We start from the raw sequence: 55,677 nt of genomic DNA, 5'->3' as shown, positions 1-55,677 counted from the left end.
GCGAACTGCGGCATAGCCGAGGGCCATGTGCAAGACGATCAGCCGTTCGACCGGCGCCAGATCGTCCTTCGGCTGCTGCGGCGCGGCCCGGATCCTTGCGCTCTCCTGTTTCGCCAGGCCCGGCCATTCCAGGCGCTGGAACGCCACCGCGCGCAGTGAGGTCGCCGCGGTGCGGTCGAACTCGCTGCAGAGTCCGGCATCGACGATGTCGGTTTCGGCGATCGCGAGCGTGTTCTTGTCCGAGATCAGCGCGCCATAGGCAAGCAGCACCCGCATCGAGCACAAGTCGGCTTGGGTGATGTCCCGCGGCGATGTCCGCCCGGACCACTCCGCGCCCTTCTGGTAGGCCACAACGGCGCCTGGCAGCGTGGCTTCGGACGCTTGCCGATATCGCGTGTACACGATGCCATCGCGTAGTTCGGCGAGTCGTTCGGACTCGGTTTTCTTGCCTCCGCAGGCAGAGAGAACGGTCAACAGGATCAGCAGTATCGGCGGATACAGCGATCGATCGGTGTGAGTCATGCGCATCCTTCGCCAATCAGTCCATGTCTCAACGGGGAAGTCCCCGGGCGCAATACTACCTCCGCCTGGCGATCCACCCATCCAGCTGCTTCGCGAACGCCTGCCGGTCCCGCGCGTTGAATGCGGCCGGCCCGCCGGTCTGCACGCCCGCGCCGCGCAGCTCTTCCATGAAGCTGCGCACCGACAGGCGCTCGGCGATGTTGTCCTGGGTGAAACGCTCGCCGCGGGGGTCGACGGCTTCGGCGCCCTTGGCCAGCACGCGCGCGGCGAGCGGGATGTCCTGGGTGACCACCAGGTCGCCAGGCCCGGCGCGTTCGGCGATGGCATCGTCGGCGGCGTCGAAGCCGCCCTGCACCTGCAGCGCGCGGATGAAGCGCGAACCCGGCGTGCGCAGCCACTGGTTGGCGACCAGGGTCAGCGGCACCTGCGCCCGCTCGGCAGCGCGGAACAGGATGTCCTTGATCGGGCCGGGGCAGGCGTCGGCATCCACCCAGATCTGCACGGATGGGGTTCCTGTTGGACTTGTCATCGGCTGCTCTCCATTGCCGGTCGAGGATAGCCCGGCTGTTCACGCAGCGGCCCTGGTGCCAGTGTCCAGGCGCGCGTCGAAACGGGGGGCCGGCGTTCGTCGCTGGGATGCAGCCATGCCGACGGCCGAGGCCGATGGCCCGGCTGCCACGCCTATCCTGCACGCCGACGATCGAACCCACGACTGGAGCACGCCGATGTCCCTCACCCGGATCCACAATCTGTCCATCTCGCTCGACGGTTTCGCCACCGGCGAACCGCAATCCAGGGAAGCCCCGTTCGGCCATGCCGGCGAGCGGCTCCACGAATGGATGTTCGCCACCCGGTTCTGGGCCGGGGCCGGGGGCGCCGTCGGCGCCGACCATGCCTTCGCGGCGCGCCACGAGGCCGGCATCGGCGCCGAGATCATGGGCGCCAACAAGTTCGGACCGCCCGGCTGGCAGGACGACCCGGACTGGAAGGGCTGGTGGGGGCCGAATCCGCCGTTCCATACGCCGACCTTCGTGCTCACCCATCGGCCGCGGCCGCCGCTCGAGATGGCGGGCGGCACCACGTTCCATTTTCTCGATGCCGCCCCCGCCGAGGCGCTGCAGGCCGCCCGCAAGGCCGCCGATGGCCTGGACGTGCGCATCGGCGGCGGCGCCACGGTGGTCCGCGAGTTCATTGCCGCCGGGCTCGTCGACCACATCCACCTGGTCCAGGTCCCGATCGTGCTCGGGCGCGGGGTCCGGGTCTGGGACGGCCTGGAGGCGCTCGAGCGGGACTACGCCATCGAGGCGGTTTCGACCCCGAGCGGCGTGACCCACCTGACCTTCATGAGGAAGGGAGACGGGGCGGCGGAGGATCGTCAGGCAGGGGAATGAACTCGGCATCGTCGGCATCGGGCAGCTTCATGCGACCCGCCTTCCAGTCCGCCGCGGCCTGCGCCAGCCGCTCCTTCGACGAGGACACGAAGTTCCAGTAGAGAAAGCGCTCGCCCACCGGCTCGCCGCCCAGCACCATCACCGTCGAATGCGCGACGGCCCGCAGCCGCGAGGCGTCCTTGCCGAGCACCAGCATCCTGCCGGCGGCGTAGTCCGCGCCGTCGAGTTCCACCGCACCGGTGGCGATGTACACGGCGCGTTCGGAGTGGCCGGCGGGGATTTCCGCCGTCGCCCCCGGCTCCATGTCGAGGTGCGCGTAGAACTGCGGCGAATGCGTCGCCACGGCCGCGGTGAGGCCGTAGGCGCTGCCGGCGATGAGTTGTCCGTGCACCCCGCCGTCGCTCCACTGCGGCAGGTCGGCGCCGGCGTGGTGCGAGAAGCCCGGATCCACTTCCTCGTATTCGGCCGGCAGCGCGACCCAGGCCTGGATGCCGTGCAGGCGATCGCCCTGCGCCCGCGCCCGCTCGAGCCGCTCGCTGTGGGTGATGCCGCGGCCGGCGGTCATCCAGTTGACTTCCCGCGGGCGGATCGCCTGCGCGTACCCCAGGCTGTCGCGATGCACGATTTCGCCCGAGAAGAGGTAGGTGACGGTCGACAGCCCGATATGCGGGTGCGGCCGCACGTCGACGCTGCGGTCTACACCGGGCGGGAGGTCGAGCGGCCCCATGTGATCGAAGAAGATGTAGGGGCCGACCATGCGGCGCTTGGCGAAGGGCAGCACGCGGCCCACTTCCATTCCGCCGCCCAGGCTGCGGCGGCGTTGTTCGATGACCAGTTCGACCATGTCGTGTCTTCCGTCTTGTGTGCGCGCCGCCGCGCGAGGAATTCCAGGAGTCTCCACCCGAGCGCGCTCGTGCGCAACGCGGCGCTGCTCGGCCCTGTCACGCAGCCTACGTCGAAGGCGCTCCCTTCCGCATCAGCCCGCGCCGGCCGGCACCGGGGTGTTGAGCAGCTGCTGTTCCCACAGGAACGCGATGCCGCTGCCGGCGGCGTGATGCTTGAGCACGTCGGTCAGCTCCGCGGCGTGCTCGGTGCGGGCCCAGTCGCGCTGCCATTCGGACACCACGGCCAGCCAGGTCATCATGTTGGCGCCGGCCGCGATCATGCGCTGGATGGCCACCTGGTGCGCCTCGACCGACGTGCCGCCGGACGCATCGGTCACCACCGTGACGTCCCAGCCCTCGCCGAGAGCCTGGATCGCCGGCATCGCGACGCAGATCTCGGTCCACAGGCCCGCGATGATCAGTTGCCTGCGCCCGGTCGCCTTCACCGCGTCCACCACCTTCTTGTCTTCCCAGGTGTTGATGAAGGTCCGGTCGATCACCTCCTGGCTCGGGAACACATCGGTGATCTGGGGAAAGATGAGGCCGCCGCGGTCGGCGATCACGCTGGTCAGGAGGGTGGGCACGCCGAAGGCCTTGGCGGACTTGGCCAGCGCCGTGGCGTTGTTGACCACCATCTGCGGATCGTGGCTGTTGAGGTTCGCGAGCTGGTAGGGCTGGTGGTCGATCAGAACCAACACCGAATCTTCGGGGCGAAGTAGCGAATCGAGGCCGTTGCGAAAAGTCATGACTGTCCTCTGCTGTGATTGCGAACGAAGTTGGAGGGGAGGGACGGGCGCTCGGGATGGCGCCGTCCGGAAGGCAGACAGTGCCATCGCCGTTCGTGGCGCGGTAGCGCTATGCCGTGCCAAACTGTGTCGCGGAATCGGGAACGCCGACGTGGATATCGAAGAGTTGCGGACCTTCGTGGAAGTTGCCGACGCCGGGGGCGTGTCGTCCGCTGCGCGCCGGCTCGGCCTCTCCAAGTCGATCGTCAGCCGGCGGCTCGGCCGGCTGGAAGGGGAGCTCGGCGTGCAGCTTCTCGCGCGCAGCACCCGTGGCGCCGCGCTCACCGAAGCCGGAGTCACGTTCCGCGACCATGCCGCGCGGGCCTGCGCCGAGATGGATGCGGCCCGGGAATCGATCCTGCCCGCCGGAGAGCTGCGCGGCCGCCTGCGCATCGCCGCGCCGTTGTCGTTCGGCCCCACCCATTTCGCGCCGGTGCTGGCGGAGATGGCGCGAAACCATCCGCAGCTCCACATCCACACCGTCTACAGCGATCGCTTCGTCGATCTGATCGGTGAGGGTTTCGATTGCGCGATCCGGGTGGGCTACCTGGCGGACTCCAACCTGGTCGCACGACGCGTCGGGCCGATCCGCGGCAGGCTCGTCGCGAGCCCCGGCTATATCGAAGCGCACGGCTCCCCCGAGACGCCGGAGGAACTCGTTGCCCACGAAGCCCTCATGCAGGGGACGGAAGCCTGGCAGCTCACGAATGGCGACCGGACCGTCACCGTGCACCCGCGGGGGCGCTTCAAGGCCGACAACGGCACCGCGCTCGTCGCGGCCGCAGTGGCGGGGCTGGGCATCGCCTGGCTCCCCGATGGCCTGACCGCGGAGTGGCTGGCGTCGGGCGCGCTGGTCCCGGTGATGACGCGCCATCCACCGCCGGTGGCCGGTATCTATGTCATCCGCCCGCCGGGCCAGCACCCCGCACGCAAGGTGCGGGTGTTGACCGAGTTGCTGATCGCTTGCTTCGGCCAGACACCCGACATCGCGGGCGCCGGCCGGCCACCGCCTCCGGGAAGCGAAGCCGGCCCCGTCCAGCGCTGAGTCCATCCGGCCGTCGGGCTCCGTCCCTGGCCGGCGGCCAACGCCGTCGCTCGCGCTGTCGCTCACGCGGTGGATCGCGCGACGCAGCGCGCCGTTGCGGGCGGGCGCCGCGCCGTATCCACAGGCCGGCGTCCGCCCGCGTTTCGCATCCGCACGCCGCACCCTTCGATTCGGGATTCCGGAAGGCGCAAATCAGCGCTCGACCGATGCTCGCCGGCGCCCCCCGGCGAGACCCTGCCTGCGCGACATATCCGCTCGCGACCGCAGGAGAATCCAGATGCCCTACGACCAAGTGCAGTTCCTGGGCCATGCCATCAACACCGGGCCCGCGCGCGACCCGACCAACAACACCTACGCGTATGTCGGCAGGAGCAACGTCGACGACGACATCCGCGACCGCATCGCCCGGGTGCGTTCGCTGCTGCAGGTCGCGCGGGACGAGGCCGCTCCGGATGCCGGCATCCTGAAGGTCATGATGCTGCCGGAGTTCTACTTCCGCGGCCCGCGTGGCGCCTACACGCTCGACCAGGCCCTCAGGGTCGTCGAAGGGCTGCAGGCCCTCGTGCAGGACGAGCAGTGGCGCGACTGGTTCTTCGCATTCGGCAGCGTGATCGCCTACAGCTACGCCGGCGACGTCGATCCGATGGACGACAACACGGAGCCCGCGGAGGTCTACAACATCGTTCCGTGCCAGATCGGCGGTTACGGCCAGGACGCCGCGGACGCGGCGCGGGTGGTGATGAAGGAAAAGCTTTCCGGCATCGACTTCATCAGTTCGCCGACGTCTCCGGATGGACTGCGCGGCGCGCAGGACTACGAGGCGTTCCTGCTCGACTACGTCAGCCACCTCGACCCGATGAGCGACATCGGCGTCGATTCGGAAGTCCAGTTCGTCAACTACGGCGGCGAGGGGGTGTTCAAGGCCTGCGGCTTCACCTGGGGCGTCGAGGTCTGCCTGGACCACGCGTTGGGGCGCCTGCAGCAATCCTCCAACCTGCCGAAGATCGCGTTCCAACTGATTCCATCGTGCGGGATGAGCATCAAGGGCGCCAACATCGCGCTGCAGACGGGCTGGGTCTTCAACGTGGATGGCCTCAACCGCGGCCGGACATCTTCGGCCGCCGCGCCCGGTCCGGCACACACCGAACTGCTCGAGGTCGTGGCCGGCAACACCCAGAGTCTCGACCCGGTGCGGGTCGCCCTCGCCACGCTGGACGTGGCGGGCCTGTACGCACACGGCGCCGGCGAGCTTCACGTCTATCCCCCACAGCCGGCGATCCCGAGCTGAACGGGGTACGCCCGAAGCCCCGCCGGGCTCGCCCGTCCGGGGTCTAGGGAATTGCGAAGCGCCGAATCAGCTCTGTGCCGATATCCAGCCCGGCGTCGCCGCGCCAGCCTGTGTCGAACCCCATCAATGACGATCGAGGAGCGCACCCATGGCCGGACAAGTTTCCCTCGACGCGCTGATCCAGGGCATCGCGGGCGCCGTGATCGATGCGCAGGACCAGATCGAACAGCACCAGGTCGCCAACCTGGCTGGCTACTTCGACGGCGACCACCGTCCGAAGAGCCTGCTGCTGCGCCTGCCGTCGCTGAATCCGGATGCCGCGCCCGGCGACGAGGACTTCTACCGCGCTCCGCTGCTGTCGCTGGTACCGACCAACCAGCTGCGGATCAAGGACGTCAGGATCAGCTTCGACACCAATCTCGGCGAAATCGCCCAGCAGCCGCCGGAGGCAGCCGGGACAGCGGCAAAGGCGGAGGACTGGCCGGGCGCAGACGGGTTGCCGCGCACCACGATCAATATCGATCCCCAGGCCGGCCCGGCCGGCCGCGGGTTCGGCGCGGTGCGCGTGGTGATGCGGGTGGAAAGCTGCGAGGCGCCGGAAGGCGCCGCCCGGTTGCTCAACCACCTGGCGCAGACGCAAGGCGTGGTCAAGACCGTCAACGTCGGTTGACGGATGGAAAGGGGCGCACGCGCGCCCGGGATTCGAATCCACTACCCACAACGAGGAGCAACAGTCATGGCCGATGAATTGGTCCAGATGTCCAGTCAGTTCCGCGGTCTCCCGATGGGAGACCTGATCGGCGGCCCGCTCAGTGCCGCCTGCGATGCCCAGGTCAAGTTGGCCCAGGCGACCGCGGATTTCATCCGCGTGATCGGGTTCCTGCCGCCCGCCAAGGCGGACCCGAACGATCCCGACGCGGTGGGCGACACCCGCACCGCCTTCTTCAAGTTCAAGCGGCCGGTCGATGGCGCCAAGCCCGGCGAAATCGCCGAGGAGGAGGTCGAGCTCGAGGTGCCGCTGCTGGCGATCGTCAACGTACCCAACCTGAGCATCAAGACCGTGGACGTGACGTTCGACATGGAGGTCAAGTCGTCCTTCTCCACGACCCAGAGCTTGGACAAGAGCGGCTCGTTCTCGGCCGACGCCTCCATCGGCTGGGGCATCTTCAGCGCCAAGGTGCACGTGCAGGGTTCGGTCTCGGCGCACCAGGAGAGCACGCGGAAGTCCGACAACTCGGCCAAGTACCACGTTGCCGTGCATGCGGAGGATTCCGGCATGCCGGAGGGCCTGGCCCGGGTGATGGACATCCTGCAGTCGGCTTGCGCACCCAGCAACGTCACGCCGGCCACGCCGGAGAAGCAGGCGGCCTGAACTGCACGAAGCGCGCCCGCCCGGCCGTGATGCCGGGCGGGCCCGACCTGGAGACTGGCGAATGTCCGATCTGAGCGAGGTGCGCCATATCAGACGCATCGTGGTGGGCAGCGACAACCCGGCGCGCATCCGCAGTCCCGAGGAGGTGGAGCGTTCCGCCGCGCTGCTCAACCGGTGCCTGGAGGAGTCGCCGCGCGGCCACATCGTCGGCGTCGAGAAGAGCTTCACCGTGGTGCAGATCGGAGAGCACCAGGTGGTGCTGCAGTGGCTGTGCTACCACGTCGGGTTTCGCCGGCGGCCGCTGTGGTTGACGGACGAGCTCCAATGAACCGCGTGCGCGAATATCCCTTCGACGCCCTGCTCGGCGGGCTGGTCGCCGCATTGCAGGCCGCCCGCGGGGCCGCCGCCGGACAGTACCGGCGACAGGTGCAGGCGATGGCGGGCGAGGGCGGCGGTACCGTCGGGCCGGCCGCGGCCGGCGTCTCGGTCGCCAGCCTGCGCGCGTTCCGGCAGATCCGGATTCGCGATCTGGCGATCGAGTTCGACTGCATGCTACAGCCGTGCCGCAAGACGTCGACCGTGCGCCTGCTGCTGCGCCAGCCGGCGCGCTGGCGCTGGCCGCGCCGAAGCGTCCATCGCCTGCGAATCGAGCTGGTCGATGCGCCGTCGCCGCAGTGCGAGGTGAGCATCGACGGCCGCGGATTCAAGCGCTTCGCCATCCCCGCCGGACCGTAGCGGAGCGTCCCATGCGCCATGTTTCCGCCTTTCGCCTGTCGCCTGCCGATTCGGCCCGCCTGCACCAGGCGCTGGGCAACGCCCAACCGGCGCCGCGACGGTACGCCCGCCTGCTGCTCGCCGCCGTCGTCGCCGCCGCCGCTGCACTCGCCATAGCCGCAGCCGGCATCGCGCTGCGGCACATTTTCTGAAACCCTGACCTGGAGTCGTCCACATGAATACGTCGCGATCGTTCCATCCCGTCGGCCTCGCCGGTGCGCTGGTGCTGGCGCTGACCGCCTGCAACGCAAGCCTGCCGCATGAGCGCGAGGCACTGGCACCAACCAACCTGGACCGGGCATCGACGCCGGCCGGCTCCTGGGCCGGCAGCAGCCGCTTCCGGGGCTCGCCGAACGTCCACACCACCCTGCAGATCGACGCGCCCAACGGCGCAGGCGGCAGCTTGCGCTATGGCGGGCCGGTCAACTGCCGGATCGACCTGGCCGATGCCGGCGCATCGGGCGAGACCTATCGCTACGACGTCACGGACGCCAACGGCGGTGCCTGCGACCATGCCCTGGCCGGCCACCTCGAGGTGGTGGCCAGGGACGGTACGGCTGCGATCACCTTGTTCGACGCCTCCGACAAGCCGTTGGGGGATGGCACACTGCAGCCGACGCCATGAACCGTTGATGGCGGCGGGCGCGTCAGAGGGCAGGCGCCCGCCGCGCCGTCCGATGGCGCTGCCTACTCCGGCAGCCGGCCTGCCTGAAGCACTCCGCGCCCCGGCAATACAGGTCTCGCTTCGCGCAGGGAAGCAGATGGGGGGAGGAGCGATGTCGAACCGGAATGACCCGTCTTTGTCGCAGTCATGGCGACAGGGGGTCGAGCTGCTGTGGAAGCACAACAACCCCGAGATCCGCGAGCGCGAGCGGATCGCCTCGCTGCTGCACGACGACTTCGGCCAGTGCCTGGCGGCGATCGGGCTGATGCTCGACCGCCTGGAAACCGGAGAGGGCCGCCAGTCGGACGCCGACATCGGGGAGATCCGCCGCGCGCTTTCGCAGCTGGACCAGAGCTGGCGCAAGGCGGTGTTCATCCCGGAGCCGGTGCACGTGCCCGAGGAAGCGCCGGAGATGCTACCGGCGCTGATCAAGCTGTGCCGTGCGGCCGAGCGCGAAATGCAGCTGCGCTGCTCGCTGCAGGCGCCCGCCGACCCCGCGCCGCCGACCGCGGCGGGCGGCCGCGTGCTGCTGCTCGGCGTCAGCGAACTGCTGTTGAACGTGCGCAAGCACGCTGGCTCGCCCTACGTCGGGGTCAGCATGGACAGCCATGGTCCGTGGGTGGAGATCGCGGTGCGCGATCATGGGTCACGGCCGCTGGAGCCTTCGCTCGAGCGCTGGCGCGTGGGCGGCTTCGGCCTGACCAACCTCAGGCACGAGTTGCGGCTGGTCGGCGGCGACATGCGGGTGGAGGCGGCCGCTCCCGGTCGCAACGTCAGGTTGCGCGTGCCGACGCAGCAATGGGTCGGCAGCGAGCTGGGAGCCCGTGCATGACGGCCGCGATCGAACTGTTGCTCGCGGAGGACCACACCCTGCTGCGCGAGAGCCTGGCGAAGATGTTGGCCGCCGAGCCGGATATCAATATCGTCGGACTCGCCGAAGACGGTCTCTCCTGCGTCAAGCTCGCGCGCGAGCACCGGCCCCGCCTGGTGCTGATGGACGTGTCGATGCCCGGGCTGGGCGGCATCGAGGCGACCCGTCGCATCACCTCCGAGCTTCCCGGCACGCGGGTGCTGTGCCTGTCGATGCACGACGCGCACGGCATGGTCTCGGACGCGATCGCGGCCGGCGCCTCGGGCTACGTACTCAAGACCTGCGGCTTCGACACGCTGAAGCGGGCGATCCTGGCGATCGATCGCAACCATGCCTACCTGTCGCCGAAGATCGCGCACGTGCTGATCGAGGACTACCGGCAGCACCGCGCGACCTCGCTGGAGCACGTGCGCGTGGTGCGGCTGACGCCGCGCGAACGCGAGATCGTCCAGCTGCTGGCCGAGGGCTACGGCACCCGCGAGATCGCCGAGCGCCTGCACGTCAGCCAGAAGACGGTGGCCACGCATCGCGAGAACATCATGTCCAAGCTGCATCTGGGAGGGGTCGCCGAACTGACACGCTACGCCCTGCAGGAAGGACTGACGACGCTGGAGAACGGCTATCGGGCGGGCGGCCCGCCCTTGCGCAGGTGATGGCGCACATGGCAGCGTCTGGCGGTCCACCCTGCCTCCCTTTGCGAGTCTGTCTTTCGGCACACGCGGCCATCGCCATTCGCCCGTAGAGTCGGCAGCCACGCCGGCGTTCCGGCGCCGTCGTCAAGGCCCGACCCATGCGCGCTGTCCTGCCGTCGCTGCGTCCCGTGCTGCTGCTCGCCGCGCTCGCCGCGGCGTCGTTGGAACTCTCCGCCATGCCCCCGCGCAGCTTCGCCGAGGCCTTGGGCAGCGCCCAGCAGGCGCTGGCGGCGGGCAACCAGGTTGAGGTGCGCAGCGCGCTCGGGCAGGCGCTGGCGTTCGCGCCGGATCATCCGCTGGCGCTGTTGCACCTGGCCCGCGCCGAGGCACTGCTCGGCGACGACGCGGCGGCACTGGCCACGCTGCAGCGGCTCGCGCGCCAGGGCGGCGTGCGCGACCTCGCCGGGGACGAAGCCTTCGCCGCGCTGCGCGAGCTCTCGGCCTTCCGCGCCGCGGCTGAGACGCTGGCCGGAAACGCCGAACCGCGGGTCGCGAGCACCGTAACCAGGCAGTTCGACGACATCGATTTCATCCCCGAGGGCATCGCCCACGACCCGCACGCCGGGCGCTTCTTCATCGGCTCGCTGAACCGCCGCGGGATCCTGCAGTGGCGTGACGGCGAGCCGGCGTCCGCATTCCATCGTTTCGATGCCGCGTCCGACACCCGGGTGCTCGGGCTGCGGGTGTCGGCCGACGGCGGCACGCTCTGGGCCGCCACCCTCGAGGTCGGCGAGACCGCGCCGCGGCACGCGCGGGGGAAGGGCGGGCGGGCGGCGCTGCTCGCCTTCGACCTGCTCGGCGATGGGCCGCCGACGCGCTACCCGGCCCCCGACGACGGCCTGCCGCATTTGTTGAACGACATCGCGCTTGGCGTCGACGGCACGCTGTTCGTCAGCGACAGCGAACGCGCCGCTGTCTACCGCCTGCGTCCGGACGCTTCGGCGCTCGAGTTGCTGCATGCCGACGATCCCGCCTTCAGCTATCCGAACGGCCTCGCCCTGCTGCCGGACGGCCTGCTGTACGTGGCCCACGTCGAAGGCATCAGCCGCTTCGATCCGGCCGCCGCCGTGCCGCGCCGCGAGCGCCTCGCAATGCCCGACGGCGTGCCGGGTGGCGGCATCGACGGCCTGTACGCCTGCGGCAGCGACCTGCTCGCCGTGCAGGGTCGGTTCGGTTTCCAGCAGATCACGCGCTTTGTCCTTGATCCCGCTACCGCTGCGGTGCGAGAGGCCGAGGCCCTGGAGCGTCGACACCCGGCGCACGACGCCGCGACCACCGGCGTGATCGTCGGCGATGCCTTCCACTACATCGCCAACGCCCAGCTGCGCCGGCTCGACGACGACTGGAACGTGGCCGCCGACCCGGAGGCCGTGGGGCCGACGATCCTGCGGCTGCCGCTCGAGCGGCGTCGCGAACAGTCGCCACACACCCGCACCCCTGCATGCGCGCTGATCGAGGCGACCACGCCAATCTGACTCTCGGTAAGCTTGCTGGTTGCGCACCGGTGGTCTCCTGGCGGGAATGTGGCCGCAGGCCTCCCGCTATGGTGGGTCGATTTCGAGAGAAGGCGACGGAGGCGCCCGGCCCGACTCGTTCGTGCGCACGCTGGAGCTCGAGCGGTTCGTGGTCTACTTGCACGACTTCGGCTCGCCTGTCGGGGCGCGGCTCGCGATCATGGACCCGTCGCGCGTGGTCGCGCAGGTGATCCAGAACGGCGACATCCCCTACGAGGACGCGCTCGGCCCGAAGTACGCCGACATCGAGGCAACCTGGGCGCTGGCGCCGGAAGCGATGCGCGCCTACCTGCGTGATCTGCCCGACGCGGAGTTGCACCTGCTCGACGGCGGTCATTGGCTGCTGGAGACCAATCTCGACGAGGTCGTGGCGCTGATGCGCGATTTCCTGGCGCGCGTGCACGGCGGCTAGCCGAATGGGAAACGGTGTCAATGGGAAACGGTGTCGGGGAAACGGGTCCAGGAAAACGGTGTCAGGGCGATTCCAGATCCTGGCGTGTCCAGGCCGGACCCCTGAGCGTTTGCGCTGAGTTGGGACAAGAACCAAGAAAAACGCCCCGGTCGACCGGGGCGTTCTTGTTGTTCGCTGCGCTGTGTCACGGAGAAGTCAGCAGCGTCAGGTTGTAGGCCTGCAGGATCGGATTGAGCGGCTGGAAGAAGCTCCGGCTGCGCCTGACGGCCCGCCTGCAGTCCCCGCTTCCGCCTGAGAGCACGCCTTGCGCCTGGCCGCCACCGGTGATGAAGGAGCCACCGGAGTCGCCGCCTTCCGAGCATGCGGTGGTGCGGGTCAGGTTGAGCACCGTTTCGCCGCTGACGTAGTTGACGGTCTGGTTCTTGGCTTCGATGGTGCCGCAGCGCCACTGGGTGGTGCGGCCGGAGCGGCACACCGCCGCGCCCACCGCGGCTTCAGTGTTGCCGCGCACGGTCACGTCGCTGCTGGTGTAGCCCTCGACCACCGGCCGGGGCGTGTGGCCGCTGTCGAGACGCACCCATGCGTAGTCGGGGCCGCTCTGGCCTGGGGAGGGGAAGTTGGACGCGGCATAGGAGCCGAGCCGCACGCCCAGCGTCCACTGCGAGGGCTCGTAGTAGACGACCTCTCCCGTGTCGCCGCAGTGGCCTGCGGTGGCGAAGCCGGGGTTGCCGCTCTGGGTGACGGAGAAGCCGACCGAGCAGGCATAGAGATAGCCGTCCCCCGGGGCGCGGAGAATGCCGTAGCCGCCCAGCACGTCGATATGCAGCCTCGGCTGCTCGTCGGCGGTTTCGAAGCGCACCGTCTCGACGTCGAGGCCACTGGCAGCGACGAAATCGATGGCGGCTTCCTCGCCGCCATGGCCGATGCTGACCACCACGCTGTTGCTCGGCAGGTCCACGTACCAGCCGTACACGCCCTTGGGTGTCTTGCCGCCCTGCGCCAGCACCTGGTCGAGCTGCCCTTTGGCGCTGCTCAGCTCGGCGAGGCTGTGGCGCTGGTGGCGAACTTCCACGCCGGCCGGCACCTTGGCCGACGCCATGGTCGTACCGACGACGAAGCTGTGGCTGCCGTCGGCCTTGCGCTCGATCCAGCTGCCGGCGAAGTGGCGGCCCAGCTGGCGCTGGCTGGTTTCCTGGTACCGCGCAGCCATGCGCTCTGCCCTGAGGTACTGGGCGAGTTGCGGACCGGTCAGGCCCAGGTCGCGCTCCAGCGCGGCTTTCAACGTGGGGTCGATATCTGCGGCGAAAACGGAACCCGCCAGCATCGCGGTCGCCAGAGCGACCGAGGTACAGACGTGGCGTACCTTCGAAATGAACTTGATCATTCGGAGAACTCCCGGAAAAGTTGAACAGGAAAGTGCTGGCGAATCGGCCTTGGGGGGCGGGCAGATCGCTCGAAAAACCTAGCACGGGGTCGGAACGAATAATGTGCCGTCCACCGCGGTCAGGAAGCGGGAATCGGTGACACCCGTCGCATGCCGGGAGAGCAGCGGAAAGCGTCGGCGATGAACGGCGCTCGGGCAAGCGCCATCGTGGCGGAAGAGCCTGGGGCGAAGTGCGGACCGGCCGATTCGAGCCGGGCCGCAGCTGGCATTGCTCACCACGGCGTCGATGCGCCGCCGTGTCGGTGAGATCGAAACGCGCGACGCGAAGCCGGTCGCCGGCGGCCCGCCGGAGCGCCTCGAAAGAAGTGGACGGGCCACGGCGACGACCGGGCTTTCACGGCCTCCGGGCGCATATGGCAGCTCTACCGAGATCCAGGAGCCTGCCATGAACGCCACGATCCGCTACCTCGGAATCATGCTGGCCGCAAGCGCCCTGCTGTTCGCCGGTTGCGCCAGCCTTGGCGACTATGGCGGCTACCCTGGGAGTTCCGGGCAGCCCGAGCCGGGGTACCCATCGCAGTACGGCAGCCAGCTGCAGGGCACCGTCGATGGCATCGATACCCGCTATCGCCGCATTTTCCTTGTCGTCGACGACCCACGCTCCGGCCGCGCGCAGCGCGCGGAAGTGCGTTACGACCAGCGGACCCGCTTGATGTATCAGGGGCGCGAGCACCCGGTGGAAGGCCTGGAGCGGGGCGACGTGATCCGGGTGGATGTCGCGGAGTCCGGGCGCGAACTCTGGGCGCGCTCGGTCCAGGTCGTGCGCAACGTCCGCGAGGGTGGCTATGGTGGCGGTCATGGCCGGGAGCTTCGCGGTTCGATCGCCTTCGTCGATACGCGAGCGCGGTTGATCGGCCTGGACAGCGGTGGTTACGGCAACAGCCTGCAGTTGCGCTACGACGGCCGCACCACCGTCGAGTACCAGGGCCGCAGATACCGTCCGGAAGACATGCAGCGCGGGGACTTCGTGCGCATCCAGGCGCGAGAGCTCGGCCGCAACGAATGGCTGGCTGAACGCATCCTCGTGGAACGCTCGGCCGGGCGCTAGCAGCTGACGGGTCCGGCTAGAAGGAATGGAGGGAACCGGAATCGAGTTCATGCCATTCCCTTTTTTTCGCTGTGCCCTTCTTGCTGACTGCGGGGAACCTGGGGCAAACCCTAGTGGTGATGCCGAGGTGGCCGTCCCTATGCTGCGGTCCCACTGCCCACAACGTAAGGATGGCGGCCATGAGCGGCGAGATCCCCTATACCGGTCCAAACTTCCAGGATTCCGCGCTGGTGACTCTGGACGAACTCCGGGCCGGAACGGCCCAAGCACCCGCAGGCACCACGGCCTACGAGGTCAAGCCGGGCGACAACTTGACCAGGATCGCGCAGGAAAACGGATACGCGAGCGTCGAAGAGCTGCTGGCGAACAATCCCCAATATGCGGAGCGCAATCCCGATCTGATCTATCCGGGCGAGGTGGTCTTCGTGCCTGCAGCCCAGGACCCGCAGACCCGGGCGGAAGAGGCCGCGCAGACGCATAGCGAGAGCGTCGCGAACGGGGAGCCGAGCGTCGACGGTTCCGATCAGAAGTTCTACAACCAGGCGGCATCTCACGCCGCCGGACTTGCGCAGACGACGGATGAGACGGCGCAGGCCTGGGTCGACGCGAAGGAAGCGTCCGCTTCCCACAGCGCGCGTGTTGCGAATGGCGAGCCGAACGTCAGCGGTTCCGACCAGCATCTCTATAACCAGGCCGCGAATGGCGCCAGCAGAGACTTCGAGACGGCTGCGCAGGCGGAGATCGAACTCGGATCGCGTACCTTCGCCGGGAGCAACAGCCCCGAGGATCGCGCCAGCGCCGCCATCGAGGCCGGGGAAGGTATCGCGCAGAGGCTGGAGGCGCAGGGGCTTCCGGAAGCCGCCGCACGTGTACGCGAACTGGCACAGCAGCAGGCGCAGCAGATCCGCAACGAGGGCTGATGCCCTGCGCCTCGCGTCCGGCGAGCGGGAGGGACGGGGCGAACCGCCCACCCGCTTTCCGGCGCGGCCAGATCCGGTACTTCGGACCGGCCCCGGCCCACTTGCGCGGGCCGGGGCCGGCCTGACCTGAAGCCCGCCCAGAGCCCGTTGACCACGAAGACCGAAGACGGTCTACGGCGGCGAGGTGCGGGCCATGGATCACTCCCAGTACTCCGTGGCCGCCACCGAGGACCTGGTCCGGCTCCGACGCCGCATCGCCCGCGCCGGTGTGCCGGCGAGACGGACCGATGCCAACGTCATCGTCGGCACCTGGAACATCCAGAAGTTCGGCGGCTTCCATCCCGCCTGGGCGGAGAATCCGGGCAGCCCCAAGCGGAACCTGCGCGCGCTGGCGCTGATCGCCGAGATCGTCCGCTGCTTCGACGTGATCGCCCTGCAGGAAGTGCAGCGCGAGACCGCCGCGTTGCGCCATCTGATGGCGGAGTTCCTCGGCCCGCACTGGGCGGTGCTGCTCACCGACGTGACCGCCGGCGACAAGGGCAATTCGGAGCGCCTGGCGTACCTCTACGACACCCGGCGGGTGCTGCCTTCCGGGCTGTCGGGCGAGATCGTCCTGCCGCCCGCGCCCGCCGGCCTGCCCGAGCAGTTCGACCGCACGCCCTATATCGCTGGCTTCCGTGCCGGCGGCGAGCACTTCACCCTGCTCACCGCCCATATCCGCTACGGCGAGCTGCCGGCCGATCGCCTGGCCGAGCTGCAGCGGTTCGCCGGGCACACCGCGCACGAGCTGCGCGCGCGCACCCGCAGCGGCCAGAGCCGCGAAGAGCCGAACCTGCTGGTGCTGGGCGACTTCAATATCGACAAGCGCCAGGGCAACCCGCTGTTCGATGCCTTCGTCGAAACCGGCCTGTGGGTGCCCGAGGCACTGCAGGCGGTCCGCACCACCACCGGCAAGGTGGCCAAGCACTACGACCAGATCGCCTGGTTCCAGGGCGAGGATTTCGGCCTGCGCCCCAGCGGCCGGGCAGGCACCATCGATTTCGCCGGCGCCGTCTACCAGGAGTTCTCCCAGAGCCAGGTGTCGCCCCGCGTCAGCGACCACCTGCCGCTGTGGATCGAGTTCGCCACCGACCGCAGCGATGAGGCGATGGCGCGGGTGCTGGGGGCGGACGCGAACAGCCCGGACCCGTTCGTGGCGGTGCCGGACTAGGGAAGAAACGGGGCCAATGGCACCGGCGAACCGCCAGCGTTCGGCCTGGCGGCCGTGCCCAGGCCGCTTGCCGGGACGGCAGCCAGTCGCCAGGCGCGAGCCATCAAGCGACGCGCCGGCGCTGCAGGTGTTCCCCGAGCGCATCGAGCATGTCGTTCCAGCCGGCGCGATGGCCGGCAGAATCGTCGCTGCCGTCGAGGTAGGCACCCTGCTCGGTGAGCAGCATGCGGCATTGCCCACCGGCGTCCTCGAACTCCACCGTCACCAGTCCGGCGAATCCGAGTGCACCGCCGCTGGACAGGGTGCTGGTGTAGACGATCCGCTGCTGGGGCAGGATCTGCTCGTAGCGGTTGCGGTTGGTCCACACCGGGCCGGCCTCGGGGCCGAAGCGGCATACGTCGGTCCCACCGGTGCGGAAATCGAAGGCGTCGTATTCGAAGGTCCAGCCCGGTCCGGGGGAGCACCAGTCGAGCACGGCATCGCGCCGGCTCCAGGCCGCGAACACCGCGGAGGACGGGACGGGATAGGTGCGATCCAGGCGCACGCAGGCGTGGGGCAGGGACATGGCGGTTCCTCGGGGTCGGCGCGGATGCGATCGTCCGCAGGCGACACGCTACGGATCGGCTCAGGCGGCTTCGAGAGCGGTTCTGGACGAAAACGGGGCATTCGTGCCAACGTCGCGGCATGATTCCCGAGTCGCGGCACGACGAGCCGGTCAGGGTGGCGATCCTGGCGCTGCCGGAGACCACGCCGATGGCGGTGTATGGCCTGTACGAGGTGTTCTCGGCGGTGGGCTGGATGTGGGAGCGGCTGACCGGCGAACCGGTGGCCGCGCGGCGCATGCGCCCCCAGATCGTGGCGATGTCGCCTGCGCCGATCGCTTCGGCGGTGGGCACGCCGATCCAGCCGCAGGCGGTCATCGCCCAGGTGCCGGCCTGCGACATCGTGATCGCCACCGATGTCGAACTGCCGTTGGCGCCGGGTGCCGCTGACCGGTGGGCGCCGGCGGCCGGCTGGATCCGGAGCCAGCTCGAGGCGGGCGCCATCGTCTGTTCCACCTGCAGCGGCTCGCTGTTCCTGGCCGAGGCCGGGTTGCTGGACGGGCGCGATGCCGCCTCGCACTGGAGCGCGGCGGACCTGTTCCGCGACCGCTACCCGCAGGTGCGCTTGCGGCCGGAGCGGATCCTCTGCGACAGCGGCGCCGAGGGTCGCCTGATCACGACCGGCGGCGCCTCGTCCTGGCAGGACCTCGCGCTCTACCTGATCGGCCGCTGCTGCGGGCCGGCCGAAGCCGTGCGGATCGCCAAGATCTTCCTGATCGGCGACCGCGCCGACGGTCAGCTGCCATTCGCGGCGATGACCCGGCCGCGCCAGCACGGCGACGCGGTGATCTCCGCCTGCCAGGCCTGGATCGCCGAGCACTACGACGCGTCCAATCCGGTGGCGCGCATGGTGCAGCGCTCGGGCCTGCCGGAGCGCAGCTTCAAGCGCCGGTTCCGCAACGCCACGGGCTACACCCCGATGGGGTACGTGCAGGCGCTGCGGATCGAGGAGGCCAAGCAGATGCTGGAGACCGGCGAGGCGCGGATCGACGCGATCGCCGCCGCAGTGGGCTACGAGGATCCGGCCTTCTTCCGGCGCCTGTTCCGGCGCCACGCCGGGATCACCCCGGCCCGCTATCGCCAGCGCTACCGGACGATGAAGGACGGCGGGCGGCGCTGAGCCGCCCCCAGGCCGCAGGCGTACCCACGCGCGCGGGTCGCACCCTCCTGGTCACAGCACCGCGCGGAGGATGAAGAAGAAGAGCACCGAGAGCACCGCGCCGGCGGGAACGGTGATCAGCCAGGACAGGAAGATGTTGCGGATCACGGTGAGGTTGATCGCCGAGATGCCGCGGGCCATGCCGACGCCGAGCACGGCGCCGACCAGGGTGTGCGTGGTCGAGATCGGCAGGCCGGTGCTGGAGGCGAGCACGATGGTGCTGGCCGCCGACATCTCGGCGGCGAAACCGCGGCTCGGCGTCAGCGCGGTGATCTTCTGGCCGACCGTGCGCATCACCTGCCGGCCATAGGTGGCCAGGCCGAGCACGATGCCGCCACCGCCCAGCAGCAGCACCCAGGGCGACACCGTGGTCTGGCCCTCGACCAGTCCGGTGGACGCGACCGAGATCACCGCGGCCACCGGTCCCACGGCGTTGGCGACGTCGTTGGAACCGTGCGCGAACGCCATCGAGCAGGCGGTGATGACCATCAGCACGCCGAAGATGCGCTCGACCGTGGCGAAACGGAATTTGCGATCGGCGGCGGGGTCGACCTGGATGCGGGCGATGATCAGCTTGCCGGCCACCGCCACCACGACCGCGATGACGGTGGCGATGGCGAGGTTCTGCCCGGTCGTGAGGTCCAGCCCGACGTGGGTGAGTCCCTTCATCAGCGTCATCATCACCACCATGAAGGCGGCGACCAGCATGTAGATCGGGACGAACCGGCGGGCGCGTTCGATCGGGTCGGTGCGGTCGAGGATCAACACCTGCACCGTGCGGAAGATGAGGAAGGCGATGACGCCGGAGACGACAGGCGAGACCACCCAGCTCATCACGATCTGGCCGACCTTGCCCCACTGCACCGCCTCCATGCCGATGCCGACGGCGGCGAAGCCGACGATGGCGCCGATGATGGAGTGGGTGGTGGACACCGGCCAGCCCAGCCTCGAGGCCAGGTTGAGCCAGACCGCCGCGGCCAGCAGCGAGCCGAGCATGCCGTAGATCATCAGCTCCGGCGTGCCGGCGAGCAGGCTGGCGTCGACGATGCCGCTGCGGATCGTGGAGGTGACGCTGCCGCCCGCCAGCACCGCGCCGGCGAACTCGAACACCGCAGCGATGATCACCGCCTGCTTGAAACTGATCGCCTTGGCGCCGGTGGAGGTGGCCATCGCGTTGGCCACGTCGTTGGCGCCGATCGCCCAGGCCATGTACAGGCCGAAGACCGCGGCCAGCGCGATGTAGAGGGTCATCTGGTCCATCGGCGGGTCCTCAGCGGGCCAGCAGGCGCTGCAGGCGGCTGCCCACGCGCTGGGCGTAGTCGCCGACCTCGCCGATCCACTCGATGGCCTGGTACATGAACACCACGTCCACCGGCGGCAGCTCCTTCTCGCGCACGAACAGCGCGGCGCGCACCTCGGCCTGCAGCTGGTCGGTGTCGTCCTCGATGGCGTCGAGCTGGTCGATCATCTCTTCCACCAGTTCCACCTCGGCGCCGCGGAAGCCGGTCTCGAACAGCTCGCCGAGCTCGTTGACGCTGCGTTCGGCCTGGTCCACCGCATCCACGCAGCGGCGCACCAGCTTCATCAGTACGTCGCCGATCTCGGCCGGGAAGGCCATGCGCCGGCCGATCACGATGCCCGAAACGTCCTTGGCGGTATTGGCCACCCGGTCCTGGATCATCAGCAGGTCGAGCAGGTCCGCGCGCGCCACCGGCATCCACAGGTTGTCGGGCAGGTTCAGCCGCACGTCCTTCTTCAGGTCGTCGGCGGACTGCTCGGTGGCGACGATGCGGTCGCGCGCGGCAGTCGCGGCGTCCCAGTCCCCGCGCAGCACGGCCTCCATGAATGGCGTGAGCTCGCGCGCGCAGGCGGCGGCTTGCTGGAAGTGCTTCTGCAGCGGGCGCACCGGCGACCGACCGAAAAGATTGGCGACGAAGCTGTTTGCCATGCAGGTCTCCCTGGGGTGGTTGCCGACGGGCGCGTCGACCGTCATCGAAGCGTCATTATCGACGAAAGGGAGGCGGATGGAATTCCTCCGTCTGTTTTTCATGCCGTCTTTATGCCGCGCAGGTCAGGGTAGGGGTTGCGTTCTCCCAGGATCCCGATGCCCAGTACGCCGCCCATCTTCGACGAAATGGGCTGGCCGGACGCCATCCGGCCGCCGTATTCGCTGATCGACGCCTGGCTGAAGTCGGCCACGGCCGAGCAGCTGGCGCTCAAGCGCCGCGAGGCCGAGGTGCTGTTCCGGCGCATCGGCATCACCTTCGCCGTCTACACCGAGGGCGGCGACGCCGAGCGGCTGATTCCCTTCGACCTGATCCCCAGGGTGCTGGCCCAAGCCGAATGGCAGCGGCTGCGGCAGGGCCTGGAACAGCGCGCCAAGGCGCTCAACGCGTTCCTGCACGACGTCTACCACGACCGCGACATCATCCGCGCCGGTCGCATCCCCGAGCGACTGATCCTGCACAACGCCGAGTTCCGGCCGGAAATGAACGGCCTGGACCTGCCGGGGCGGATCTATTCGCACGTCTCCGGCATCGACATGGTGCGCACCGGGCCGGACGACTACTACGTGCTCGAGGACAACTGCCGCACGCCCTCGGGCGTCTCGTACATGGTGGAGAACCGCGAGGTGATGCAGCGCCTGTTCCCGGACCTGTTCCGCCAGGCCCGGGTGGCGCCGGTGGCGCACTACGCCGACGAGCTGCTGGAAACCCTGCGCTCGGTGACGCCGCCCAATTGCCACGGCGAGCCCACCGTGGTGCTGCTGACCCCAGGCACCCACAACAGCGCCTACTACGAGCACGCCTTCCTGGCCGACGAGATGGGTATCGACCTGGTCGAGGGCGCCGACTTGCTGGTCCGCAACGACGTGTGCTACATGCGCACCACCGCCGGGCTGGAGCGGGTGGACGTCATCTATCGTCGCATAGACGACGATTACCTCGACCCGCTGGTGTTCCGCCCGGAGTCGGCGCTGGGCGCCGCCGGGCTGCACTTCGCCAACCGCGCCGGCAACCTCACCATCACCAATGCGGTGGGCGCGGGCATCGCCGACGACAAGGCCGTGTACATGCACGTGCCGGAAATGATCCGCTTCTACCTGGGCGAGGAGCCGCTGCTGTCCAACGTACCCACCCACGACTGCAGCAAGCCCGACGAGCTGAAATACGTGCTCGAGCACCTGGACGAGCTGGTGGTCAAGGCGGTGCACGGCTCCGGCGGCTACGGCATGTTGGTCGGCCCGCACGCCAGCAAGCAGGAGCTGGAGGATTTCCGGGCGCTGCTGAAGGCCAAGCCGGAGACCTACATCGCCCAGCCGACGCTGGCGCTGTCCACCGTGCCCACCTTCGTCGAATCGGGCGTGGCGCCGCGGCACGTCGACCTGCGGCCGTTCGTGCTGTCGGGCAGCGACAAGGTGCGGGTCGTGCCCGGCGGACTGACCCGGGTGGCGCTGCGCGACGGCTCGCTGGTGGTGAACTCGTCCCAGGGCGGCGGCACCAAGGACACCTGGGTGCTGGAGCAATGATGCTGGCGCGCACCGCCGACGGCCTGTTCTGGCTGGCCCGCTACATGGAGCGGGCAGACTACGTGGCGCGCCTGCTGCAGGTGGCCGGGCACATGAACGCCGTGCGCGTGGATGACAATCGCAGCAGCGAATGGGAGTCGGCGATCGTCGCGTCCGGCTGCGGGGAAAGTTTCGATGCCGCGGACGAGTCGGCCGACGAGGCCAGCGTGATCCGCTTCCTGGCGTTCGAGCGCGCCAACCCTTCCTCGATCGTCAACTGCATCGAGATCGCCCGCCGCAACGCCCGCGCGGTGCGCACCTCGCTGACCACCGAGATGTGGGATGCGGTGAACCAGACCTCGCTGGAGCTCGCCGACTTCACCCAGGGGCCGCTGGACGCCGACCGCCTGGCCGAGTTCCTGGACTGGGTGAAGGCGCGCGTGGGCCTGTTCCATGGCGTGTGTTCGAACGGCATGCTGCGGCGCGACAGCTACCACTTCATCCGCACCGGCCAGTTCCTCGAGCGCGCCGACAACACCGCGCGCCTGCTGGACGTGAAATACCACGTGCAGCTGCCCGAGGTGACCGACGTCGGCGGCGTGGTGGACTACTACCAGTGGCTGGCGATCCTGCGGGTGGTCGGCGCCCGGCGCGCCTACCGGGTGTTGTTCAAGGGCCGGGTGCAGCCGGCGCACGTGGCCGAGCTGCTGATCTCGCGCACGGTATTTCCGCGCTCGTTGGCGTTTTGCTTCGAGCAGATCACCCAGCACCTGGATGCCATCCAGGCGCAGGACCCGGAGCTGGCCGCCGCCGCCCGCCGCCAGGCGCACGTCATGCACGCGCAGCTGCGCTTCGCCAGCATCGATCGGGTCATCGAGGAGGGCCTGCACGAGTACCTCACCGACATCATCGACCGCACCAGCGCGCTGGGTGCGGAGATCGCCAAGGGACACTTGTTCTGATGCTGCTCACCATTGCCCACGACACGCGCTACCACTACGGCCAGCCCGCCTGGCTGGTGGTCCAGGCCCTGCGGCTGTGGCCGGCGCCCAGCGAAAGCCAGAAGGTGAAGTCCTGGCGCGTGGAGGTGGACGGCAAGGTGCTGCGGCCCACGGGCGTGGACGGCTTCGGCAATCCGGTGGCCACCCACGCCATCGATCGCGAGGTGAGCGAACTGCACCTGGCCGTGCACGCGCAGGTGCGCACCAGCGACCGCAGCGGCGTGCATGGCGACGACGCCGGCGGGCTGCCGCCGATGTTCTTCCTCAAGCCGACCCCGCTCACCCAGCCGTCGCCGGGCATCGTCGCCCTGGCGGACGCCGCGGCGGGCGAGGGCGAGGCGCTGGAGCGGCTGCACCGGCTGGCCAATGCCGTGCGCGACAAGGTCGACTACGTCAGCGACACCTCGGACGCCTGTACCAGCGCCGGCGAGGCATTCGAGGCCGGTACCGGGGTCTGCCAGGACCATGCCCAGGTGCTGATCGCCGCCGCCCGTCACCTGGGTTACCCGGCCCGCTATGTCAGCGGCTACCTGTGTCCCATGGAAGCCGGCTTTCCCGCGGCCAGCCATGCCTGGGCCGAGCTGTTCGTGGACGGCCTGGGTTGGGTGGGCTTCGACCCGGCCAACCGAGTCTCTCCGGACGAGCACTACGTGCGCGTGGCCTGCGGACGCGACTACCGCGACGCCGCGCCGGTACGCGGCATGCGCCGCGGCGGCGGCGAGGAAACCCTGGAAGTGGATGTCCACATCACCCAATCGGTGCAGGCGACCCAGTAGAATTGCCGGTCTTTGGGGAGATGCCGAGTGACCTACTGCGTTGGCTTGCTGCTCGACCAGGGCCTGGTGATGCTGGGCGATACCCGCACCAATGCCGGGTTCGACAATATTTCCTGCTTCTCGAAGCTGCAGAAGTTCCATGTGCCGGGCGAGCGGCTGATCGCCACCCTGTCCGCCGGCAACCTGGCGATCTCCCAGGCCGTGCTCAACCTGATCCAGGAGGGCCTGCCGGACCCGGAAACCGGCCAGGTGGAAACCATCTACACCGTGCCCACCATGTTCCGCGCCGCGGCCCTGGTCGGCGAGGCGGTGCGCCGCGTGCACAAGACCCACGGCGAAGCGATGAAGCAGCAGGGCGTGGGCTTCGACGTGTCGATCATGCTGGGCGGGCAGATCGCCGGGCGCACGCTGCGGCTGTTCCATGTCTACGCCGCCGGCAACTTCATCGAAGCCACCACCGATACGCCTTACCTGCAGATCGGCGAGCACAAGTACGGCAAGCCCATGCTGGATCGCGCGATCACCAGCGGCACCAGCTTGATCGAAGGGGTCAAGCTCGCCCTGATCTCGATGGACTCCACCCTGCGCTCCAACCTGAGCGTGGGCATGCCGCTGGACCTGCTGGTCTATCGCAAGGACAGCATCGATGGCGTGGTGGAGCAGCGCATGGACGAAGGCGACGAGTACTTCGCCATGATCCGCGAGCGCTGGTCGAAGGCGCTGAGCGAGGCGCACCAGCGGATCCCGGCGCCGGACTGGCTGTCGCCGTAGGAGGATGCCGCGGCGCGCGCTTCTGCGCCGCTCCGGCCGATGATTCCCGGTTCGGCGGCGACTCTGCGGATCGCCGGCCCGCGCCGCCTGTGCGTGCATGGCCCGCGCCTGCGGGCGCAGCCTGCGGCGCGCGCCGTTTTGGGGGCGGTTCCATGCGCGCTGCCGGGATCGGGGCACCGGATCCGGCGGATTTCCGCGACAATGGGCATCCCGTCGTGGCTTTCCTGTCCCCATGCTCCCATTGCGCGTGACGCTGATGTCCCTGCTGCTCGCGGCCAACACCGTGCTGCACGTGCTGCCGCTGCTGGTGGTGGCCCTGGTCAAGGCGGCGCTGCCGTTCGAGCGCCTGCGCAAGGCCAGCAGTCCCGTGCTCACGGGGGTGGCGGAAAGCTGGATCGGGGCGAACGGCTGGATGGTGGACCGCTTCTCGCGTACTCGTATCCAGGTGCAGGAGGACGCGGCGCTGCAGCGGGATGGCCATTACCTCGTGCTGGCCAATCACCAGAGCTGGGTGGATATCGTGGTGCTGCAGAAGGTCTTCAACCGGCGCATCCCGCTGCTGCGCTTCTTCCTGAAGCGGCAGCTGTTCTGGGTGCCGCTGCTGGGGTTGGCCTGGTGGGCGCTGGACTTTCCGTTCATGGGTCGCCACACGCCCAAGCAGATCGCGCGCCGGCCGGAACTGGCCAGACGCGACATCGAAAGCACTCGCCGCGCCTGCGAGAAGTTCCGCGAGATCCCCGTGGCGATCATGAATTTCGTGGAGGGCACGCGGTTCACGCCGGCCAAGCACGCGCGGCAGGGCGCGCCGTACCGGCACCTGCTCAAACCCAAGTCGGGCGGCGTGGCGTTCGTGCTGGATGCCATGGGCGACGGCCTGCACGCGATCCTCGACGTCACCATCGCCTATCCCGGGGGCCGCCCGTCGCTGGTGGACCTGATGGCGGACCGCGTGCCCGCGATCCACGTGCACGTCCGCCAGCGCCCCATCCCGGCCGAGCTGCTGCACGGCGACTACCAGAACGACCGTGCCTACCGCGTCCGCTTCCAGCGATGGATGAACGGCTTGTGGCAGGAGAAGGACGCGGACATGGCGCGCCTCGTCTAGAACCTGAGCCGCACTCCGCCGTTGACCACGAACCCGTCCGACGGCGCCCACGCGTCCACCGTCCACCGTCCATCCGGCGCGGGCTGCGGCAGGGTCATCGGGTGGCGCCGGGTTTGTCGGACGTCGAGGATGTTCTCGAGGTTGAGGAACAGGCTGACCTTGCCGAGGGTGATCTCGCCCAGCGCGCCGAGTTCGACGTATGCGCGGCCGGTGTCGCGGTAGGGGTTGCCGTCCAGGGGCTGGCGGCCGGTGTAGTACGCCTCGAGCCCGAGGCGTCCGCGGCCGTGCCGCTCCCACATGGCGACCAGCCCGGCGGTGTGGCGCGGCGTCAACGGCACGCGGCGACGGCCGGTGCCGGCGGGATCCTGCTCGGTGGCGTCGGTGTACACGTAGCTGCCGGTGACCGTGAAATCCTGCCAGCGGTAGCGCACCAGCAGTTCGCTGCCGCGGGTGCGGGTCGTCCGGGCGGCATTGACCAGCCGCACGCGCTCGGTCCCGTCGATCGACGTGAAGGGCTCCAGCCGCACGGCGTCGTCGATGTCCGAGGCGAACAGGGTGACGCTGGTCTCCAGCCCGCCCGCGGCGTAGCCCAGGTCTAGCGAGCCGGTGGTGGCGGTCTCCGCTTCCAGCCCCGCCAGCGGTTCCAGCCGCGACAGTCCCGCCGCCTCGATCTCCTCCACGAACGGGGTCGGCGCGTGGAAGCCTTTGCCCATGGAGGCGCGGACGGTCCACCGGCCCGGGCGGTAGAGCAGGGAGAGACGCGGGCTGACGTGGTGCCCGTAGTCGCTGTGGTCGTCCCAGCGGGCGCTGCCCGCGAGCGTGAGGTCGTCGCGCAGCGCGTGCTCAGCCTGGGCGAACAGGGCAGGGACCGTGTAGCGGTAGTCGAACGCGCCGAAGGTGCGCGAGCGGAAGCGGTCGGCCTGCACGGCGGCGCCTGCGAGCCAGGACGTGTCGCCGACCCACGATGCGTAGGACGCCTCGGCGAATGCGGTCTCGTGGCGGTCGTTCTCGACCACCGTGCCGAAACGGTGCCGGTGGTCGGTCGTCATCGCCGAGGCGCGCAGGTGCAGGGTGTCGGTGTCGCGCACCGGCAGCTCGACGACCGTGCCCGCGTCCAGGCGTGTGGTGTCCTGCGTCAGCGGGAATGGCGCGCCGTCCGGCATCCGTGCGCCGGCGAGGGTGCCGCCCGTGCGGTCCTCGGTCATCGCGCCGAAGGTCACCAGCGCCTTTCCGCCGTCGGGGGAGGTCCAGAACAGCCGCGGCCGCACCGTCCAGCGGTCGAAGGCCGGCATGTCGATCCAGCCGTCGCCGTCGAGGTCCTGGCGTGCCTGGTCGTGGAAGCCGCCGACGAGCGAGTAGCTCCAGCGGTCGCCCAGCGGCGCGGCGGCATAGGCGGTGACGTCGTGCCCGTCGCGGCTGGTGGTATTGAGGAGGAGTTCGATTTCGCGGTCGTCGCGTGGCCGGCGCGAGATCAGGTTGATGACGCCGCCCAGCGCCGCGGGGCCGTACAGGGCCGAGGCCGCCCCCTTGATGATCTCCACCTGGCCCAGGTCGGTCGGCGGGATCTGCAGCAGTCCGATCGACGAGGCCTGCCCGCCATACAGCGGCAGCCCGTCCGCCAGCAGCTGCGTGTAGCGCCCTCGCATGCCCTGCATGCGGACGTTCGCCGCGCCCAGCGCGGGGGAGGTGACCTGCACCCGCACGCCGCCGGTCTCGGCGACCAGCATGGCGATGTTGCCGGGGGTCATCAGCAGCTTCTCGTCGATCTCCTCCTGTCCGATCACCTCGACCCGGATCGGCTCCTCGGAGAGGCGGCGCCCCGAGCGCGTGGATTGGACGACGACGGCGTCCAGTTCGACCGCATCGTGATCGTGCTCGTCGGCGTGGTGGTCCTGGGCGATGGCGGCGAAGGGGGCGGTCGTGGCGGCAAGCAGGCAGGTGGCAATCGCCAGCGGATGTCGAAGCCGGGGCGGCGGGAGTCGATGCAAGGGTGCGTTCCATGGAGGCGGTGGTGTCGGCGCGTGCGCGTGAGCCCGCGGGAGGCGCGTTGCGCGTGTCCGATTGTACCGAGGCGTCGCGGCGTCGCAGACGAAGCCGCTGCGCCACTGCAGGATCACCCCTAAACCATTTCTTCCTTCCACGCATCCAAGTGTTTGTATCCGGTGCCGGGCTTGGCCTGTCCGTGCAGCGAAGCATCAAGCCCATTTCCACTCGCCATGGAGGCTATCGCGTGAAGGCTAGTTGGTTGCATGCAGGGTTGCTTGTTTTTGGACTCCTGGTCCTAGCGGGCTCGCCGTCCGCGCAAGACTTCGAGCGGGCGGAACAGGACGTTTTTCCTGGCGACAGCATCTCGGCCGCGCTGCAAGGGGTCTCGCCGGGCACGGAGGTTGAACTGATCGCGATTCGCGCCGCTCCCTGGGCCGGGAACGTTGCGCTTCGCGCAACGGCCACGTTCCGCGCGGACGCCGACGGCCGGGTGGATCCAACGACATCAGCGCCTGTTTCCGGCAGCTACATCGGGATCGATGCCAGCGGGCTGTTCTGGTCGATGGCGCCTTCTCCCGGGGCTGAGGTCGTTCCCACGGATACGATTCGCCTCCAAGCGAAGGTGAACGGGTCGGTGGTGGCAAGCGGCACGCGCCGCCTGCATTCTGTGCCGCCCGGCGTCGAATGGACCGATGTCGAGCGATTCCCTGGGGCGCGCCTGTATCGTCCCGTCAGGAGCGATGCCAACCCTCGTCCGGCGGTCATCGTGCTGGGCGGCTCGGAAGGAGGCGCCTATACCGCAAATCTGGTTGCGCCGCGCCTGGCTGCGCAGGGCTACGCGGTGCTGGGATTGCCCTACTACTCCCCCGACTACGGGGCCGGCCAGGAAGTGCCCGGCTTGCCGTCCCGTTTCGTCGGCATCCCGGTGGATCGGTTGCAGGACGCGCACGACTGGCTGGTGGAGCAGGACGGGGTCGACCCCAAGCGCATAGGTCTGTGGGGCATCTCCAAGGGCGCGGAGTTCGCGATCATCGCCGCGTCCCGCTTCGCCTGGATACGTGCGGTCGCGGCCATCGTTCCGAGTGATGTGGTCTGGGAGGGGTTCGTCGCCGACGCAGGTGCCGAAGACACTCTCTCCTCCTTTTCATGGCACGGCGAATCGCTGGCGTGGATGCCTTACGACGGCATGCGGGAGGCCGTCCTCCGCATCGGACGCGGCGAGGATCCCCGCTTCCGCGCTGTCCATGATCGCGGACGCGCGGCCAATCCGCACCGCCTCGAATCTGCCAGGATTCCCATCGAGCGGTTTCGTGGCAGGCTATTCCTGGCAGGCGCTACGGATGATGAGGTCTACGACTCCGCGGGAATGGCGCGCAACATCGCTCGGAGCCGGTCTGCAGCGGGCCTGGATACCGAACTGCTCGTATTCGAGGGTGCGGGGCACGGGATCGTCGGAGACGGTTGGAGCCCTGGGAGTTCGTACGCGAAAGGCTCCCCACAGGAGACCGCCGCCGCACAACGCGCGCTGTGGCCGGCGACTTTGGATTTCTTCAGCCGGGCTTTCGGGCAGGATTGAAGCAGCAGTCGATGGCGGATGCATCAAGCGCGTTATCGCTGGTCCAGCTCGTAGTGGATCAACACTACGCATTGCGAGGCGAACAGCATTCTGGGTCCGAGGGCGATCTTCTTCGCGCCCAGGCGCTCCAGGCTGTGGAACGTCTTCTTCGGCATCGGGATGTGGTCGGTCAGCAGGAAGCACGGATTGCCGCCGAACGCCTGCTCGCGGATCGACGTCCCTTTCCGGTCCATCACGAACAGCTGGTGATCTTCCGCCAGCGTTTGCACCAGGCGCTCGAAACTGGTGGTGCGCACCTCGACGCCCGACTCCACCGGGCGCGTTTCGTCCTTGCCCATGCCCCTCGACGCATCCAGCGCTTTTGCGATCTCGCCCAGCAGCGCCCGTTCGTCGAAGCCGCCGATGTCCTGCATGGCGTTGGCGTCGAAGCTGATCGTGCGGCTGAAGTCCCGGGTGCTTTCCAGTACCAGGTGGACCGTCACGTCCGGACGATGCGACTGCGCCACGAAGATCGCGTTCATCAGCGTGTGCGCGAGGATCTCGGGATGCGCCTCTTTGCCGACGGATGCCAGCAGGGCCTGGCTGTCTGTGGGGGCGGCGCGCGCTCTGAGGACGAAGGTACGCATCGGGGCCGGAGAAAAGAAAAACAGGGCTCAGGGTAGACTTTTTCACGCCTTCGTGAGCACCGATGACGACTGCCGCGATTTTTTTGTCGTGCTGGGGCCGATGGCCCTTGCCGGCCATGCCGATCTTACGTACCAGCGCCGGTGGGAACGGTGTCGGAAAACAACGCCCGTTGCGCGGCGAACGCGCGTCGGTAGGCGGGTCGCGCTTCGCCGCGGGAGATGTAGGCGGGGAGGTTGGGGAAGTCTTCCAGGACGCCCATGCCCTCGGCCCGGCGGAGCACCATCACCATCAGCAGGTCGCCGGCGCTGAACGCGCCGTCGAGCCAGTCGGCATCGCCGAGGCGGACGGAGAGCTGGGCCAGCCGCCTGCGAATTCGATCTTCGAGCAGGGGCAGGCGCTCCTTGTGCCAGGGCTTGTCGCCTTCCGCGTACGGGGCCTGTTCGCGCTCGACGATCGGCGGCTCTACCGTATTGAGTGCGGCGAACATCCATGCGACGGCGCGCGCGCGGGCGCTGGCGTCCTTCGGCAGCAGGCCCTGATGGCGTTCGGCGAGATGGAGCACGATCGCCCCCGATTCGAACAGGACGACATCACCGGCTTCGAAGGTGGGAATCTGTCCGAAAGGGTGAAGCGCCAGGTGCGCAGGTTCCTTCATCTGTCCGAACGACACCGGGCGGACGTCGTAAAGCTGACCCACTTCCTCGAGCGCCCAGCGCACGCGCATGTCGCGTGCCAGGCCGCGGCCGCCGTCGGGCGAACGTTCGAATGCGGTGATGGTGGGTGTCATCCGAGGCTCCTGCGATGCGGATCGACGTGTCCGCCTGCCTGGGCGACGGGTCACGGGGCGGAAATTCGACATCCGGAAGCAGAGGCCAGACCGGCCCCCTCGCCGTTGGGCTGGGTGGCGGTGGGTCTTGCGCGGTCGGCCAGTGCTGCTCGGGCCTACGGAACGGCACGGCCGTGTTCCGCTAGTGCGGGAGCCGGTCCGGGCGGTACGGGCGTCGATTTGACACTTCAGACAAGTGCGGTCCGGTCGAGGGCAACTGTCCCTGACACCGTTCTTGGCCGGCCGGGCAAGGGAAACTGTCCCTGGCACGATTCTTCGCACGATTCTTCGTTTTCGCGGTCAATCGACTTGCTCGCGTCCGGAAAGCAGCGGATCGATCAGTTCGCGGAGCCTGGACAGGTTGTCCTCGCCCCTCGGCCAGCCGGAGAAGCTGTCGACCACTTCCCCGTTGTCGATCAGGTAGAACGTCGGTGTCGCCCAGCGGTCGATCATCGGCCAGTCCGACTTTGCCCGTGAAATCACGACCTGGGTGGTCGGATGCTCCCGATTCCACGCCACGACCTGTTCCAGATCGAGGGTCTGGTCGGGTGGGGCGAGCCAAAGCACCTGCGGCAGCACCCACGAGATCGAAGCGTCGGCGGCGGCCGCTTCCATCGCGGAGCGGGAGAACCCGCACAGGGGGTGAGCCGTCGCGATGAGCCGCGTCTCCCGATCGAGGTCGACCGGCACTTCCTTCATGCGATGCGCCGTCTGTGCGGAGTACACCACCGGGCCAATTCCCCCGCCCTGCAAGGTTTCGATGGTCGGCGGCGGATCGACGTTCAAGGTCGGATGTCTTTCGAGATACGATCTCGCATCGTCGAAGCGTCTCAGCCCGATCATCGATTTGTAGATCGAAGCGCGATGCTCGTCGTTCGCGAGTTGCCTGTTCTCCATTTCGTCGCCGATGAGACGAAGTCTCCTGTAGAGATCGGGGTCGCGCGCGTAGAACAGCGCCAGGTAGGTCGCCTCGAAGACGAATGGAAGCGTACGGTCGTCGGTAGCCCGGGCGTTGGCGCGGGTTGAGGCCACGCTGCCGAACCGGATGCGATATCCGTCCTCGATCGCCGAAGCCCGCTCGCGCTCCGGTAGCCCGATCGTGGCCGTCTCGATCCGTTGGAGGGCGATGTAGGCGTTCTCCGCCCAGTCGGGGGCCATTTCACCAGTCGGGGCGGCTGCCGGCGGTAGGCCCAGCAGTAGCGCCAGTGCGAACGCGGTGCAGGTCTTCCTCATGGATCGAGATGCAGGGGTTTCTACCCCATGGGCGAGCCGAGGCAACCGCGAAGCTTGGCCTGCGCCTCCAGCCCGCTGTGGTACTCGAGGTCGAATATCTCGCGACCTTCGAGGCGCACGCGGGTGCGCAACGTATCCACCAGGCCATCGATGCCGGCTTCCAGCGAGGGGACCGCAAAGGTGATCGCGCCGGCATCCCCCATCTCGTGGTTGTAGGCGCGGACGTCCGCGCGCGGTGCGCCGGTCTGGTCGAGGGAGACCGGGACCAGCTGCGGCTCGGTGACGCGCGGGATGCGCGAGCGCTGCGAGTCGAGGTCGACGAAGGTGAGCATCGCCATGCTGCCCGGGGCAGCGTCGCCAAAGAGCATGATGACCCTGGCTTCCTTCATGAACGAGGCGCCGCAGCGGCGAGGGCCGCCGTCGGTGGGTGGACCGGAATCGAAGTAGGACCATGCTCCGCGCATGTAGGCTTGGTAGTCGGGGTCGGCTTCCATCGCACGGCGCCGATCCCGTGCCGCCCGATAGCGGCGGATCCTGGCCTGAACGATGTCGATCAGTCCCGGTCCGGCATGGCTGCTGGAGGAGCCCGCGGGGGCGTTGTGACCGGCGCAGATCGGGGTGGGTGCGGCGCCCGGCCCGGGGTTGAACATGCCGACCACCTGGCAGGCGAGCGCCGGCGCAGGGATCGCGAAAAACAGGCAGGCTGCGGCGATGCTGGCGGCCCGGAGCGCAACACGTGCCCGTGGATGACCCAGGGCAAGGGAATACTGCGTGGACATCCCGTCCTTCTCCAAATGGATTCCCGGTGTGTAGCGCCATGCTGCCACAATCGAGAATCGTTCGATTCCTGGCTGTCCCTGGCAGGTCTTTTCAGTCGTCCTTGGCAGGTTCATTAGTGGCACGTTCTCTCGATCGTCCCTGGCACGATTCCTAGGCGCCTGTTCCTGCTACCGAGGCTCCGCGCCTTGTCGGTCGGCCATGCGGCCAATGAGCCAGACGAACGGTTCGACCTGGCCGCCCAGCACGCAGCCGCCCCGGATGGCGCTGTCCAGCAGACCCTGGACGTCGGACGCGCACAGGGCGGAAATCGCGCGATCGTCGGCGAGCCGCAGCGAACAGGACGGCGTGTGCGTGGGGGCCGGGGAGGCCGATGCGACGACTCGTCCGTCGATCCGCATCGTGATCGGTGCTTCACCGTCCGGGAGCTCGATCGACACCGCCAGGCTCGGCGTCGGGCCCGACACCGTGGCCAGCGCCCCCTGCAGGTCTTCGCCGAAAGCCTTGGCCCAGGCCTCCACGGCGAGTCGTCGCGGATGGGCGGCACGCGAACCCTCTCCGGCCCGCTGGCCCGGCGCGCCATGGGCATCATCGCCTGCAACCGGTCGGCCGGCTTGCGATCCGCCGTGCTCGGCCACGCGACCGTCCGGCCCCTGTCGCGCCCGCGCCGCCTTGGCCTCGCGTTCCACGTCGATCAGCGTCTCGAGCGTTCTGTCCACATCGTCGCGCGTGTGCGCTGCCGAGCAGATGAACCGCAGGCGGCCGCGTCCGCGTTCTACGATCGGATAGGTGACGGCGGTCGTGTGGACACCACGCGCATGCAGGCCGCGTGCGATCGCATAGAGCGTGTCGCTATCGGGAAAATGCGGGGTGACGATGGGGCCATCGCCCGTGCCCAGGTCGTAGCCGGCGTCGGAAAAGCGTTGCCGCATGTAATGGGTGGTGTCCCAGAGCCGCTCGCGCAGCGCGTCGTCCGCGCGCAGCCGCCGCAAGGCGGCGAGGGCGGCGGCGATGTCGGCAGGCGTGATGGTCGCCTGGAACACATAGGCCCTCGCCGACGTCTTGAGCAGGGCGATGTGGGCCTCGCTGGCGGCGATCACGCCCCCGAGGCTGCCGAGCGCCTTGCTCAGCGTGGTCATGATGAAATCGATCTGGTCGGTGATGCCTTGCGCCGCGCAGATGCCGGCCCCGCGGGGGCCGTAGAAGCCGAACGAGTGCGCCTCGTCGACGAGCACGAGCGCGCCGTAGCGCTTCGCCATGCGCACGATGTCGCGCACCGGCGCGGTCCCTTCGCCCATGCTGTAGACGCCTTCGAGCACCACCAGGGTGGTGCGGTGCGGCGAGACTTCCGTCTCCAGCACCGACTGCAGGTCGGACGGGTCGTTGTGCTTGAACGTCCTGATCGTCGCGCCGCTCAGGCGGGCGCCGTCGACGATGGAGGCGTGGCAGAGTTGATCCATCACCACCGCGTCCCTGTCGCCCAGCAGGCCCGCGATCGCGCCGAGGTTGGCGGTAAACCCCGTGGAGAACAGGCAGCCGACCGGCTTGCCCACCAGTTCGGCGAATTCCCTCTCGAAGTCCAGGTGCAGATCGGTCATGCCGGATGCGGTCGGCGAGGTGCCCATCCCGGTGCCGAAGCGTTCCAGCGCCGACCTGGCCTGCGCGATGACGTCGCTGTCGCGGTTCAGGCCGAGGTACAGGTTGGTGCTCCAGATGATGGCCTCGTGCTCCTCGCCGGTGTGCACGTCGGCGACCGTGCCCTTGTGCCCGCTGCCGGTGCGGACCAGCTTGCTGTAGGGCTCCCGTCCCGAGCGCATCAGCAGGCCCTTGAACGCCTGGATGAGCGTGCCCTTGTCGGTCGCCGACCACGCAGGCGCTCTGGCTGCGAGGAACGGCGGATGGCCGGACTGGATCTGCGCCTGGAAATGGCCCAGCGTGTCCGCGGCTGCCCCGTGCGCATGGTCGCCGGATGCGCGATCCGTGGCGGCGCTCCCCAGCATGCCGAGCAGATGATCGGCGACAGCGGTGGGCGTGGGGTGCTCGATCAGCGTCGATGCGGGCAGCTTCCGGCCCAGCACCGTGGACAGTCGATGGCTCAGCTCCACCGAGTCCAGCGAGTCGAGGCCGAGGGTTTCCAGCGTCTGGTGCGGCGGCACCCGTTCGGCATCGTCAAGGCGAAGGAAGCGGGCGATTTCGGTCCGGACGACCGACAGCAGTGCCGCATGCCGCTCGTTCGTCGCCAGGCCCGCCAGGCGGTGCGACAGGTTACCGGCCTTGCCGGAGGCGACGGCGTCGGGGTGCGGGCCAGGTGCGTCGGATGCATCGTCATCGCGACCGAGCTCCGGGTGCGGGAGCCGCTTGCGGTCGAGCTTGCCGTTGGGCAATCGGGGCAGGTCGGCGAGGTGCATCACGACCTGGGGCACCATGTACTTGGGCAGCCGCTCTGCCACGTAGGCGCGCGATGCATCGTTCGTCACCGCTTCGTCCCGTCCCACCACATACCCGACGAGCATGGTCTTGCCGCCGCCTGCATCGACGACCGCCGCCGCTGCGCCGTCCACGCCCGGCATCGACTCCAGCGTCGACTCGATCTCTTCCAGTTCGATCCGGAAGCCGCGGACCTTGACCTGCTGGTCGATCCGCCCCAGGAACTCGATCTCGCCCTCTTCCGTCCACCGACATCGATCTCCGGTCCGGTACAGCCGTTCGCCCGGGATCGGCCCGTTGAGCGGCGTGCTTGTCGGCCCGTTCGGATCCACCTCGACGAACTGTTCCTTCGTGCGCGCGTCATCGTGGAGGTAGCCCCGCGCGAGCTGGTCGCCCGCGAGGTGGAGTTCCCCCGGGACGCCCACCGGAACCGGCTGCATCGCGTCGTCCAGGATGTACGCACGGGAATTCGACACCGGCTTGCCGATCGTGATCGTCTTCACGCCTGCCGGCATCTCGGCGGCCGTGCAATAGACCGTGTTCTCGGTCGGCCCGTACACGTTGAGCACGCGCGGCCGCTGCGGCAGCGCATGCAGTTGCTCCAGCAGCGGGCGCTTCAGCACGTCGCCGCCGAGCACGACGCAGCGCACGCCTTCCGGCAGCCCACCGGCCGCGAGCAGCCCCTGCATCGACGTCGGCACCATGATGGTCGTCCGCACCCGGTCCGCCGCCGGCAGTTCCGGCAGCGCCAGCGCGTTCTCCGACAGCACTACCGTGCCGCCGAGCGACAATGTGCCCAGGATTTCCATGACGGAGGTGTCGAAACAGACGGAGGCCGCGGCCAGCACGCCTGCGAGCTCCTCGTCGTCCAGCAGCTTGCGCATCGATCGGGTCATCGCAACGACGCTCCGATGCTCGACGGCAACGCCCTTGGGCTGTCCTGTCGATCCCGACGTATAGATGACATAGGCGAGGTCTCTCGCCGAGGGCCGTGCGATCGTGTCCGGCGTCCGTTCGTCCACCGCATCGAGTCGTACCAGCTCGGCTGCGCCGGCGCAGAGCTCCGCCGGCCTCTCGCCGTCCACGATGACGGCCGCCGCCCGGGCGTGCTCCAGCATGTAGCGCACTCGCTCCCGCGGGTACTCCGGATCCAGCGGCACGTACGCGCACCCCGCGCGCAACACGCCCAGCAGAGTCGCCGCCAGTTCCCACGTGCGGCCCAGGCACACGCCGACCAACGCCCCCGGCTGCACGCCCCGCGCCGCGAGCTCGCTGGCGATCGCGCTCGCCCGTGCGGTCAGGTGCGCGTAGTCGATCTCCGTATGTCCATCGATGATGGCCGTCCGTTGCGGATGCGCCTGCGCCTGTTTCTCGACGAGCCCCCAGATCGTTTCGGTCTGGTCGTAGGCCTGCGCGGTCCGGTTCCACTCGACGGGGACGCGATGCGCCGCGTCTCCTTCCAGGGAGGGGACGCTTTCGGCAGGTGCGACTGTGTTCTGCGTCACATCCTCCGGCACGTGATGTCGTCCAGGCCGCCGCATCGAGCACTCCTTGGGAGAAGAAATCGGCTTGGCAGTTTAGGGCCTGTCATCCATTGGCGGGTAGGTCGCGTTGGGTCTGTGCGGCCGCCNTGTCGCGCGGCGCCGCGACAGGCTGGTTGCCTGTTCAAGCCGCGCGGCGCCGGCTGGCGGCCGCACAGACCCAACCCGAAGGGCCGCCCTTGCGCGCGCCCGGCGCGGCGTCATCGCTCAGTCGTGGATCGACATCCACTCCCTCGCTCTTCCTTGCGCCGAACGCGCGCAAGGGCGGCGCGACCTATCCGCCAATGGATGACAGGCCCTGGTGCCTGCGTCACCGAAAGGGCACGGAGGCGATCGAGGTGCAGCGACGCGGTTATTGGCTGCTCAGGCGCTGCATCGAACAGCGTGCATGCCGCGGCGGATGATGGAAGACGGCATCAGGCAACGGGGGCTGACGTGAATGGAATCGAGGCCGGACATTGCTGCAGTCGCACACGCAAAGAACGTCCGCGCGGGCCAGCCGGGCGCTGCATCGGCACCTGAGGATCTTCTCGTCTGCCTTAGGCATCGATTTCTCCCGTCACCTCGATCTGCGGGTTGCGCAAACCCATCGCGATCCAGGCTTTCAACAGGACCAGGAAGAATGGCCCGGACTGGCGCTCGAGATTGGGCACGTCGTCGGGAAGTCATCGACGGGTCCGCCGGGTCGACACGCCGGGGCCGGGGGGCACTCCCCCGGCCGTCGGCGTGCAGGAGCCGATCGTCCCCGGCGGGCCTCAATTTCTCCATGAATATCATGGTGTTACCGCACTGACTGGCCCCCTGGCTTGGTGGCTTTAACGAAATCTTGACACTCCTGTGCGGGCCGGTCAGCATACGCGCGCCCGATCGGGCATGAGTACACCAACCTAGGACGGAATTCCATGAAGAACACCCTGATGCTGGCCTGCACCCTGGTGCTGGCGACCCTGAGCGGCACCGCGTTCGCGCAGGACGCGGCCGGCGGTTTCATTCGCGGCGAGATCGGCCGCAGCGACATCGACCTCGAGGTCGACGGCTTCGGCTCGGCGAGCGAGGACGACACCTCCGCGACGTTCGGCGGCGGCTATTGGTTCAACGAGTACGTGGCGATCGAAGGCCACATCGGCAGCCTGTACAACACCGAGGTCGAGGACGATGTCGAGCTCGATCTGATCACGCTCGGCGTCGGTGTAGCGCTGAAGAAGAGCTTCGGCGGCGCGCACACCGGCTTCTTCATCGGTGGCCGTGCGGGCGTGGCCCGCATCACCGCGCAGGTCCGCGAGGACGACTTCGACGTGATCGACGACGAGAGCGACGTCAAGCCGTATTTCGGTGCGAGCGCCGGCTACGACTTCAGCCAGCGCTTCGGTCTCAGCCTCAACTGGGACCGCCGCCAGGCCGACTTCGACGGCGTGGACGTCGACATCGACACGATCGCGATCGGCGGCGAATTCCGTTTCTGATCGGGAATCCCGCGTCCTCGGGAAGGCCGCCTGCGGGCGGCCTTCTTCGTTGCCGGGGGCCGATTCGCGGCAAAGCTTCGCCGGGCAGGTGTCGCCGGACGAGGCGACGACGCTCGATCGGGGTCGGGAGAAGCGAACCTGGCCCGGCTATTTCGCCCCGTTGCTTCCTCGGCGGTCCGGCGGAGGAACGTCGTCGCCGTCGGATCCGTATGCGCGACGACAGCACCCGTATTCGATCTGCTCGGCAAGGGCAGGGCGACCGCCCGGGGTCAGGTCGAACAGCGTCCAGAGCGGCTCGACGGTGCCCATGTGTCTCGGGTCCTGGCCGGGCTCGGCGGGTGCGTGGATGAGCTCGCTTGCCCAATGCAGGCGAATGGTGCCGTCGGGGTCGCGTTTGAACACCGTCATGATCGGCACCGGCTCGCCGTCGGGGCCATCGCCGCCGTAGTCGCGGCGGAAGCCGCATCGAGCCGCCGAAACGAGCCTTGCGTGCTTCCAGCCCCTTTCCCGGGCGAAAGCTGCGGCCTGTTCGATCGGAGCGCGAGTCATGATGACGAGATTGCCGCCCAGTCCCTCGAAATGGGGCATCGTGCCTTCCCACATGTCGATCAGCGCCGTGCAGGATGGACAGGGGCCCTCGGCGAGCGGCTTGTCGGCGAAGGTGCCGTCCGTCGGGCCGGCCCGTTCGTCGCCGGAATGGCGCGGAAACATGTAGTGGTAGACCATCAGCGTGTCGCCGCCGCGGAAGAGCTCCGGCAAGCCGAGGGCGAGCGGCGTTCCGTCCTCGCCGAGAGCGTCGAACGTATAGTCCTGGCGCACCTGGCCGCCGGGGGGCAGCGCCCGGAGCTCGGCCGCGACCGCCTCCATTTGCCGCCTGAGCGAGGCTTCGCTCTCGAGAAGCTTGTTGCGTGCCGCCCGATACGCTGGCGTCTCGTTCGGAAAGGTCATGCCCATGGTCCACTCCTGTCCGGTAGCGCCCGAGTGCGCGCACCGGTTCTGTCGTTTGCAGTTTCCGCAGCTTGCTGGGTCTGGCGGTTGGCCGTCGGTCCGCTTCCGGCCAACTCCAGCCGTTCTCTAATTTGCGCCGGTTCGCCGGTCGCAGGTCCTGGCAGGAACGCCAGGCGCCCGCGTCACCCCCGCCGTGCCGCCTCGATCGCGGCGATGTCGATCTTGCGCATCTCCATCATGGCGTCGAACGCGCGCTTGGCCGCCGCCCGGTCGGGGTCGTTGATCGCCTCCGTCAGCGCCCGCGGCGTGATCTGCCACGACAGACCCCACTTGTCCTTGCACCAGCCGCAGGCGCTTTCCTGGCCGCCGTTGCCGACGATCGCGTTCCACAGGCGGTCCGTCTCGGCCTGGTCGTCGGTGGCCACCTGGAACGAGAACGCCTCGCTGTGCTTGAACGTCGGGCCGCCGTTCAGGCCGAGGCAAGGCGTGCCCAGCACGGTGAACTCCACCGTCAGCACGTCGCCTTGTTTGCCCGACGGAAAGTCGCCCGGGGCGTGGTGGACGGCCGTCACGGCGCTGTCCGGGAAGGTTTCGGCATAGAAGGTCGCGGCTTCGAGGGCGGTGCCGTCGTACCAGAGGCAGATGGTGTTCTTGCTGGCCATTTTCGTTCTCCCAGGGGGTGGTTGGGACGGGGGGTATGCCTGGACGACGAGTGGGGCGGGCGCGATTCGACAGGCCGTGCGGGACGAAGCAGTATCGTGCCGGTCCTACCGCTGCGTCGCCTCACGGAGCACCGAGATGAGCGCCCTCAGCGGCGCGGGTACATGGCGGAAGCTGGCGTAGTAGAGGCACAGGCCAGGCAGTGCCGGCGTCCAGTCCTCCAGCAGCAACAGCAGCGCGCCGGCGTCCAGGGCCGGGCGCGCGAACGATTCGGGGACATAGGCGATGCCCAGCCCGGCGGATGCGGCCTCGACCATCAGGTCGTTGTCGTCCAGGCTCAGGGCGCCCGGCACGTCGAGTGCGATCTCCCGGTTGCCCTTTTCGAACTCCCACCGGTAGCGCTTGCCGCTGGGGAGCCGCTGGCGGATGCATCGATGGGTCATCAGGTCGGCCGGCGTTGCGGGCTTCCCGAGAGACTCGATGTAGGCGGGCGACGCCACCGCGACGAAGCGCAAGTCGTTGCCGAAGGGCACGGCCACCATGTCCTTCGGCACCGCCTCGGCCAGGCGCACGCCGGCATCGAAGCCCTCAGCCACGATATCCACCAGACGGCCCTCGGTGACGAGGTCCAAAGCGATGCGCGGGTGACGTTGCAGCAACGTCGGGATGGCGTGGCCCAGCAGCCAGCGCGCGCCACCCTTGTTGGCGTTGATGCGCAGCGTGCCGACCAGCTCGTCCTGGCCGTGGCTGACCGTATCCAGCAGGTCTTCCAGTTCCTGCAGGAGGGGGCCCAGGCGCTGCAGCAATTGCTCGCCCGCTTCGGTCAAGGCGACGCTGCGGGTGGTCCGGTGCAATAGACGGACGCCGAGGCGGCGCTCGAGCGCCTTCAGTGCATGGCTGAGCGACGAGCGCGACACCCCGAGCGCGTCGGCGGCCCGCTGGAAGCCGCGATGCCGCGCCACGTGGGCGAAGGCCTTCAGGTCGGAGAGGCTGGCGTCCGTCATTGGTGAGCAGGTTTCACCAGCTCGTTCTTATTGGTGCGGCTTATCATACGCGTCCCGGGTGCCCACCTTTCATGCGAACCCCATAGGAGGCATCCCGATGAAGACATGGTTGATCACAGGCGCGTCCTCCGGCCTCGGGCTGGGCATGACCACGAAGCTGCTGGAGCGGGGGGATCGCGTGGTCGCCTGCGGGCGGCGCATGGCGCCGTTCGACGCGCTCGCGCGAACGGCCGGCGACAGACTGCGGTGCGCGCGCTTCGACATCACCGACACGGCAGCGCTGCGGGGTGAAGTGGATGCCGCCTTCGCCGCCTTCGGCCGCATCGATACCGTGGTCAGCAACGCCGGCTACGGGCTGTTCGGCGCCGCTGAAGAGGTCACCGACGACCAGATCGGCCGCCAGGTCGCCACCAATCTGGTCGCGTCGATCCAGCTGGTGCGCGCGGTGCTGCCGCACCTGCGCACGCAGGGTGGCGGCAGGATCCTGCAGGTGTCCTCGGAAGGCGGGCAGGTGGCCTACCCCAACTTCAGTCTCTACCACGCGACCAAGTGGGGGATCGAGGGCTTCCTCGAGGCGGTGGCTCAGGAGGTGGCGCCGTTCGGGATCGACGTCGTGATCGCCGAGCCGGGGCCGACCGCCACCGGGTTCGCGGACGGCCTGGATCACGCCGCTCCGCTGGGAGTCTACGATCCGACGCCGGCGGGCGACGTACGCCGCGCGTTGTCGAGCGGCGGATTCGAGATCAGGGGCGACGCGGAGCGCACGGTCGACGCGATGATCCAGGTCGCGGACTCGGCGCGGCCGCGACGCCGAATCGCGCTCGGCAGCACCGCGTTCGAGCACATCCATCGCGCCCTGACCGATCGCCTGGAGGACCTCGTCCAGCAGAAATCGCTGACGTTCTCCGCGGACCGGGCATGAAGTGGCCGCCGGGTCACGGCCTGCCAGCCATGCCGGCTCGCTTTCGCTGCAGGTCGAGCCGCAAAGAGGTATCGGTGACGCTTTCGGCGGCGCGTCGACTCGGGTCCATGCGGTGGTGCCGGGTGGGGCCACAGGGTCGAGACCGCCGTGCATTCGGCGCGGATGGCGAGGCGGCGATACGGGCGCTCCACTTCGTACGGGTTTCCCGAGCCCTCGCTCAAGGCGCGTGGCGCGCGCCGGCGGGTGAACGCGACGCGTTCTTCGACGGCGGTGCGATCTCCGCGCCCGTCGCCCCGACATGCCGCAGGCTGACGATGGAGATCAGCGCCAGCGCCAGGGCGACGATGCCGGCCACGGCGGCGGCGACGTTCAGCCCGGCCGTGAAGGCCTGCTGGGCTTGCTGGAGCACGCCATCGGGAAGGCGTTCGCCCACCAGCACGGCGGCCCAGAGGCTGTCTTCGACGGCACCGGAAAGATCGGCTCCGGGGCCGTCGGCCATGGTCTCGCTCATCCGCGTGCGATACACGAAGGTGGCCAGGCTTCCCAGCAGGGCCACGCCCAGAGCGACGCCCAGTTCCTGGACCATCTCCGACATGGCCGAGGCCGACCCGGCCCTCTCCGCCGGCGCGGCGCCCACCACCAGGTCCGTGCCCAGCGCGGCAATGGTGCCCAGACCAAGATAGACGAGCGAGAACCCTGCTATCGCCATGGCCACTCCGTCGGAATCCACCCCAACGCCTGCCAGGAGCCAGTAGCCCCACGTCGACAGCGCCAGGGCAGCACCCACGACGTGGCCTGGCCGGATGCGGCGCGCGAGTAGCGGCGCGCCGATGCCCGCCAGTACCATCGCCAGCGCCGGCAGTCCCATCCACAGCCCTGCCGCCAGCGGGGTGAGCCCTGCCACCAGCTGCAGGTACTGGGTGACCAGCAGCATCACGCCGGACACGCCGATCAGCCCGACCAGCAGTACGACCAGAGCGGCACTGAACGTGCGGGATGCGAACAGGCGCATATCGAGCAGGGGATCCGCCAGCCGCCGCTGGCGACGCACGAATGCCACCGCCACCACACCTCCCGCCAACATGGCCAGTGCAGCGACCGGCTCGAGCCCCGCCCGGGCGATCTCCTTTACCCCGTAGATGGCCGGCAACACCGCCGCCAGCGAGAGCAGGACGCTGACCAGGTCCAGCCGGCCGCTGCGAGGCGCGCGGTGTTCCGGCAGCAGTACCGGGGCCGCGATCAGCAGAACGGCCACCACGGGGACGGCGACCAGGAAAGCCGAGCCCCACCAGAAGCGCTCCAGCAACAGGCCACCCACCACCGGACCCGCCGCCATGCCCAGGGCGAACATGGTGGCCCAGATGCCGATGGCCAGGGCACGCTGGCGCACGTCGCCGAACATGTTGCTGATCAGGGCCAGGGTCGACGGCATCAGCGTGGCGCCGGCAACGCCGAGCACTGCACGCGCGGCGATCAGCATGGCCGCACTGGTGGCGTAGGCCGCGATGACCGAGGTGACGCCGAAAGCCGCGGCACCGATCATCAACAGCCGCCGGCGGCCGATGCGGTCGCCCAGCGTGCCCATCGTGATGAGCAGGCCGGCGATCAGGAAGCCGTAGGCGTCCATGATCCACAGCGCCTGAGTGCTGCTGGGCTGCAGGTCCGCCGCCAGTGCGGGCAGCGCCAGATAGAGAATGGTGACGTCGAGGCCGAGCAACAAGGTGGGTAGGGCCAATACCGCGAGACCTGCCCATTCCCTGGGTCCCGCCCATTGCGTGGCCGCACGTGGAATCGCCTGCTGTCCCGCGTGGGAATCCATGCCGCCTCCTGTTTCGCATCTGGTGGGCAGGCATTCTTGGCAAGAATTTATCAGGTTACAATATAGGCGTTTATCCTATTACTATTGGTCCGCCCCGCAGCCCATGACCGGACACAATCTCGCCAGAACCCGGAGCGATCTCGCCGCTTTCCTGGTGCGACAGCGGAACAGGCTGACGCCGGCAGACGTCGGCCTGCCCAGTACCGGACGCCGGCGCACGCCGGGGCTGCGGCGCGAAGAGGTGGCGATGCTCGCCGGCGTGGGGCTGACCTGGTACACCTGGTTCGAGCAGGGTCGCGACATCGATGTCTCGGAGAGTTTCCTGCTCGGCGTCGCCAGTGCGCTCAGGCTCGACGACGCCGAATGCTGCCATCTGTTCCTCCTCGCGCATCGCCGCCCGCCGCCGGTCGAGGCCTATCGGGAGCAGGCGATTCCGGCGCTGGTGCAGACGCTGATGGACGAGATGGCCAGGCCCGCGTACGTGATGAACCTGCGCTGGGACGTCGTTGCCTGGAACGCGGCCGCCGATACCCTGTTCGGTTTCGCCGCCCGGCAACCCGGCGAGCGGAACATGATGAGCCTGTTGTTCGCCGACCCCGCGTTTCGCAGGCGTCTTCCCGACTGGCGCCAGGACGCCGCCCGCCTGCTCGCCCAGTTCCGCTGCGACCTGGCGGGCGCCCCGGAGCATCCAGCGATGCTGGAGCTGGTCGAAGCGCTCAGAAAATTGTCGCCCGACTTCCGCCGCTGGTGGGAACAGCCCAGCCTGGAGGCCTACGGATACGGGATCGGCACCATCGTCGATGCCGATTCGAACCACGGGACATACGATCACGCCATGCTGCTGGTCGATGAGCACCGGCATCTGAGGATGGTGGCATACCTCGAGAAGATGGGGTCAGGTTCATTTGTCCGTCGATCTCGGCGACTGCGGCCGCAGCGCGACGAATGAACCCGACCCCATTTCCCCGCGACGAATGAACCCGACCCCATTTTCCCACGACCCCATTTCCCCATTTTCCATGACGCATCGCTTCCGCTGCAGGGCTGGCGGGCAGGATCGGGTGGTTGGCGGCCCGAAATGACGGACAATCGACTGGAAACGAGCCGCCTCGTCCGGGGCCGCAACCGCAACGCGAGGAGCCTTGCATGCGTTCCAGACCCTTCGGCCGTACCGGCCGCAATCTCGGCGAAATCGGATTCGGGGCCTGGGCCATCGGTGCGGCCTGGGGCAAGGTGGACGACCGCGCATCCGTCGCCGCGCTGCACGCGGCGCTCGAGGCCGGCCTCGATTTCATCGACACCGCGGACGTCTACGGCGACGGGCATTCCGAGCGCCTGATCGCGCGCGTGCTGAACGAACGCGGCGGCGCGCGCCCGTTCGTCGCCACCAAGGCAGGCCGCCGCCTGCCGGCGCAGACCGTCGAGGGCTACAGCGCGGAGAACCTGGAGGGCTGGATCGACCGAAGCCTGCGCAATCTCGATACCGATTGCCTCGACCTGGTGCAGCTGCACTGTCCACCGACCGAGGCCTACTACCGTCCGGAAGTATTCGAGCGGATGGAGCGACTGGCCGGATGCGGCAAGCTGCGCCACTACGGCGTGAGCGTGGAGCGCGTGGAGGAGGCGCTGAAGGCGATCGAGTACCCCGGCGTGGCCAGCGTGCAGATCATCTACAACATGTTCCGCCTGCGCCCGGCGGAACTGCTCTTCCGCGAGGCCAGGCGCCGCGGCGTGGCGTTGATCGTCCGCGTACCGCTGGCTAGCGGGCTGCTCAGCGGGAAGTTCGGCGCGGACACGCGTTTCGAAGCCGACGATCACCGCCGCTTCAACCGCCACGGCGAGGCGTTCGACGTCGGGGAGACCTTCGCCGGCGTGCCGTACGAGGTCGGTCTGGCGGCGGTGGAGAAGCTGCGACCGCTGGTGCCCGAAGGGGCGACGATGGCGCAGTTGGCGCTGCGCTGGATCCTGATGGACGAAGCGGTGAGCGTGGTCATCCCGGGCGCGCGCAACCGGCAGCAGGCGCTGGGCAACCTCGCCGCGGCGGAGCTGCCCGCCCTGCCGGCGGCGACGATGGAGGCGGTCGCGCGGATCTACGACCAGGACATCCGGCCCTACGTCCACCAGCGCTGGTGACGCGCGGAGGGTTGCCGCGGATGCAAAACGCGGGACGCGGCTCGGGCCCAGACCGAAGGACGGCCCACTGATCTTGACCGGCTCGATTCGTCGGCGGGCTAGGCGCGGAACTCCCCGGTGATGGCGAGCCGGGGCGCGCGGAAGCCCATCGCGATCCAGGCACCGAGCAGCTTGACGAAGAATCGGCCGGACTGGCGCCGCATGTTCGGGACGTCGTCGGGGAGCACGGAAGGGTCGGGCAGGTCGCTCGTCATCGTCCGCAGTTCGAGCCTGGGCAGGGTTTCCGGCGTCCAAAGGCCGCCGTACAGGCTGAGCCAGTGCCCGTTCTCGAATTCCAGGAAGACCGGCGTATTGCAGCAGCTGGCGATCACGCGGCGGGTCTTCGCATCCGCCGACAGGCGGAAGGACTCGAGCAGTTCCCAGCCGCCGAGGAAGTCGATCCGGTCCTTGCGGTACAGCACGAAGCGCGTCCCGCCATTGGGTTCCTGCAGGTGCGGCCCGTTGGGGACCGCCTGCAGCCGGATCGCCGACGCGCGGCAGCTGGCGCAATGGCATTCGGTGGAGGTGATGGGGTCGCCCGTCGCTTCGAGGCGGACCTGTCCGCAGGCGCAATGGAGTTGGATCTTCGGGGGCATTCGGGGCTCCTGGGCAGGATTGGACTGAAGAGGATGCTCGCGCAGGCGTTCGCGATCGCATGCCTCCCGCTACGACGATCCGGAGAAGCGCGCTTCGACATCGGGAAGACGGGCGCAGGCGGTCGGGCGCCCGGGCGGGCCGGGCCGGGCGGAGTCGTCGGCGAAGGCGGGCGCGCCGATGCACGCGACGGGAAGCTTGCCTTCACCCGAACGAACGTTCCGGGCCCGGTCGGGGACGTCCGCGGTTTCAGCACGTGATAGCGTCGTTCGCGTCGTCATGCGATCGCACTCTCGATCGCGACAACGGACATGGGAGGCTCTGCCTGCGTAGCCGTCCCCGGCACCGCGTCGGCCCCGGTCGGCTTGCGCACGCTGCTCCGTCCCGGAGAGGCGAAGATGGCGACGGATGGTGCGGCGCCACTCGGACCGCGAAGAAAAGTGCGGGCCCGCAATCCGTACTCGGAAGCAAGGAGGTATCACCATGTCAGCGCGATTCCAAACCCGCAAGTGGCGCCGACTGGACGAGCCGGGCCTGGAGGTCCTGCACGTCCGGCTCGAACCCGACGGCATCCTGGCCTGCTCCACGGTGGTGCACGCAGGCGCCGAGGCCTTCGGCATGTCCTATCTCTGGCGACTCGACCGCGATTGGCGCACCCGTCGCCTGGAGTTGCGCCTCTCCGGCCCATCGGCAGAGACCCTGCGGATCGAGCGCTGCGACGGGAGTTGGCAGGTGAACGGGCGGCGACGCCCGGATCTCGCGGAATGCGAGGAAATCGACCTGTCGGCGACGCCGTTCTGCAACACTCTGGCCTTGCGCCGGCTTCGGGGAACTGGGGAGTTGACCACGCTCTACGTGGACCTGCCCTCGCTCCAGCTGTCGCCATCCCGGCAACGCTACACGGCTCTCGGCGGGAACCGCTGGAAATACACCGACCTGGGCATCGCCAAGGGCTTCGAGGCCAACCTGGATGTCGACGACGAGGGTCTCATCCTCGCTTACGAAGGCCTGTTCGAGACGCTCGAATAGACGATCGACGATCGTTCGTTTGCTGCCTGCGTATCGAGCCAGCCCTTGTTGAAGAGCGGCTTCGCGTTGCGGTGCGGCGTGCCCGCACGGCGGACGGGCGCCCCGCGCCGCGCGGAATGGCCGCGCGCGTCTGCAACGGCGGTGGGGGGCTGTCCATCGCCATCCGTCTTTCCGATCGGCTCTGGCGCATCATCCGCCTGGAGCGCGGCGACCCGGACAAGGACGACGACGTGCCGGAAGAAGCCGTGGAGCATGGGCTGGGACTGGAACGCAAGTCTGCCTGACCCCGCGTTTTATCCTCGCCGCGCCGCTTCGATCTTGGCGATGTCGATCTTGCGCATCTCCATCATGGCGTCGAACGCGCGCTTGGCCGCCGCCCGGTCGGGGTCGTTGATCGCCTCCGTCAGCGCGCGCGGCGTGATCTGCCACGACAGACCCCACTTGTCCTTGCACCAGCCGCAGGCGCTTTCCTGGCCGCCGTTGCCGACGATCGCGTTCCACAGGCGGTCCGTCTCGGCCTGGTCGTCGGTCGCTACCTGGAACGAGAACGCTTCGCTGTGCTTGAACGTCGGCCCGCCGTTGAGGCCGAGGCAAGGCGTGCCCAGCACGGTGAACTCCACCGTCAGCACGTCGCCCTGCCTGCCCGAAGGGAAGTCGCCCGGCGCGTGGTGGACGGCATGTACCGCGCTGTCCGGGAAGGTCTCGGCATAGAAGGTCGCGGCATCGAGTGCGGTGCCGTCGTACCACAGGCAGATCGTGTTCTTGCTGGTCATCTTCGTTCTCCCGAGTTGGGGTTGATCGAGACACGGGGCCGAAACGTGCGGGTCAGAGCCGGCTTTCACTGGCGCGTCTGGCCCAGTAGGGGGGCTGCGCTTGCAGAAGGACCGGCTCGGTCGCCCCGGAGCCGAATCCTCCTCATCCGGCCCACGCCACCATATTCGACCGTCTTGCCGTTCGGGAATGCCGCATTCGTGGATTTCGATGCCCTCAATGCGCCGGTCGCCGCCAGACGGGCGGAGCCGAACCGAGACAGGGAAAGCGAACCCGGCCGAGCTGATCTCCGCTAACCTTGTGCAGTTGACCTGCGGGGGAATGGATTTGTCGAAGAGGTCTGGTGTCGCAATCCGCCGGCGCTGCGCCGTAGGCATGCTGGCGCTCGCATCCGCGATGCTGTCGCTGTCGGCCCCGGTCTTCGCCCAGGCGCGGCCGATCACGACGTATCACGGCACGGTCGGCGACGCATCGGTGGAGCTGCTGCTGGTCCACGACTGGCAGCTCGACGGCATGGGCGGCTACCTGTTCACCGAAGCGCAGCGCATGCCGCTGCCATTGGAAAAGACGCCGTACGCGGAGGACCAAAGCCTGCTGATCAACGTGCTGGGCGATCCCCTGTTGCCCACGGCGGTGATCGCCCTGCATCCGTTCGCGCCAGGCGCGAAGACCCTGCGTGGCCGCTCGATCGATCTGCGCAGCCGCGAGCAGCAGGAAGTCCGGCTGGAGCGGGTGACGCGTTTCTCCAGCGACCAGGCCGATGCCTACGCCGGCGACCTGCTGCAGGGACGGGCCGACGAGCGCTTCCACTTCCGGGTGCATGCGCGCAAGGCGCGGGGCGAGCATGCCGGCCGGGTGGACGCCATCACCGTCTTCGATCGCGCGAGCGGCGAGCCGGTGCAGGTACTGGATCGACTGGACCTGCTCTTCACCGGCACCGATACCCTGCAGCTGGACGACTTCAACGACGACGGCATCCTCGACTTCTCGGTGATGCCGATGCGGCCCGGCGACCCCTCGCGCACCGCCGACCACCGGCACTACTACATCTACCGGCAGGACGCCGGCGGCTATGCCCGCGAGCCGCAGCTCGAAGCGCTTGCGGCGCAGGGTGCGCTGGAGTTCGGGGCCGGAGGCAGGGTGAGCCTGCGGCCGCAGGACGGCATCGACTACCGCGCCGGCACCATCCAGTGGCGGCACTACCGTTTCGCTACGCCCGCCCGGCTCGAACTGCTGAGCCAGAGCGAGGAGCGCTTCTGATGGGGCATTCCCGCAGATGGAACGCGTGGCTTGCCGGTCTGGTGCTGTCGTGCGCGTCGCTGCCGTCGCTGGCCTCGCATGCGATCTACACCGGCCGCATCGGCAACAGCGGGATCACTGTCGTGATCGAAAGCCGCAATGCGGTGCAGCGGGCGATCTATTCCTACGATCGCTATCGCACGCCGATCCGATTGAAGCCGGCGTTCCTGCACCAGACCCGCGACCTGGGCATGGACGAGCTGGACGCTGCCGGACTGCCGATCGCGCGGCTGCGCTTCGATGTGGCGAGTTTCCATCGCTCGACGCCGCGGCTCACCGGCACCTGGACCGACTATCGCAGCGGCAGGTCGCTGCCCCTCGAGCTGGAGCTGGTGGCCTATCTCGACTACGACGAAGCCTGGCCGGACGGGGCCCATCCGCTGCTGCAGGCGGCATCGAGCGAACGGTTCTACTTTCAGGTGCCCATGGGCGGGAGCGCCGCGGCGGTCGGCGCCATCGAAGTGATGCAAAAGTCCGACGGCCAGCGCTTGCAAACGCTGGAATTGCCGCAACCCGGCTGCAACCGCGGGATGGATACGGTGCAGGTGGTCCTGGAGCGCGGCCGCACGCAGCTCCGGATGGCGCAGACCGCTCATTGCCCCGGTGCGGTGTTCGAGTGGAACCCGGCCGAAGCGCGCTTCGAAGACAGGCTGCGCTAGGGCGGGGGCAATCGGTCCGGAGTCGCCGGGATCGAGGAAGTAGTCTGCGTACGACTGGGAGTGGCGGCTCATTGCGCGAAGGATGGCGGGGCCGGCTTTCCGGGCTCCATCGCCGATGCTCGCCGGCACCCGCAGCGCAGGTTCGATCCGGTTTCGGGTCCCGCGGATTGTCGGGTCCAGCGCCGGTCGCTACTCTGGCGCACGCATCCCAACCGGCAGGCGACGACATGGTGGACAGGCGACAATTCCTCGCAAGCGCTGCGCTGGCCGCCCTGCTGCTGCCGTTCGCCGGCGGGCGCGGCGCGATGGCGGCCCCGCGCGCACGACTGCTGCCGGTGCCGCTCGACAGGGGCGACACCGTCGCGCTGGTCAGCCCGTCGTCGGCGGTCGACGACACGTTCGTTCTGCAGCTCGCCGGGGAAGTGATGGAAGCGCTGGGATTCGAGGTCCGGACCGGCGCGCACTACGCGGCGCGACGCGGCCACCTGGCGGGTACCGATGCAGCGCGCGCCGGCGACATCAATGCCATGTTCGCCGACAGCCAGGTCAAGGCGGTCGTCTGCGTTCGCGGCGGCTCCGGCGCCGCACGCCTGTTGCCGCTGCTCGACTACGACGCGATCCGCGCCAATCCCAAGGTGCTGCTGGGCTATTCCGACGTCACCGCCCTGCACAGCGCCATCCAGGCGCGGACCGGCCTGGTCACCTTCCACGGGCCCAACGGCTCGGGCAGCTGGAACCGCTTCAATGCCGAGCAGTTCAGGCGCCTGTTCTTCGACCGCGAGCTGATGCAGTACCGCAACGTGGCCGATGCCGGGGACGAGCTGGTGCAGCGCCGCAACCGCACGGTCGCCATCACCGGCGGCAAGGCGCGGGGCGAACTGGTGGGCGGCAACCTGGCGGTGCTCACGGCGCTGGCCGGTTCGCCGTACATGCCGGACTTCAGCGGCAAGATCCTGTTCCTGGAGGATGTGTCCGAGGCGCCGTACCGCGTCGACCGCATGTTCAGCACCTTGAAGCTGATGGGGGCGCTGGACGGCATCGCCGGCTTCATCTTCGGCGAGTGCACCGATTGCGACCCCGGCGATGGCTACGGCTCGCTGACGCTGGAGCAGATCCTCGACGACCACATCAGGCCGCTGGGCATCCCCGCCTACCGGGGCGCCATGATCGGCCACATCCGGCAGCAGTTCATCGTGCCTGTGGGCGGCAGGGTGGAGATGGATGCCGATGCCGGCAGCTTCCGCCTGCTGGAGCCGGTGTTCCAGGACTGATCCGCAAAGCGGGGCAGGGCGGGTCCACGTCGCGGATCCGGGTGCCCTGACCTGCAAAAAGGGTCGCCGCGCGACGGCGGCGGATCCTCCTCCGTTCGGACCGGGCCGAGGCGGCGGAGTCGGACATTCCTATGCTAATGTCCGCGCGGGGGTTGGCCCAGGGGGAAGCATGTCGAATCTGCTGGATCTGATGAGGAAGCTCGGCAGCGATGCCGCGCTGGCCGCGGAGTACGAGAAGGACCCGGAGGCGGTGGTGCGGCGTGCCGGGCTGTCGGACGAAGAGCGCAAGGCGATGCTGGGCAAGGACTATCCGGCGATCAAGCGGCTCACCGGGCTGACGGACGGGAAGTTCGCCACCAATCATGTCGTCCGGGCCTACGACGAATAGCCTACCTTCCCGACGCTAGGCGCCAGCCCATGCTCCGGTGGATGCCGATCGCAGTGCTGTTGCTGGCATTCGCCGGCGGGCCGGCATCGGCGTCCGACGCGCTGGAAGCGGAGGTGCGGGAGATCGAGCGCCTGGCGTTCACTGCGCACTGGCGGGAGTCCGATGCGAGGATCGCGGCCCTGGCGCCGCGGCTGGATTCGCTCGCGCCGGAGCAGCGCCACCGCATCGAGTTCGTCCGCCTGCGCACCCTCGCGCTCGCCGGCAGCCAGTCGGCAGCGCTGGAGGGCCTGACCGGGCTGCTGCAACAGGACCTGCCGGCGGCGCTGCGCGTGCGCGTGTACGCCACGGCCATCAATGTCGCCGCCAACGCCGAGGACTGGCCGCTGGCCTTCACCTGGCTCGGCGAGGGCCTGTCGTACCTGCCCGAGGCACCCGCCGAATCGGCCAGGCTGCTCGGTGTCGCCAGCTACCTGCATACGCTCGTCGGTGAAACCGGCAGGGCGCGGGACCTGGCGCTGCGGGCGCTCGATCTGGTGGAATCCGCAAACGATCCCAGGGCCCTGTGCCTGGCCTTGAGCGACGTGGCGCTGGCCGAAGACCACGCGCGCAACTTCCAGGAGGCGGAGCGCTGGCGGCATCGCCAGATCGAGGCCTGTACCCGCGCCGGCGACCTGGTCTTCGCCGCCAACGGTAAGTACGGCGTGGGCAAGATGGCGGCCAGCCAGGGGCGTCATGCCGAGGCGCTGGACTGGGCCCGCCAGGCGCTCGCCGAGGCCGAGGCCGCCGGCTTCGCGGTCGGCGCGTGGAGCGCCAGGCTGGTGATCGCCGAAAGCCTGATCGAGTCGAACCGCGAACTCGACGAAGCCCAAACGATGCTGTCCGAGACCCTGCGGTACTACCGCGAACAGGAGTCCGACCTCGCCATTGCCGAGACCGAGCGCCTGCTCGCTCGGCTGGCGGAACGGCGCGGCGACCTCGCTACCGCGCTCGCCCACTACAAGGAGGCCATGGCTGCCTCCGAAGCGGCCGAGCGCATCGCGCGCGAGCGCCGCCTGGCCTATCTGCAGGTCGAGTTCGACACCCAGCTGAAGGAACAGCGGATCGCCCTGCTGGAGGCCGAAAAGGAGCTGGCCGCGCTGCAGGTCACCGCGACGAAACGCCGGCAACTGCTGCTCGGGATGGGCATGTTCGGGCTGCTGGTGACCGCGATCCTGCTGGCGGCGCTGCTGCGCCGGTCGTTCCGCGAGCGGCGCCGCTACCGCTGGCAGTCCCAGCACGACAGCCTGACCCGCCTGTACAACTACCAGCAGGTGCGCAAGCTCGGCGAGACGGCGTTCGCGCGCGCCCGCCAGACCGGGCAGCCATTCACCGCGATCGTCGCCGACATCGACCTGTTCAAGCAGGTCAACGACCGCCATGGCCACGCCGCCGGCGACGAGGCGCTGCGCTCGCTCGGCGCCTGGATCGGCGAAATCGTCGACGGGCGCGGCATCGCCGGGCGCAGCGGCGGCGACGAGTTCACCATCCTGCTCGAGACCGACGCGGCCGAGGCCGAGGCGCTGCTGCAGCGCCTGCGCGGCCGGATCGGGCCGATCACCGTGTTCGGCCACACCTTCAGCTTCAGCATCAGCTCGGGCGTGTGCCAGGCCGACGGCCAGGCCGCCACGCTGGAACAGCTGATCCACGAGGCCGACCAGGCCTTGTACCGCGCCAAGCACGAAGGGCGCGACCGCGTGGTCTGCGCGAACGACGATGCCGACGCTGCGCCGGTGCCGACCGCGGGCCTGGTGGTGGTCGGCAGCGGCATCGAGTTCGGCCGCCACGTCAGCGAGCGCGCGCTGTCGGAGATCCGCGAGGCCCAGGTGGTGTTCTGCCTGGCCGATCCGTTCGCGCTGGCGATGATCAGCAGCTTCCGCCCCGACGCGATCAACCTCGGCGTGCACTACGCCGACGGCAAGGACCGGCGCCAGACCTACCGCGAGATCGACGCGGCGATCATGGCCGAGGTGCGTGCCGGCAAGCGGGTGTGCGCGGTGTTCTACGGCCACCCGGGGGTGTTCGCAGATGTGCCGCATCGGGTGGTGCGCAAGGCGCGGCAGGAAGGCATCGCGGCGCGCATGGAGCCTGGAATTTCCGCCGAGGCCTGCCTGTACGCCGACCTCGGCATCGACCCGGGGCGGCATGGCGTGCAGTCGCTGGAGGCGACCCAGTTCCTGGTCCAGGACCGCCGGCCGGATACCGCCGGCCTGGTGCTGCTGTGGCAGGTGGCCCTGGCCGGCGACCTCACGTGCACCCGGTTCCATGCCGAGCGCGACGGGCTGCAGGCGCTGGTCGACAGGCTGCTGCGCTGGTATCCGCCGGACCACGAGGTGATCCTCTACGAGGCGGCAAGGCTCCCGATCGAAACCCCGCGCGCCGAGCGGCTGCCGTTGCGCGACCTGCCGACGGCGCACTACGAGGAATACACCACGCTCGTGATCCCGCCCGGAACGGGGGCGGGCTCCGAGATTTCCCGGGGTGTTCGAACCGACGGCAGCATCTGACCCGAAAAATGGGGTCAGGTTCTGAGGTTTCCCCACGTTCTTCTCTGTCAGGTCAGCCGCTTAGCGGCGCTCTGACTGGAAACAAGTGCGCGCATGGCGCAGTCTTCAAGGTGACTAAGCCAAAGAAGGACTGACGACCATGCGCGCCAGCCGAGTATTGCAGAAGTGCCTGCCGGAATCACTGGAGCCGATGCACGCGCTGCGTGAGCATGCTCTGCTAAACGCCGTGGAAGCCGTGCTTCAAGGACGCAGGTTGACGCTGATGGACGTGGCCCGCTCCTGGCCCGGTGCCGAGCGTGTCCGGCCGCCGCTCAAGGCGTTCGACAGGCTGCTGGGCAACCCGCACCTGCACGCCGAACGCGAAGGGATCCATGCGGATATGGCGCGCTGGCTACTACGCAGCCCTCGGCCGGTGATCGTGATCGACTGGACGGATTTGAAGGCCGACAAGTCGTGGTGCCTGTTGCGTGCAGCGGTGCCGGTGGGAGGGCGAACACTGACGCTGCTGGACATGGTGTTCCCTGGCAAGAAGCAAGGCTCGCCCGCTGCGGAGAAGCGATTCCTGCAACGGCTGCGTGCACTGGTGCCGGAAGGCGCTCGCCCGGTCCTGATCACCGATGCGGGCTTCCGCACGCCCTGGTTCCGCGCCGTCTCGGCGCTAGGTTGGGACTGGGTGGGCCGCTTGCGCGGCCGCACGCAGGTCAAGCCAGTAGAGGTCGAAAATCGTATCGAGCAATGGGTGGACTGCCGACAGCTGCATGTGCTGGCCACTCGAACGCCGCGGGAGCTGCCGGTGATGCAGACCAATCGCGGCGATCCCCTGTCCTGCCGTCTGGTCGTGTACGCCAAGGCGCGGCAAGGCCGCAAGCACTGCAATCGGCGGCGTCGCACGGAAGTGGCACGCAGCTCGTCCAGTCGCAAGGCTGCGGCGCGCGAGCGCGAGCCTTGGCTGATCATCGCCTCGCCCAGTCTGGCCGAGGCCAGCGCCCGGCAGTTGGTGAGCCTGTACGCGCGCAGAATGCAGATCGAATGCTCCTTCCGCGACCTGAAGTCGCACCGGTACGGACAAGGCTTCGAAGATAGCCTGACGCGCAGTGACGCCCGTCTGCAGATCCTCCTACTGGTCGGCACGTTGGCGGCCTTCGCCAGCTGGTTGGCAGGCGTGGGATGCGAGAAGACCGGCATCGCCCAATGGCTATTGCCGATCCGCACCAAGCGCAAGCTGTACTCGACCTTGCGCGTAGGGCGGGAGGCCTTGGTCCGAGGCTGGCCGATGGAGCCCGTCTCCCAATGGCTGGATCGCTTACGATCACTACCCCCTGCGGTGATCGACCAGATGGTGCTGGGGGCATGAAAACGCGGGGAAACCTCAGGGTCAGGTTCA

General features: G+C 68.8%; 55 protein-coding genes (1 of these 55 only partly in view). 35 read left to right on the top strand and 20 right to left on the bottom strand.

Going from position 1 to position 55,677, the window contains the following annotated elements:
- Together H0E84_RS08935 and H0E84_RS08930 are read right to left on the bottom strand one after the other, a co-directional pair.
- Positions 1 to 522, bottom strand: the 5' portion of a protein-coding gene (locus tag H0E84_RS08935; protein WP_180678300.1) for a hypothetical protein. 492 nt of this gene lie to the left of the window's left edge; 522 of the gene's 1,014 nt are visible here — the first part of the coding sequence; the start codon lies at positions 520 to 522; the stop codon falls past the left edge of the window.
- A 55-nt stretch (positions 523 to 577) separates the two neighbouring features.
- Positions 578 to 1,051 carry a YaiI/YqxD family protein gene (locus H0E84_RS08930; RefSeq protein ID WP_180678299.1) on the bottom strand — a complete coding sequence of 158 codons (474 nt, stop codon included), beginning with the start codon at positions 1,049 to 1,051 and terminating at the stop codon, positions 578 to 580.
- 196 nt (positions 1,052 to 1,247) lie between these two features.
- Here H0E84_RS08930 and H0E84_RS08925 point away from each other — a divergent pair, with 196 nt between their 5' ends.
- Entirely contained in the window at positions 1,248 to 1,913 is a 666-nt protein-coding gene (locus H0E84_RS08925; RefSeq protein ID WP_180678298.1) for a dihydrofolate reductase family protein, read from the top strand.
- On the opposite strand, the gene H0E84_RS08920 is transcribed toward H0E84_RS08925, so the two are convergent.
- Positions 1,864 to 2,757, bottom strand: a complete 894-nt coding sequence (locus tag H0E84_RS08920; protein WP_180678297.1) for a pirin family protein — start codon at positions 2,755 to 2,757, stop codon at positions 1,864 to 1,866. The two genes, H0E84_RS08925 and H0E84_RS08920, sit on opposite strands and share 50 nt — an antisense overlap.
- Positions 2,758 to 2,889: 132 nt before the next feature.
- Positions 2,890 to 3,543 carry a hydrolase gene (locus tag H0E84_RS08915; protein WP_180678296.1) on the bottom strand — a complete coding sequence of 218 codons (654 nt, stop codon included), beginning with the start codon at positions 3,541 to 3,543 and terminating at the stop codon, positions 2,890 to 2,892.
- 151 nt (positions 3,544 to 3,694) lie between these two features.
- Here H0E84_RS08915 and H0E84_RS08910 point away from each other — a divergent pair, with 151 nt between their 5' ends.
- From H0E84_RS08910 to H0E84_RS08855, 12 genes are all read left to right on the top strand, one after another.
- Positions 3,695 to 4,627, top strand: coding sequence for a LysR substrate-binding domain-containing protein (locus H0E84_RS08910; protein ID WP_180678295.1), 933 nt, complete (start codon positions 3,695 to 3,697; stop codon positions 4,625 to 4,627).
- A gap of 277 nt (positions 4,628 to 4,904) precedes the next feature.
- Positions 4,905 to 5,915: a hypothetical protein gene (locus tag H0E84_RS08905; protein WP_180678294.1), complete on the top strand. Its 1,011-nt coding sequence runs from the start codon at positions 4,905 to 4,907 to the stop codon at positions 5,913 to 5,915.
- A gap of 148 nt (positions 5,916 to 6,063) precedes the next feature.
- On the top strand, positions 6,064 to 6,585 hold the full coding sequence (locus H0E84_RS08900; protein ID WP_180678293.1) for a DUF2589 domain-containing protein: 522 nt from the start codon (positions 6,064 to 6,066) through the stop codon (positions 6,583 to 6,585).
- 66 nt (positions 6,586 to 6,651) lie between these two features.
- Positions 6,652 to 7,287 (top strand): DUF2589 domain-containing protein, encoded by a 636-nt coding sequence (locus H0E84_RS08895; RefSeq protein WP_180678292.1) that lies wholly within the window; start codon positions 6,652 to 6,654, stop codon positions 7,285 to 7,287.
- A gap of 61 nt (positions 7,288 to 7,348) precedes the next feature.
- Positions 7,349 to 7,615 (top strand): hypothetical protein, encoded by a 267-nt coding sequence (locus tag H0E84_RS08890; protein WP_180678291.1) that lies wholly within the window; start codon positions 7,349 to 7,351, stop codon positions 7,613 to 7,615.
- A gap of 5 nt (positions 7,616 to 7,620) precedes the next feature.
- Positions 7,621 to 8,022, top strand: a complete 402-nt coding sequence (locus H0E84_RS08885; protein ID WP_180678290.1) for a hypothetical protein — start codon at positions 7,621 to 7,623, stop codon at positions 8,020 to 8,022.
- Positions 8,023 to 8,033: 11 nt separating this feature from the next.
- Positions 8,034 to 8,213 carry a hypothetical protein gene (locus tag H0E84_RS08880; RefSeq protein WP_180678289.1) on the top strand — a complete coding sequence of 60 codons (180 nt, stop codon included), beginning with the start codon at positions 8,034 to 8,036 and terminating at the stop codon, positions 8,211 to 8,213.
- Between the two features lie 23 nt (positions 8,214 to 8,236).
- On the top strand, positions 8,237 to 8,686 hold the full coding sequence (locus H0E84_RS08875) for a hypothetical protein (RefSeq protein ID WP_180678288.1): 450 nt from the start codon (positions 8,237 to 8,239) through the stop codon (positions 8,684 to 8,686).
- Positions 8,687 to 8,837: 151 nt separating this feature from the next.
- Complete coding sequence (locus H0E84_RS08870) at positions 8,838 to 9,557, top strand: sensor histidine kinase (RefSeq protein ID WP_180678287.1); 720 nt, start codon at positions 8,838 to 8,840, stop codon at positions 9,555 to 9,557.
- Positions 9,554 to 10,249, top strand: a complete 696-nt coding sequence (locus H0E84_RS08865; RefSeq protein WP_180678286.1) for a response regulator — start codon at positions 9,554 to 9,556, stop codon at positions 10,247 to 10,249. The genes H0E84_RS08870 and H0E84_RS08865 overlap by 4 nt, the downstream gene beginning before the upstream one ends.
- Positions 10,250 to 10,386: 137 nt before the next feature.
- Positions 10,387 to 11,763: an NHL repeat-containing protein gene (locus H0E84_RS08860; RefSeq protein ID WP_180678285.1), complete on the top strand. Its 1,377-nt coding sequence runs from the start codon at positions 10,387 to 10,389 to the stop codon at positions 11,761 to 11,763.
- A gap of 121 nt (positions 11,764 to 11,884) precedes the next feature.
- Positions 11,885 to 12,214, top strand: coding sequence for an alpha/beta fold hydrolase (locus tag H0E84_RS08855; RefSeq protein ID WP_219339655.1), 330 nt, complete (start codon positions 11,885 to 11,887; stop codon positions 12,212 to 12,214).
- Positions 12,215 to 12,398: 184 nt separating this feature from the next.
- Here the strand turns inward: H0E84_RS08855 and H0E84_RS08850 are convergent, their stop codons facing one another.
- Positions 12,399 to 13,598, bottom strand: coding sequence for a S1 family peptidase (locus H0E84_RS08850; RefSeq protein WP_180678284.1), 1,200 nt, complete (start codon positions 13,596 to 13,598; stop codon positions 12,399 to 12,401).
- Positions 13,599 to 13,866: 268 nt separating this feature from the next.
- Between H0E84_RS08850 and H0E84_RS08845 the strand changes: the two genes are divergently transcribed.
- From H0E84_RS08845 to H0E84_RS08835, 3 genes are all read left to right on the top strand, one after another.
- Positions 13,867 to 14,706, top strand: a complete 840-nt coding sequence (locus tag H0E84_RS08845) for a hypothetical protein (protein WP_219339654.1) — start codon at positions 13,867 to 13,869, stop codon at positions 14,704 to 14,706.
- A gap of 179 nt (positions 14,707 to 14,885) precedes the next feature.
- Complete coding sequence (locus tag H0E84_RS08840) at positions 14,886 to 15,626, top strand: LysM peptidoglycan-binding domain-containing protein (protein WP_180678282.1); 741 nt, start codon at positions 14,886 to 14,888, stop codon at positions 15,624 to 15,626.
- Between the two features lie 193 nt (positions 15,627 to 15,819).
- The gene (locus H0E84_RS08835; protein ID WP_180678281.1) at positions 15,820 to 16,836 is read left to right on the top strand and encodes an endonuclease/exonuclease/phosphatase family protein; all 1,017 of its coding nucleotides are present in this window, start codon (positions 15,820 to 15,822) and stop codon (positions 16,834 to 16,836) included.
- 103 nt (positions 16,837 to 16,939) lie between these two features.
- Here the strand turns inward: H0E84_RS08835 and H0E84_RS08830 are convergent, their stop codons facing one another.
- Positions 16,940 to 17,401, bottom strand: coding sequence for an SRPBCC domain-containing protein (locus H0E84_RS08830; protein ID WP_180678280.1), 462 nt, complete (start codon positions 17,399 to 17,401; stop codon positions 16,940 to 16,942).
- Between the two features lie 119 nt (positions 17,402 to 17,520).
- On the opposite strand from H0E84_RS08830, the gene H0E84_RS08825 reads away from it, so the two are divergent.
- Positions 17,521 to 18,558 carry a GlxA family transcriptional regulator gene (locus H0E84_RS08825; protein ID WP_180678279.1) on the top strand — a complete coding sequence of 346 codons (1,038 nt, stop codon included), beginning with the start codon at positions 17,521 to 17,523 and terminating at the stop codon, positions 18,556 to 18,558.
- A gap of 51 nt (positions 18,559 to 18,609) precedes the next feature.
- On the opposite strand, the gene H0E84_RS08820 is transcribed toward H0E84_RS08825, so the two are convergent.
- Entirely contained in the window at positions 18,610 to 19,857 is a 1,248-nt protein-coding gene (locus H0E84_RS08820) for an inorganic phosphate transporter (protein WP_180678278.1), read from the bottom strand.
- Between the two features lie 10 nt (positions 19,858 to 19,867).
- Positions 19,868 to 20,545 (bottom strand): TIGR00153 family protein, encoded by a 678-nt coding sequence (locus tag H0E84_RS08815; RefSeq protein ID WP_180678277.1) that lies wholly within the window; start codon positions 20,543 to 20,545, stop codon positions 19,868 to 19,870.
- Between the two features lie 156 nt (positions 20,546 to 20,701).
- Here H0E84_RS08815 and H0E84_RS08810 point away from each other — a divergent pair, with 156 nt between their 5' ends.
- The 5 genes from H0E84_RS08810 (at position 20,702) to H0E84_RS08790 (ending at position 25,758) form a co-directional block, all read left to right on the top strand.
- A complete protein-coding gene (locus H0E84_RS08810) occupies positions 20,702 to 22,126 on the top strand; it encodes a circularly permuted type 2 ATP-grasp protein (RefSeq protein WP_257644142.1) in 1,425 nt (474 codons plus the stop codon).
- A complete protein-coding gene (locus H0E84_RS08805) occupies positions 22,123 to 23,067 on the top strand; it encodes an alpha-E domain-containing protein (protein WP_180678276.1) in 945 nt (314 codons plus the stop codon). Before H0E84_RS08810 ends, H0E84_RS08805 begins: the two co-directional genes overlap by 4 nt.
- Positions 23,067 to 23,882 (top strand): transglutaminase family protein, encoded by an 816-nt coding sequence (locus H0E84_RS08800; protein WP_180678275.1) that lies wholly within the window; start codon positions 23,067 to 23,069, stop codon positions 23,880 to 23,882. Before H0E84_RS08805 ends, H0E84_RS08800 begins: the two co-directional genes overlap by 1 nt.
- A 27-nt stretch (positions 23,883 to 23,909) precedes the next feature.
- The gene (locus H0E84_RS08795; protein WP_180678274.1) at positions 23,910 to 24,653 is read left to right on the top strand and encodes a peptidase; all 744 of its coding nucleotides are present in this window, start codon (positions 23,910 to 23,912) and stop codon (positions 24,651 to 24,653) included.
- Positions 24,654 to 24,885: 232 nt separating this feature from the next.
- A complete protein-coding gene (locus H0E84_RS08790; RefSeq protein ID WP_180678273.1) occupies positions 24,886 to 25,758 on the top strand; it encodes a 1-acylglycerol-3-phosphate O-acyltransferase, YihG family in 873 nt (290 codons plus the stop codon).
- Here H0E84_RS08790 and H0E84_RS08785 read toward each other — a convergent pair.
- Complete coding sequence (locus H0E84_RS08785) at positions 25,755 to 27,746, bottom strand: TonB-dependent receptor plug domain-containing protein (protein WP_219339653.1); 1,992 nt, start codon at positions 27,744 to 27,746, stop codon at positions 25,755 to 25,757. The genes H0E84_RS08790 and H0E84_RS08785 overlap by 4 nt on opposite strands.
- A gap of 242 nt (positions 27,747 to 27,988) precedes the next feature.
- On the opposite strand from H0E84_RS08785, the gene H0E84_RS08780 reads away from it, so the two are divergent.
- A complete protein-coding gene (locus H0E84_RS08780) occupies positions 27,989 to 29,320 on the top strand; it encodes an acyl-CoA thioester hydrolase/BAAT C-terminal domain-containing protein (protein WP_180678272.1) in 1,332 nt (443 codons plus the stop codon).
- Positions 29,321 to 29,352: 32 nt separating this feature from the next.
- Here H0E84_RS08780 and trmY read toward each other — a convergent pair whose 3' ends face one another.
- The 5 genes from trmY to H0E84_RS08755 form a co-directional block, all read right to left on the bottom strand.
- Positions 29,353 to 29,946 (bottom strand): tRNA (pseudouridine(54)-N(1))-methyltransferase TrmY, encoded by a 594-nt coding sequence (trmY, locus tag H0E84_RS08775; RefSeq protein WP_180678271.1) that lies wholly within the window; start codon positions 29,944 to 29,946, stop codon positions 29,353 to 29,355.
- Positions 29,947 to 30,071: 125 nt separating this feature from the next.
- Positions 30,072 to 30,734, bottom strand: coding sequence for a glutathione S-transferase family protein (locus tag H0E84_RS08770; protein ID WP_180678270.1), 663 nt, complete (start codon positions 30,732 to 30,734; stop codon positions 30,072 to 30,074).
- A 339-nt stretch (positions 30,735 to 31,073) separates the two neighbouring features.
- A complete protein-coding gene (locus H0E84_RS08765) occupies positions 31,074 to 31,931 on the bottom strand; it encodes a TlpA family protein disulfide reductase (protein ID WP_180678269.1) in 858 nt (285 codons plus the stop codon).
- A 95-nt stretch (positions 31,932 to 32,026) separates the two neighbouring features.
- The gene (locus H0E84_RS08760; protein ID WP_180678268.1) at positions 32,027 to 32,899 is read right to left on the bottom strand and encodes a hypothetical protein; all 873 of its coding nucleotides are present in this window, start codon (positions 32,897 to 32,899) and stop codon (positions 32,027 to 32,029) included.
- A 54-nt stretch (positions 32,900 to 32,953) separates the two neighbouring features.
- Positions 32,954 to 36,751, bottom strand: coding sequence for an amino acid adenylation domain-containing protein (locus tag H0E84_RS08755; protein WP_180678267.1), 3,798 nt, complete (start codon positions 36,749 to 36,751; stop codon positions 32,954 to 32,956).
- Positions 36,752 to 37,653: 902 nt separating this feature from the next.
- Between H0E84_RS08755 and H0E84_RS08750 the strand changes: the two genes are divergently transcribed.
- A complete protein-coding gene (locus H0E84_RS08750) occupies positions 37,654 to 38,214 on the top strand; it encodes a porin family protein (RefSeq protein WP_180678266.1) in 561 nt (186 codons plus the stop codon).
- A gap of 147 nt (positions 38,215 to 38,361) precedes the next feature.
- Here H0E84_RS08750 and H0E84_RS08745 read toward each other — a convergent pair whose 3' ends face one another.
- The 3 genes from H0E84_RS08745 to H0E84_RS08735 all read right to left on the bottom strand — a co-directional run bounded on the left by H0E84_RS08745 (position 38,362) and on the right by H0E84_RS08735 (position 40,826).
- Positions 38,362 to 39,168, bottom strand: coding sequence for a DUF899 family protein (locus tag H0E84_RS08745; protein WP_180678265.1), 807 nt, complete (start codon positions 39,166 to 39,168; stop codon positions 38,362 to 38,364).
- Between the two features lie 176 nt (positions 39,169 to 39,344).
- Positions 39,345 to 39,824 carry a VOC family protein gene (locus tag H0E84_RS08740; RefSeq protein WP_180678264.1) on the bottom strand — a complete coding sequence of 160 codons (480 nt, stop codon included), beginning with the start codon at positions 39,822 to 39,824 and terminating at the stop codon, positions 39,345 to 39,347.
- A gap of 105 nt (positions 39,825 to 39,929) precedes the next feature.
- Positions 39,930 to 40,826 (bottom strand): LysR family transcriptional regulator, encoded by an 897-nt coding sequence (locus tag H0E84_RS08735; RefSeq protein ID WP_180678263.1) that lies wholly within the window; start codon positions 40,824 to 40,826, stop codon positions 39,930 to 39,932.
- Between the two features lie 97 nt (positions 40,827 to 40,923).
- On the opposite strand from H0E84_RS08735, the gene H0E84_RS08730 reads away from it, so the two are divergent.
- The gene (locus H0E84_RS08730; RefSeq protein WP_180678262.1) at positions 40,924 to 41,748 is read left to right on the top strand and encodes an SDR family oxidoreductase; all 825 of its coding nucleotides are present in this window, start codon (positions 40,924 to 40,926) and stop codon (positions 41,746 to 41,748) included.
- 217 nt (positions 41,749 to 41,965) lie between these two features.
- Here the strand turns inward: H0E84_RS08730 and H0E84_RS08725 are convergent, their stop codons facing one another.
- A complete protein-coding gene (locus H0E84_RS08725) occupies positions 41,966 to 43,567 on the bottom strand; it encodes an MFS transporter (protein ID WP_180678261.1) in 1,602 nt (533 codons plus the stop codon).
- A gap of 103 nt (positions 43,568 to 43,670) precedes the next feature.
- On the opposite strand from H0E84_RS08725, the gene H0E84_RS08720 reads away from it, so the two are divergent.
- Entirely contained in the window at positions 43,671 to 44,516 is an 846-nt protein-coding gene (locus tag H0E84_RS08720; RefSeq protein ID WP_180678332.1) for a helix-turn-helix transcriptional regulator, read from the top strand.
- 197 nt (positions 44,517 to 44,713) lie between these two features.
- On the top strand, positions 44,714 to 45,700 hold the full coding sequence (locus H0E84_RS08715) for an aldo/keto reductase (protein WP_180678260.1): 987 nt from the start codon (positions 44,714 to 44,716) through the stop codon (positions 45,698 to 45,700).
- A 98-nt stretch (positions 45,701 to 45,798) separates the two neighbouring features.
- On the opposite strand, the gene H0E84_RS08710 is transcribed toward H0E84_RS08715, so the two are convergent.
- A complete protein-coding gene (locus tag H0E84_RS08710) occupies positions 45,799 to 46,335 on the bottom strand; it encodes a GFA family protein (protein WP_180678259.1) in 537 nt (178 codons plus the stop codon).
- Between the two features lie 481 nt (positions 46,336 to 46,816).
- On the opposite strand from H0E84_RS08710, the gene H0E84_RS08705 reads away from it, so the two are divergent.
- Positions 46,817 to 47,362: a putative glycolipid-binding domain-containing protein gene (locus H0E84_RS08705; RefSeq protein WP_180678258.1), complete on the top strand. Its 546-nt coding sequence runs from the start codon at positions 46,817 to 46,819 to the stop codon at positions 47,360 to 47,362.
- 116 nt (positions 47,363 to 47,478) lie between these two features.
- On the top strand, positions 47,479 to 47,646 hold the full coding sequence (locus tag H0E84_RS08700; protein ID WP_180678257.1) for a hypothetical protein: 168 nt from the start codon (positions 47,479 to 47,481) through the stop codon (positions 47,644 to 47,646).
- 9 nt (positions 47,647 to 47,655) lie between these two features.
- Here H0E84_RS08700 and H0E84_RS08695 read toward each other — a convergent pair whose 3' ends face one another.
- A complete protein-coding gene (locus tag H0E84_RS08695; protein ID WP_180678256.1) occupies positions 47,656 to 48,135 on the bottom strand; it encodes a VOC family protein in 480 nt (159 codons plus the stop codon).
- Positions 48,136 to 48,508: 373 nt separating this feature from the next.
- On the opposite strand from H0E84_RS08695, the gene H0E84_RS08690 reads away from it, so the two are divergent.
- The 6 genes from H0E84_RS08690 (at position 48,509) to H0E84_RS08665 (ending at position 55,647) form a co-directional block, all read left to right on the top strand.
- Positions 48,509 to 49,393: a hypothetical protein gene (locus H0E84_RS08690; RefSeq protein ID WP_180678255.1), complete on the top strand. Its 885-nt coding sequence runs from the start codon at positions 48,509 to 48,511 to the stop codon at positions 49,391 to 49,393.
- The gene (locus H0E84_RS08685; RefSeq protein ID WP_180678254.1) at positions 49,393 to 50,091 is read left to right on the top strand and encodes a hypothetical protein; all 699 of its coding nucleotides are present in this window, start codon (positions 49,393 to 49,395) and stop codon (positions 50,089 to 50,091) included. The genes H0E84_RS08690 and H0E84_RS08685 overlap by 1 nt, the downstream gene beginning before the upstream one ends.
- A gap of 227 nt (positions 50,092 to 50,318) precedes the next feature.
- Positions 50,319 to 51,362 (top strand): S66 peptidase family protein, encoded by a 1,044-nt coding sequence (locus tag H0E84_RS08680; protein ID WP_180678253.1) that lies wholly within the window; start codon positions 50,319 to 50,321, stop codon positions 51,360 to 51,362.
- Positions 51,363 to 51,531: 169 nt separating this feature from the next.
- Complete coding sequence (locus tag H0E84_RS08675) at positions 51,532 to 51,750, top strand: hypothetical protein (protein ID WP_180678252.1); 219 nt, start codon at positions 51,532 to 51,534, stop codon at positions 51,748 to 51,750.
- Positions 51,751 to 51,791: 41 nt separating this feature from the next.
- Entirely contained in the window at positions 51,792 to 54,293 is a 2,502-nt protein-coding gene (locus H0E84_RS08670; protein WP_219339652.1) for a diguanylate cyclase, read from the top strand.
- Positions 54,294 to 54,432: 139 nt separating this feature from the next.
- Positions 54,433 to 55,647, top strand: a complete 1,215-nt coding sequence (locus tag H0E84_RS08665; protein ID WP_180678155.1) for an IS4 family transposase — start codon at positions 54,433 to 54,435, stop codon at positions 55,645 to 55,647.
- Positions 55,648 to 55,677 lie beyond the last annotated feature (30 nt).

This window comes from Luteimonas salinisoli (assembly GCF_013425525.1).
Taxonomy (GTDB): Bacteria; Pseudomonadota; Gammaproteobacteria; order Xanthomonadales; family Xanthomonadaceae; genus Luteimonas; species Luteimonas salinisoli.
The sequence above is the reverse complement of the archived record's forward strand: the minus strand, read 5'-3'. Positions and strand labels throughout refer to the sequence as shown.

Coding starts and splice junctions, on each gene's coding strand:
- H0E84_RS08805 (WP_180678276.1), top strand. CDS start 22,123: ATGATGCTGGCGCGCACCGCCGACGGCCTGTTCTGGCTGGCCCGCTAC.
- H0E84_RS08810 (WP_257644142.1), top strand. CDS start 20,702: ATGCCCAGTACGCCGCCCATCTTCGACGAAATGGGCTGGCCGGACGCC.
- H0E84_RS08890 (WP_180678291.1), top strand. CDS start 7,349: ATGTCCGATCTGAGCGAGGTGCGCCATATCAGACGCATCGTGGTGGGC.
- H0E84_RS08880 (WP_180678289.1), top strand. CDS start 8,034: ATGCGCCATGTTTCCGCCTTTCGCCTGTCGCCTGCCGATTCGGCCCGC.
- H0E84_RS08920 (WP_180678297.1), bottom strand. CDS start 2,757: ATGGTCGAACTGGTCATCGAACAACGCCGCCGCAGCCTGGGCGGCGGA.
- H0E84_RS08735 (WP_180678263.1), bottom strand. CDS start 40,826: ATGACGGACGCCAGCCTCTCCGACCTGAAGGCCTTCGCCCACGTGGCG.
- H0E84_RS08745 (WP_180678265.1), bottom strand. CDS start 39,168: ATGGGCATGACCTTTCCGAACGAGACGCCAGCGTATCGGGCGGCACGC.
- H0E84_RS08765 (WP_180678269.1), bottom strand. CDS start 31,931: ATGGCCCCCGACTGGGCGGAGAACGCCTACATCGCCCTCCAACGGATC.
- H0E84_RS08930 (WP_180678299.1), bottom strand. CDS start 1,051: ATGACAAGTCCAACAGGAACCCCATCCGTGCAGATCTGGGTGGATGCC.
- H0E84_RS08870 (WP_180678287.1), top strand. CDS start 8,838: ATGTCGAACCGGAATGACCCGTCTTTGTCGCAGTCATGGCGACAGGGG.
- H0E84_RS08760 (WP_180678268.1), bottom strand. CDS start 32,899: ATGAACCTGCCAAGGACGACTGAAAAGACCTGCCAGGGACAGCCAGGA.
- H0E84_RS08875 (WP_180678288.1), top strand. CDS start 8,237: ATGAATACGTCGCGATCGTTCCATCCCGTCGGCCTCGCCGGTGCGCTG.
- H0E84_RS08900 (WP_180678293.1), top strand. CDS start 6,064: ATGGCCGGACAAGTTTCCCTCGACGCGCTGATCCAGGGCATCGCGGGC.
- H0E84_RS08670 (WP_219339652.1), top strand. CDS start 51,792: ATGCCGATCGCAGTGCTGTTGCTGGCATTCGCCGGCGGGCCGGCATCG.
- H0E84_RS08770 (WP_180678270.1), bottom strand. CDS start 30,734: ATGACACCCACCATCACCGCATTCGAACGTTCGCCCGACGGCGGCCGC.
- H0E84_RS08710 (WP_180678259.1), bottom strand. CDS start 46,335: ATGCCCCCGAAGATCCAACTCCATTGCGCCTGCGGACAGGTCCGCCTC.
- H0E84_RS08830 (WP_180678280.1), bottom strand. CDS start 17,401: ATGTCCCTGCCCCACGCCTGCGTGCGCCTGGATCGCACCTATCCCGTC.
- H0E84_RS08700 (WP_180678257.1), top strand. CDS start 47,479: ATGGCCGCGCGCGTCTGCAACGGCGGTGGGGGGCTGTCCATCGCCATC.
- H0E84_RS08720 (WP_180678332.1), top strand. CDS start 43,671: ATGACCGGACACAATCTCGCCAGAACCCGGAGCGATCTCGCCGCTTTC.
- H0E84_RS08705 (WP_180678258.1), top strand. CDS start 46,817: ATGTCAGCGCGATTCCAAACCCGCAAGTGGCGCCGACTGGACGAGCCG.
- H0E84_RS08915 (WP_180678296.1), bottom strand. CDS start 3,543: ATGACTTTTCGCAACGGCCTCGATTCGCTACTTCGCCCCGAAGATTCG.
- H0E84_RS08715 (WP_180678260.1), top strand. CDS start 44,714: ATGCGTTCCAGACCCTTCGGCCGTACCGGCCGCAATCTCGGCGAAATC.
- H0E84_RS08695 (WP_180678256.1), bottom strand. CDS start 48,135: ATGACCAGCAAGAACACGATCTGCCTGTGGTACGACGGCACCGCACTC.
- H0E84_RS08740 (WP_180678264.1), bottom strand. CDS start 39,824: ATGGCCAGCAAGAACACCATCTGCCTCTGGTACGACGGCACCGCCCTC.
- H0E84_RS08790 (WP_180678273.1), top strand. CDS start 24,886: ATGCTCCCATTGCGCGTGACGCTGATGTCCCTGCTGCTCGCGGCCAAC.
- H0E84_RS08860 (WP_180678285.1), top strand. CDS start 10,387: ATGCGCGCTGTCCTGCCGTCGCTGCGTCCCGTGCTGCTGCTCGCCGCG.
- H0E84_RS08865 (WP_180678286.1), top strand. CDS start 9,554: ATGACGGCCGCGATCGAACTGTTGCTCGCGGAGGACCACACCCTGCTG.
- H0E84_RS08685 (WP_180678254.1), top strand. CDS start 49,393: ATGGGGCATTCCCGCAGATGGAACGCGTGGCTTGCCGGTCTGGTGCTG.
- H0E84_RS08825 (WP_180678279.1), top strand. CDS start 17,521: ATGATTCCCGAGTCGCGGCACGACGAGCCGGTCAGGGTGGCGATCCTG.
- H0E84_RS08730 (WP_180678262.1), top strand. CDS start 40,924: ATGAAGACATGGTTGATCACAGGCGCGTCCTCCGGCCTCGGGCTGGGC.
- H0E84_RS08840 (WP_180678282.1), top strand. CDS start 14,886: ATGAGCGGCGAGATCCCCTATACCGGTCCAAACTTCCAGGATTCCGCG.
- H0E84_RS08850 (WP_180678284.1), bottom strand. CDS start 13,598: ATGATCAAGTTCATTTCGAAGGTACGCCACGTCTGTACCTCGGTCGCT.
- H0E84_RS08680 (WP_180678253.1), top strand. CDS start 50,319: ATGGTGGACAGGCGACAATTCCTCGCAAGCGCTGCGCTGGCCGCCCTG.
- H0E84_RS08755 (WP_180678267.1), bottom strand. CDS start 36,751: ATGCGGCGGCCTGGACGACATCACGTGCCGGAGGATGTGACGCAGAAC.
- H0E84_RS08675 (WP_180678252.1), top strand. CDS start 51,532: ATGTCGAATCTGCTGGATCTGATGAGGAAGCTCGGCAGCGATGCCGCG.
- H0E84_RS08725 (WP_180678261.1), bottom strand. CDS start 43,567: ATGGATTCCCACGCGGGACAGCAGGCGATTCCACGTGCGGCCACGCAA.
- H0E84_RS08815 (WP_180678277.1), bottom strand. CDS start 20,545: ATGGCAAACAGCTTCGTCGCCAATCTTTTCGGTCGGTCGCCGGTGCGC.
- H0E84_RS08690 (WP_180678255.1), top strand. CDS start 48,509: ATGCTGGCGCTCGCATCCGCGATGCTGTCGCTGTCGGCCCCGGTCTTC.
- H0E84_RS08800 (WP_180678275.1), top strand. CDS start 23,067: ATGCTGCTCACCATTGCCCACGACACGCGCTACCACTACGGCCAGCCC.
- trmY (WP_180678271.1), bottom strand. CDS start 29,946: ATGCGTACCTTCGTCCTCAGAGCGCGCGCCGCCCCCACAGACAGCCAG.
- H0E84_RS08895 (WP_180678292.1), top strand. CDS start 6,652: ATGGCCGATGAATTGGTCCAGATGTCCAGTCAGTTCCGCGGTCTCCCG.
- H0E84_RS08750 (WP_180678266.1), top strand. CDS start 37,654: ATGAAGAACACCCTGATGCTGGCCTGCACCCTGGTGCTGGCGACCCTG.
- H0E84_RS08925 (WP_180678298.1), top strand. CDS start 1,248: ATGTCCCTCACCCGGATCCACAATCTGTCCATCTCGCTCGACGGTTTC.
- H0E84_RS08905 (WP_180678294.1), top strand. CDS start 4,905: ATGCCCTACGACCAAGTGCAGTTCCTGGGCCATGCCATCAACACCGGG.
- H0E84_RS08665 (WP_180678155.1), top strand. CDS start 54,433: ATGCGCGCCAGCCGAGTATTGCAGAAGTGCCTGCCGGAATCACTGGAG.
- H0E84_RS08820 (WP_180678278.1), bottom strand. CDS start 19,857: ATGGACCAGATGACCCTCTACATCGCGCTGGCCGCGGTCTTCGGCCTG.
- H0E84_RS08835 (WP_180678281.1), top strand. CDS start 15,820: ATGGATCACTCCCAGTACTCCGTGGCCGCCACCGAGGACCTGGTCCGG.